Raw genomic sequence first — 57671 nt, forward strand, 5'->3', positions numbered from 1 at the left:
AGGAGCACGTAGGGAAGAAGGAGTACCAGACGATGTTTGACGCATTGGTAGAGAGTGTCTTGGAGGACAAACGGCTTGCCCGTGAGGAAGGTATCCAGATAGGCACGGAGAAAAAGCAGGCGGAAGCCTACCGGGAAAAATTGGAATCAGCCCGGCTCCTCAAGGGCTATGGCGTTTCGGTGGAGGTGATTGCCCAAAGCCTGCATCTGACCGTGGAAGAGGTGAAGTCTCTCTAAATATGCCGCCCGGGAGTAGGTTCGGCAGTATCCGCAGCAGGGGATGGCCGGTTTTTTAGCCGGTACCATGACCGGGCGGGGACGGAGATTTCCGCCTTTATCCCTTATATTAGCAGGATGCGGTCTCTATTTTGGCCGGTATCGGAAAATACCCTGGATCATGGGGCAGACAAACCGGGGCCGGTCTACCAATTATTGAAAATTTATACAAATATCTTGCATAAAAACACAATTCCATATAAAAATAATAGGCTACAGGCTTTGAAAAACGGGGCAAGCGTCCTGCCTTTGAAAAGAAGGGGCGCATGGTTTTTTATGAAGGGCCTTTGAGAACGGGTGTCTGCACGGCGCCCGGGAGGAGTTTATTATGGGTGAACACGAAGAAGGGGCTGACCAGTGCAGTCGTCAGGGACTTTACCGGCCGGAAGATGAACATGATTCTTGTGGAATAGGGTTTGTCGCGGATATTAAGGGCCGTCCTTCCCATGATATAGTAAAGTGGGGATTAGAGGTTCTGGAACGGATGGAGCACCGGGGCGCGGAAAGCGCCGATAATAAAACCGGGGATGGCTCCGGCGTCCTGATCCAGATTCCCCATGGGTATTATAAAACGATCATCCCCGGTCTTCCCGAACCGGGAGCTTACGGGACGGGGCTGGTGTTCCTGCCCGGTAAGGGAACGGGCAAAACCGCCGGGGAGCTTCGGTCTTTTTGCAAAAAGTTGATCGAACAAACCGCCGGAACCAGCGGCCTGCGGGCGCTCGCCTGGCGGGAGGTCCCCACGGAAAGCGGGGTGATCGGCGTCATGGCCAAATCCGTGGAACCCCTGGTGGAACAGGTGGTTCTCGTCCCCCAGGACCCGGTTTCCCCGGCGCAAAAGGGGGAGGAGGACCATAAGGGGATCACGGATCTGGAATTTCAGCTCTATATTTTCAGGAAAAAGCTGGAAAAAGCCCTGCGGAACCAGGATACTTTAAAAAAATCCCCGGTGGAATGTTATCTTCCCTCCCTTTCCACGAGAACCATCGTGTATAAGGGCATGCTCATGCCCAATCAACTCAAGGATTATTACCCGGAGCTTCAAGATGAAGGGATAAAAACCGCCGTGGCCCTGGTACATTCCCGGTTTTCCACCAATACCTTTCCCAATTGGCCCCTGGCCCAGCCCTTCCGTATGCTGGCCCATAACGGCGAGATCAATACCATCAAGGGAAACCGTTTCTGGATGGCCGCCCGGGAGGCGCTTTTTTCCCACCCCCGGTTCGGTGCGGAACTCCGGGAGATCCTGCCGGTGCTGGAGCCGGACCGGAGCGATTCCGCGAGTTTTGATAATGCCCTGGAATTCCTGGTTATGTCCGGCCGCAGCCTCCCCCATGCCCTGATGATGCTCATCCCCGAAGCCTGGAACAACCGGAACCCCATCCCGGAGGAGCTTAAGGCCTTTTACGAGTACCATGCCTGCCTTATGGAGCCCTGGGACGGACCGGCCTCCATGGTGTTTTGTGACGGCCGTTACGTGGGGGGCACCCTGGACCGGAACGGCCTCAGACCCTCCCGGTATACCATCACCAAGGACGACCTCATCGTCATGGCCTCCGAGACGGGGGTCCAGGATTTTGCCGGCGCCGACGTGGCCTATAAGGGCCGGCTGCTGCCGGGGAAGCTGCTCCTGGTGGATCTGGCCGCGGGCCGGATCATCCCCGATTCCGAGGTAAAGGAGGAGGTCCGCAGTAACAAGCCCTATACCCAATGGATGGGAAAACACCTTTTAACCCTGGAGCAGGATCAGGAAGACCCCCTCCGGGACCCCCTCTTTAACGATGACCGGGCGGTGCTGTTCATGGAACGGGCCGCGGGCTATACCCGGGAGGACCGGGAACGGCTCCTCCTCCCCATGGCCGAAAGCGGCCAGGAACCTACCAGTTCCATGGGTACGGATACGCCCCTGGCGATCTTTTCCGATAAGAGCCAGCGGGTATACGCCTATTTTAAGCAGACCTTTGCCCAGGTAACCAACCCCCCCATTGACTCCATCCGGGAAGATCTGGTGATGACCCTGACCAGCTTTGTGGGACCCCAGGGGAACCTTTTGGAGGAGGCTGAAACCCATGGCCGGCGGATCAAGGTCCTGAGCCCTATCCTCTCTCCCGGGGATCTGGACCGTCTTAAGTCCCTGAGCCCCCGGGATTTCCCCTGCCGGGACCTGGATGCCACCTTTTACGTACCCCTTTTGGATGCCGGGGAAAAGTCGGAGCCGGGTAAACCCGCCGCCTCTTCCCTGGAGGCCGCCCTGGACCGTCTGGTGGCCGAGGCGGTCAAGGCCGCCCAGGAGGGTATCGCCCTGTTGGTGTTATCCGACCGGGCGGGCTTGTCCCCTGAATCGGGCCGCTGCGCCATCCCGGCCCTCCTGGCCGCCGGGGCGGTCCACCACGGCCTTATCCGGGCGGGATTACGAATGAAACTTTCGATCATTGTCGAGTCCGCGGAACCCCGGGAACTCATGCACTTTGCCCTGCTTTTCGGGTACGGCGCGGACCTGGTTGTCCCCTACGGCGCCCTGGCGGCCATAGCAGCCATTTACCGGAACGCCGTAAGGGGGAAACCTGCGGACACGGCCCCCGGGAGAAGCGATTTGGCAATCCGGGAGCTTGGCGATTACCCCCACGGGGAAAAACAGTACCTCAAGGGCCTGCAAAAGGCCATGCTCAAGGTTATGTCCAAAATGGGGACCAGCACCCTCCGTTCCTACCGGGGGGCGGAGATCTTCGAAGCCATAGGATTGGGCGCGGAGGTGATTGAGAAATGCTTCCGGGGGACCGGGAGCCGTATCGGGGGGGCGGGTTTTGCGGAATTGGAAGCCGAGGCCATTGCTCATTACCGGGCCGCCCGGGCCGCCTACGACCGGATAAGCAATCCCCTGACCCCGGCGGATCTGCTCCTGGCCGGGGACGGCCAATACCGGTGGCGTAAATCCGGGGAAAAACACGCCTGGAACCCCGAAACCATCTACCTGCTCCAGTGGGCCGCCCGTACCGCGGACTACGGTAAATTCAAGGAATTTACCGCCGCGGCGAACGCTTTGAACCAAAACCCCCATGTGATCCGGGGACTCCTGGATTTTGCCGCGCCGGGAACGGTTCCGGACGGGCCCGTTGCGCCGGTTCCCCTGGACGAGGTGGAATCCGAAGCATCCATCATGAAGCGCTTTACCACCGGGGCCATGTCCTTTGGTTCCATCTCCAAGGAAGCCCATGAAACCATTGCCGCGGCCATGAACTCCATCAAGGGCCGTTCCAATTCCGGGGAGGGGGGGGAGAGTCCCGAACGGTTCGCGGTACGTCCCGACGGCGTGTGGACCCGGAGCGCCATCAAGCAGGTGGCTTCGGGCCGTTTCGGCGTAACCAGTGTGTACCTGGCCAATGCCGGGGAGATCCAGATCAAGATAGCCCAGGGGGCCAAGCCCGGCGAGGGCGGCCAGCTTCCGGGGCATAAGGTGGATGCCCTCATCGCCAAAACCCGGCACTCCACCCCGGGGGTCACCCTGATCAGCCCTCCCCCGCATCATGATATCTATTCTATAGAAGATTTGGCGGAACTTATCTTCGATTTGAAAAACGCCAACCCCGCGGCCCGGATCAGCGTTAAGCTGGTTTCCGAAAGCGGGGTGGGAACCATCGCCGCCGGTGTCGCCAAGGCCCATGCGGACAATATCCTCATCTCCGGCTACGACGGCGGCACCGGGGCCAGCCCCCAGTCCAGCATCCGTCATGCGGGGCTTCCCTGGGAGTTGGGGCTTTCCGAGACCCACCAGGTATTGGTGCGGAACGGGCTCCGGGGCAGGGTGCGGCTGCAAACCGACGGCCAGCTTAAAACCGGCAGGGATATTGTCATTGCCGGGATGCTGGGGGCGGAGGAATTCGGCTTCGGCACCTCCACCCTCATCGTATTGGGCTGCGTGATGATGCGTAAATGCCACGAAAACACCTGCCCCATGGGGGTTGCCACCCAGGACCCGGACCTGCGGCGGCGGTTTTCCGGCAAAAGCGAATACCTCATCAACTTTTTCCGCTTCCTGGCCCGGGAAACCCGGGAGATCATGGCCTCCCTGGGGTTCAGGACCTTTGACGAACTCGTGGGCCGGCCGGATTTTCTGGTACAGCGGAAAAGCGGCAAGGCCAAATCCGCCGGGGTGGACCTCCGGGACCTGCTCCACCGGGCGGAAGGCCCCGAGGGTATCCCCGGCGGCAAGGCGCTCCGGTGTGTGGAGGACCAGATCCACAAGATAAGCCAGGTCCTGGACCGGGAGCTTATCGACAAATGTTTTGACGCCCTGGATAAAAAGATCCCCACCGCCCTGCAGCTTTCGATCCGCAACACCGACCGGGCCGTGGGGGCCATGCTTTCCTATGAGGTCTCCCGGCGTTTCGGCAGCCAGGGCCTGCCCGAAAATTTTGTGACCGTGGACTTTACCGGGTCCGCGGGGCAGAGCTTCGGCGCCTTCCTCGCCAAGGGGATCACCTTCCGCCTGGCGGGGGATTCCAACGACTACCTGGGCAAGGGCCTTTCCGGCGGCCGCATCGTGGTGGCCCCCCCGCCGGGTTCGACCTTCAAAACCAACGAAAACATCATCGTCGGCAATACCGTACTGTACGGTGCCACCTCCGGGGAGCTCTACGCCGCGGGGGTCGCCGGGGAGCGGTTCTGCGTGCGGAATTCCGGGGTCCTGGCGGTGGTGGAAGGGACCGGGGATCACTGCGCCGAATACATGACCGGGGGCAGGCTCCTGGTCCTGGGCTCGGTGGGGCGGAATTTCGCCGCGGGCATGTCCGGGGGCATCGCCTATGTGCTGAACCGGGAGGGCAACTTCGAATTCTTCCTCAACCAGGGCATGGTGGAACTATCGGGCCTGGACAACGAGGAGGACGAAAATTTCGTCAAAGATCTGCTCAACCGGCACGTCTACTGGACCGGCTCGGCCTACGGCAAGTCCATTCTGGACAACTGGGCAGACTACGCCCCCAAATTCGTCAAGGTCCTGCCCGTGGAATACAAGCGGGCCCTCCAGCAGATGAAACTCGCCGAACTGGATCGGAAACTCTACGAGATCCGGGAACGGGAAGAGCTGGAAGTGAGAAGTTAAGGGGGGGGCGATTTCCGGGCTGTTTTGGGGAGCGGTAACATTTTTTGTCCGCCCCCCCTCGCTCCAGACTTGGCTCCGGGCCTTGGCCCTTTGCCAAGTCTTCCGCTGCCCCCCAAGTGAAGATAAAGAGAGGAGAGGTGTGCTATGGGTGATCCCAAGGGGTTTTTGAAGATAAAGCGGCAGGTGTCGGGTTACCGGCCGGTGGAAGAACGGATCAACGATTACAGTGAGGTGGAGATCCGGCTTCCCGATGATGAACGCCGGGCCCAGGCGGCCCGGTGTATGGATTGCGGGGTGCCCTTTTGCCATTGGGCCTGCCCGGTTTCCAATGTGATGCCCGAATGGCAGGACCGGCTGTACCGGGGGGACTGGGCCGGCGCCTGGGCCGTCCTGGAGGACTGTAACCCCTTCCCCGAATTTACCGGCCGGGTCTGTCCCGCCCTCTGCGAAGCCTCCTGCGTGCTGGGGGCCACTGACGAACCGGTAACCATACGGCAAAACGAGCTGGCGGTGATAGAAAAGGCCTTTGAAATGGGCCTGGTGATCCCCCGGCCGCCCCGGAAGCGGAACGGGAAAAAAGTGGCCATTGTGGGGGCCGGCCCCTCGGGGCTTTCCGCTGCCTATTTCCTCAACCGGGGGGGATTTTCGGTTACCCTCTATGAGGGGGACCGGAAACTGGGGGGCTACCTCCGGTACGGCATCCCGGACTTCAAACTGGACAAGAGTTTTATTGACCGCCGGGTGGATCTTTTACGGGCCGAGGGGGTCGAATTCAGGACCAACGCCCGGGTCGGCTCCGCCCGCTACGGCTTTGGCACCCTCGGTTCCGAGGCGGAATTGATAGACCCCAAGGAGCTTGAAGCCTCCTATGACCTGGTCCTCCTCACCATCGGGGCCCGGGAGCCCCGGGACATGAAGGCCCCGGGCCGGGAACTTGCCGGGGTGGTCCAGGCCCTGGACTACCTCTCCCTGCAGAACCGGACCCTGGCGGGGGAGGCCGGGGAGGGGGTAGATCCCATCACCGCCTTTGGCAAACGGGTCCTGGTGATCGGCGGGGGCGATACCGGCGCGGATTGTGTGGGGACGGCCAACCGCCAGGGGGCCATGCGGGTGACCCAGATCGAGGTCCTTTCCCGGCCCCCGGAACACCGGCCCCCGGAGGAGCCCTGGCCCCTGTGGCCCAAGGTACTGAAGACCTCCAGCTCCCACCTGGAAGGGGGGGAGCGGCTCTGGTCGGTCAACACCAAGGCCTTTATCGGCCGGGGGGGAAAGGTGGAGGCGGTCCAGGCCGGTAAGGTGGACTGGTCCGTGGTCAACGGCCGTCCGGTCATGACCGAGGTTCCGGGCTCGGACTTTGAGATAGGGGCGGACCTGGTGCTTTTGGCCATGGGCTTTACCCACGTGGTCCAGGACGGGGCGGTGGCCGCCTTTGGCCTTGAAACCGATGAACGGGGAAACATCCGCACCCGGGGCAGCTTCCATACCTCCAACCCCAAGGTCTGGGCCGCCGGAGATTCCCGCAGCGGGGCAAGCCTCGTGGTCCGGGCCATTGCCGACGGCCGTGCCGCCGCGGAGGCTATCATCAAGACGCTTTGAGGAAATTTAACCACGAACCACCCGAACGAAGAGGGGAGAGGAGTGAGGAGAGGAAGGAATTAAGAGATTTTAACCACGAACCACCCGAAAAGGCGTAATTTATCCCAATTTACCGAATTTAAGAAATTCACCACAAAGGCGCAGAAGGCGAAGAAGGGAAGAAGGGAAGGATGAGGAATACTTCATTTTTCCCTGTTTTCGACTTCCTTCTGCGCCTTCTTCGCCTTTGTGGTTAAAATTCTTAAGTGGGTTATATGGTGCTAGGCGCCAATTTACCGGTTGTATAGTATATTGTCCAACTCTTTTTCAAAAATCAGTAAAATTTTTTTCTTTTTATTCTCTATCTCAAGTTCCTGATCCAGGGAAAATTTTTGGGAATCCTGGAAAAAGAGCAGGGGATCAACGTCCAGGGCCTTGGCGATTCTTTCAATGGTGGAAAGTTTAGGGACATTTTTGTAGGTTTCCATTAATCCAATATAACTGGTTGCGGTATTACAGGCCTCGGCTAGTTTTTCCTGGGACATCCCCTTCTGCTTGCGTATACGCTTAATATTATCAATGACAAGCCGTTCCAAATACATAGTTATATTATTATTGATATAAAACGCGAATGTTATTGACAAATCTGCTATAATATTGTATTATATTCGATATATTTTTGGTATTTACGCTTATGGCTAAATCCATTGTGTTATGTCCGGAATTTGAGCCCGGATACTATTTAAGGAGGATTTTATGTCCCGAAAAAGTCTTTTTTGGTTACCCTTGACCATGTTGTTGGCCGTTCTGCTGGTGTTGAGCGGCTGTCCTTCCGGTACCGGCGGGGATACCACCACCTCGCAGTCGCCGCCATACAATCCGAATCCAACTCCAACTCCCAGTCCCTCCATCCCTAGGCCTCAGACGGTTACGGTTGACCCATCTGATCCACCTGAACCCTCGGAGATAAACAGTGCATTGAACAGTTCCGCATCGTCAGTAATCCTTAGCAGTGCTGGTGGGGCGGCAACGGTAGAGGTAGATTCAGGTGAATCATTGACGGTCCCTCTCGGCAAAGGGCTTACGATAGGTAACAATGTAACCCTCGCCGTTGTTAATGATACCGGCACAGTTACGGTAAACGGCGATCTCACCGTTGCAAGCGGCGGGGCATTTGATTTATCCGATCTTACCACCAGTGCTACCGATAAAATTGCCATATCGGGTACGGTTACGGTGAAAGCCGGCGGTACATACAAAGCAGCGGTCCAAGGCTCAGGGACTACTGACGCCCCCCAGTTCGACTTCGGTCCCAACGGCAAGATCGTGCTGGAATATGGCAGTGAGGCGTATTTAAATCCAAGTGGCACTCCTATATTATACTTAGGAGCGAGCGGCGATAATCCCATGTATGCGTGGGATACGACTGGTCGTGTCGAACTTAGCCAGGTAAGCCCTGGCGTCAGCTTACTTACGGTAACGTCCGGTAATATCAAGGTCTTAGGTATTTCGAATCTTGGTATTATATACAATGGGATTATTAATGCGGGCGCCAAGGTAACCATAGAGGCTAGTGACGGACTTCTTGTAACGGGTACGCTTACGGTAAACGGCGCCATCGATGCCAGCGGCGGCAAGATCGTCGGTTCCGGCTCTCCCAACTCCACAATCACCTTTGGGTCTACCGCACCAACCGGCACCTACGTTAACAACACTAGCGGTAACTTTTATTACAGTGGCACTCAAGAGGCGGCTCAGCCAGACAAAACCTACACATGGAATGGTACTACTAGTCGGTGGGAAAGGTCGTAAGGCCCCCCGGCTGTTCCCAAAAACCCCAGTTTAGGAACAGCCCCCCAGGTATTTGCCGGGAAACCGGTCTGTTGACCGGTTTCCCGGATCAGCCCGGAAGGGCTTTAAAAATTTAGCTTCTCCGGAAAGCCCTTAGTGGATGGGGCTGTTTCAAAACTTCAGTTTGAAACAGCCCCATTTTTTTCTTTTTTCTATCGTCCCCGGTGTTTTTGCCAGGCAGCGGGCCCTGCTGAATGCGCTAGATGACGTGGCAGCCAATTACATCCTTACCCGCACCGAAGCAACCCACAAAACCCCCGCCCAAATCATAGGCGAACTGGTTCGTAAGGAATTGGCCTCCGCATAAGGGTCAATCACCTTTTGCCGTAACTATTTTTTCCCTGACCCAGAGAATTTGCTTGCTTTTTTTGAGAAAGGGCTATATGATGAATCTATGTTGTGTCCGAAAAGGCAAGATTACCCCTCCACAAAGAACCGTACTATTTTGCCTGCCATTTTTTTGCCTCGTCCCTGGTATTTCGCAGGTTTCCTGCATGCCGTTACATCCGTGTTGGGAGGAAGATGCGTATAAATAAAAATCACCGGCCTTGATCCGCTTTAAGGGACCGAAAAGTCAGGGAGGATATAAGATGGACAGGAAAAAAAAGTACAAAGAGTGGCTTTGGGCGTTTTTCTTTGTGGGTCCCACGGTTGTAGGGATCTATCTTTTCTATATATACCCTGTTTTTGATTCGGTCTATATCTCACTTACCAAATGGAATCACCTCTCCAAGCCCGAATTTATCGGTTTTGCGAATTATGTGCAGCTTTTTAGGGATCCCCAGGTTTTAAAAGAGTTTTTTAATACCCTCTTTTATGTAATCACCATTGTTCCGGCCACGATCGTTTTTTCCCTCCTTTTGGCCAACGCCCTGAATAAAAAAACGCCCCTGACCGGATTTTTACGGACCGCCTTTTTTCTGCCCTATATGCTGCTTCCGGTGGTAACCGCCACGGTATGGCGGCTCATGTTTAATACCCGTTACGGGCTCATCAATGTGGTGCTGGGGAACCTGGGCCTGCCCCAGCCTGCGTGGATTTCAGGGGAATATTCGGTGCGCCTGGTGATCATGGTGGTAAGCCTTTGGGCCAGCATCGGGTACTACGGAGTTATATTGCTTGCGGGGCTCCAGAATATCTCCCATCAGTATTACGAAGCCTGTGAACTGGACGGCGGCAACGCCTGGCATAAATTCATTCATATTACGGTCCCCCTGGTGACGCCCCAGCTTTTCTTTGTGGTTATGATCACGGTTATCTCGGTGTTTCAGCTTTTCGACTATATTTTTATATTTGGAAAGGGTAATCCCGCGGTTAAGGAGAATATACGGACCATGGCCTTTGGAATTTATGAACGGGGCTTTACCTACCTGGACATGGGGTATGCCTCGGCGGAGGCCATTGTATTTTGTGTTCTGGTGCTTGGGGTAACGGTAATCCAGAATTACGGCCAGAAGAAATGGGTCCATTATTCCTAAGGCGGTGGGTATGAGAAAAGCGTTGTCCGTGATCAATACAATCCTGTTTTTTATTGTCTCCCTGCTCTGGTTTTTTCCATTTGTCTGGATTTTTTTATCGTCCTTCAAAACCTATCCGGAAACGGTACAGCTTCCCGTTCATATTCTTCCCGGCAGTTTTACGTTTTTAGGAAATTTCAGCGAGATTTTGGGACGCCTGCACTTCCTTGCGTACTACCAGAACAATGTCCTGGTAACCCTGGGAATAACGGTGCCCCAGATTTTCCTTTCTTCCATGGCCGCCTATGGGTTTGCCCGCATTGATTTTCCCTTCAAAAATGGGCTCTTTACTTCCCTTTTCCTTGCCCTCATGGTTCCCCTGCAAATGGTGCTTATGCCGCGGTATAACATGATGCTTGCCTTTGGCTGGCTCAACAGTTATCTGGGGGTGATCATTCCCCTGATCCCGTCCGTGGTTTGTACGTTCCTTATCCGGCAGCAGATATTGTCTCTTCCGAAATCCCTGGACGAATCAGCCCTTATTGACGGAGCCAGCCACTGGCGTATCTACCGTTCTATTATCATGCCCCTTTCCCAGAGTTCCCTCCTTGCCACGGGGATTATGTGCGTTGTTTTTGCGTGGAATAATTTTCTCTGGCCCCTTATTGTTATCAACGAGGAGAGGCTCTATACCCTTTCCATCGCGACGGCAAATCTCCAGGGCCAGATGATGACCAGGGAGAATCTTTTGATGACGGCGTCCCTCCTGGTATCCCTTCCGGTTATAGTTTTATTTCTCTTCGCACAGAAGCATTTTATCGCCGGTATTGCCCTTACCGGGCTTAAGGAATAGCCCTTACCCGTCCCGATAAGGGCGGATAACCGCTTTCGGGCGGAAAAAATATAAGGAGAATATATGAAAAAAATTTTATGGGCGGCGCTTTTAGTAGCGTTGGTGTTGATCGGCTGTCAGAAAAAGAGTGATGAGGCCGGCTCTGCGGCAGCCGGAGCTGCGAAGGTTGTCAATTTGTGGTGCTGGGATGAAACGGTCAGAGCTGACTACGAAACCATGATTAAGGAATTTGAGCAGGCCAACCCCGGGATAAAGGTTAACCTCCTCATCACCCCCTGGTCCGATTACTGGACCAAGCTGCAGACCGCCCTCCCCACGGGAACCGGGCCGGATGTGTTTTGGCTTAACCATCCCAATGCGGTGTCCTATATTCCCACCGGCCTGGTGATGGACCTGGAACCCTGGGCAGGGGATATACGCTTTGAGAATTTTGACCCGAACTTTTATGAACCCTTTACCTATCAGGGGAAACGCTATGCGGTTCCCTTTATGTGGGATGATATAATTCTGTTTTACAACAAGGCGGCTTTTGACAAGGCCGGCGTCGCCTATCCGACCGCGGACTGGACATGGGATGATTACCTTGCCGCCGCCCAGAAACTTACCGTCCTCAGCGGGAATCAGGTTATCCAGTATGGAACTATCGCCAACGCTTCTTTCCAAAGCGGCGTTGGCCCCTTTATTTATCAGAACGGTGGGGCTATTTTTAACGCCGACCGTACCAAGGTAACCCTCAATACCCCCGAGATTCAGGAAGCCGTTCAGTTTAACATGGATCTTATCTACCGCTATAAGGTGGCTCCAACCGTCGAAGAATTGGCCGAGGCTACCCCCGACGCCCTGTTCCAGTCCGGCGTGGTGGCGATGATGCCGGGCCTTTCCATTCGTATCAGTTTCTTTGGCGACGTACTGGGGCAGGATCTCAACGTGGCGCCCCTGCCCCGCAAAAAGGCCCAGGGTACGGTATTCCACAATATCGCCTACGCAATTTCCAGTAAGACCGCGAATCCCGAAGAGGTACGGATATTCACCGCCTTTCTGGCTTCCCAGCGTCACGCGGAGATTACGGCGAATACCTTTGCTCCCTGTTACAATGGCATGACCGATCTTTACTTCAAGAGTTATGATTGGGTGGATACCCAGGTGGTAAGCGAGTCTATCAACTACGGTCATCCGCTCCCCATCGCCTCGCGGAACGCGGGCGCGGTCTGGACCGAAATGGAAGAGGGGATGTCCAAGATCTTCTCCAGCGGTAATCTCGGCAACCAGTTGGCCGAGCTGGAAACCGCCATCAACGCCAGTATCGCGAAATAGGGGAACATAAAGAATGGAGCCCATTAACGTACTTTTATTGGGAGCGGGCAGCCGGGGGATGTATGCCTACGCCGAATATGCCCGGAATAATCCGAAAATGATGCGGATCGCCGCCGTAGCCGAGCCGAATGAGGTAAAACGAAAAAAAATACAGGCGGATCACCACATTCCCGACAGCCTGGCCTTTGCCGCCTGGGAGCAAGCCTTTGACAAGCTGCCCGATATTGACGGGGTGATCATTGCCACCCAGGATAAACAACATGTGGGCCCGCTCTCACGGGCCATGGCCCGGAATTTGCCCATCCTCTGCGAAAAGCCCATTGTGCCCACCCTGGAGGAATGCCGGGCCATTGAAAAGGAATCCGCCTCATTTACCAAGGTTTTTATGATATGCCATGTATTAAAGTACACGTCGTTTTTTTCTAAAATCAAGGAACTTTTGGACGCCGGGCGGATCGGACGGCTTATCGGTATCAACCTCATCGAAAACGTGGGACACCTTCACCTGTCCCATAGTTTTGTCCGGGGTAACTGGCGCAACCTGGCGGAATCTTCCCCCATGATTTTGGCGAAGAGTTGTCATGATATGGATATGCTCCATTGGCTTGCCGGCGCTCCCTGCGAATCCTTGAGTTCTTATGGGGCTTTACATTATTTTAACGCGGAGAATGCCCCTCCGGGGGCGCCTTCCCGCTGTCTTGACGGCTGTCCCCACCTGACAAGCTGCCCCTACCATGTGTCGAAAATTTACCTGACCGATTATGTGGGCTGGCCTGCCAATGTGATCTCCACGGACCTTTCCATCGAGGGCCGGCTTAAGGCGCTGGAAACGGGCCCCTACGGCCGGTGTGTGTTCCACTGTGATAACGATGTGGTGGATCATCAGACCGTGGCGATACAATTTACCAACGGGGTAAGCGCCAATTTTACCATGTCCGGCTTTACCATGGAAATTCACCGGAACATTACCCTCTTTGGAACCGAAGGGGAAATCGTGGGGGATATGGAAGAGGCCCAAATAACGATCAAGGAATTTTCCTCCCGGAACGTGGAGCTTATCAAACTGGCCGCGCCCATCGGAGGCCATTCCGGCGGCGATGTCAACCTGGTAAGCGACTTTGTACGGAGCATCCGGGATCAGAAAAATGCGGCCAGAACCTCGGTAAAAGATTCCTTTGAAAGCCACTACATGGCCTTTGCCGCGGAATACTCCCGGCTCAACAAGGCCAGGACCATCAAGCTGGAGGACTTTAAGGCTGCCCGGCTAGAAACCGGCGGGGCCGACTAGCCCCACCCAGGGATAGCAGGCGGGATATCCCCTGTCGGACTTGACATAGGCCGAGGTGTGATCCCGCCGGGCTATCAGCGCTACTATAACCGCACCATTCCCCAACCCTTGACAGGAAAATACAAACATTGTATATTAATACTCAAGGGGTATGATATAGCGATTGCTACGGTAAATATTTCCTTTCAAGAAGATTTATTAAAACAAATTGACAAAACCGCAAAAGATGAAGCGAGAACTCGATCCGAATTAATCAGGGAAGCAGCAAGAATATATATTGAAAGGAAGAAAAAATGGGAAAGCATTTTTGCCTATGGAGAAAGCATATCTTCAAAATATAAATTTACTGAAGATGATGTTAACGAAGAAATAAGAAAATACCGGGAAGAAAAAATGGAAAAAATAAATGAAGATAGGACTCTCCCAAAAATAAATACTACATATTGCGTACCGAAGGTTGTAGCGTATAATTCCAATCCTTGTGGAATTTGTCCCCCCGTAGTTTTATCCTTAACATCTGCTCATCAGTTATATGAACATGTCAAGTCCTGAAATAGGTTGACAAATTTTTATGCAACCCTACGGTGCATGTTTTCTGGCGTTTCATAGTTCAGGGACCGATGCGGCCGCCGGGTGTTGTAGAGGAACACCGCCTCAGCTACCGCCGTTAGCGCCTGCTTCTTGCTCCGAAATGAACAGCCCAGACTATATTCCTGTTTCAATATCCCGTTTAACCGTTCCGCCGCGGCGTTTTCGTAACCGTGCAGCTCCTCGGTCATGCTTATCGAGAGCCTATGGGCCTGGAGCTTTTCAACATACCGATGCGAGCAGTACTGGCAGCCACGGTCCGAATGGTGGACGGGGTACGCTCCCGTCGGGAGTTCCTTCAGCGCCATCTCCAGGGTGCGGATAGCCCCTTCGGCTTCCAGGGTGTCCCCCGCATGATAGCCCACTATTTTTCTCGACCACCCATCCATCAGTAGACTGAGATATAGAAAGCCTGCATCGGTACGGATATAGGTAATATCCCCCGCCCATACCTGATGAGGAGCGGTCAGCACCAGCTCTTTGACCAGATTATGAAACACCGGTAGGCTATGCCGGGAGTTCGTGGTGTGGGGTGTGCCGGGAAGCCGGTCAAGCAGCAGCGATTTTTCCCGCAATACCTCAAAAAACCGGTCCCGTCCTAGCTGTACCCCGGCGTACTCCAGTTCCGGCCCCCCAGCCGCTGGCACGCTATATCCAAAAAGGCACTTTCAAGACAATAATCCATGTGCGCATCGGCCAGGGCCGCTTCCAGTTCCCGTATCCGGTGGCGGGCAGCCTGCAATTCATCAATTTCGTTCATCGTTTCCACCTTTATCCGTTTGGGCAGGATATCCTCCCGCCCGTACTGCTTTATCCACGTGCTCAGGGTCGATAGTCCCCGGATCCCGTTCCGGCGCCTGGCTTCTTCCAGGCTCTTATATTTCCCCCCGGCCACGTCCTCGACCAGTCTTAGCTTAAATGCCTCACTGTATCGTACCACTTCTTTCATTTTTCGACTCCTTATGTGACAACTTTAAACCAGGACGCGACAATTTTCCTCACTCCTCATTCCTCTCTCCTCCCTCTTAATTTTTCTCCTTTCCTTCTTCGCCTTCTGCGCCTTTGTGGTTAAATTCTTTTTAAGGCCTTGGTACCCGGTACTGGCTGGCGCCTTCGCGGTCGAATTCCTGTTTTCTTTGGGAATATCAGCCCTTGCGTTTTGTCGCTTTTTTTTATACCTTATAATAAGAAATAATTTTTCTATTGTAACTTAGCAAGGAGTATCCATGAATGTACAAGAACTTAAACACCCAGGTCTTAAGAAATGGGTGGAGGATGCGGCGGCCCTGATGACCCCCGATTCGGTGGAGGTCTGTGACGGCACTCAGGCCGAATATGATCGGATGATTAAAATCACCATTGATACCGGGCTGGCAACCCCCCTCAACCCCCAGAAATTGCCGGGCTGCGTACTTTTCCGGTCCGATCCGTCGGATGTAGCCCGGGTTGAAAACCGAACCTATATTGCCTCGGAAAAGCAGGAGGATGCCGGGCCCACCAATAACTGGATAGACCCGGAGGAACTGAAAAAAACCATGACCGGGCTTTACCGGGGCAGCATGAAGGGGAGGACCATGTATGTGATCCCCTTCTCCATGGGGCCGGTGGGTTCCGATATCGCCAAAATTGGGGTGGAGATCACCGATTCCCCCTATGTGGTGGCGAATATGCACATCATGACCCGGGTGGGGACCAAGGTCCTGGAGGTATTGGGCAGCAACGGCTACTATGTGCCCTGCTTCCATTCCGTGGGTAAGCCCCTGGGCCCCGGGGAAAAGGATGCGGGCAAGTGGCCCTGCGCTCCCCTGGATAAAAAATACATCTCCCACTTCCCCGAAACCCGGGAGATCTGGTCCTACGGTTCGGGTTACGGCGGCAACGCCCTGCTGGGGAAAAAATGCCTGGCCCTGCGGATCGCCAGCGTCCTTGCCCGGGACGAGGGCTGGCTCGCGGAACACATGCTGATCCTCAAGATCACCAACCCCCAGGGAGAGGTTAAATATATCACCGGGGCCTTCCCCTCGGCCTGCGGTAAAACCAACCTCGCCATGCTGATCCCCACCCTGCCCGGCTGGACCGTGGAAACCGTGGGGGACGATATCGCCTGGATGAAATTCGGCGCCGACGGCAGACTCTACGCCATCAACCCCGAAGCGGGATTCTTTGGGGTCGCCCCGGGAACCAACAATGACTCCAACCGGAACGCCATGGAGACCATCAAAAAGAATACCATTTACACCAATGTTGCCCTGACCGAAGATAAAAGCGTCTGGTGGGAGGGGATCGGCTACGACGCCCCGGGAAAACTCATCGATTGGAACGGCAACGAGTGGATCCAGGACAAGGGCAACAAGGAGCAGAAACCCGCGGCCCATCCCAATTCCCGGTTTACCGGCCCCGCCAAGCAGTGCCCGGTGATCGCCAAGGAATGGGAAGATCCCAAGGGGGTACCCATCAGCGCCTTCCTCTTTGGGGGCCGGCGGCCCAAGACCATCCCCCTGGTAAACCAGGCAAAAAGCTGGATCCACGGGGTTTTTATGGGATCTATCGTAGGTTCCGAAGTAACCGCCGCGGCCCTGGACCTTAAAGCCGGCACCATCCGGCGGGACCCCTTCGCCATGCTCCCCTTCTGCGGCTACCACATGGGGGACTACTTTAAACACTGGATCAAAATCGGCCAGAGCCACGACGAATCAAAACTCCCCAAGATCTTCTTTGTGAACTGGTTCCGGAAAAACGAGGCGGGTAAGTTCATCTGGCCCGGTTACGGGGAAAATTCCCGGGTCCTGGCCTGGATCTTCGAACGCTGCGCCGGTACCGGTAAAGGGGTGGACACCCCCATCGGCTTCCTCCCCACGCCGGACGCCATTGCCCGGCCCGCGGGGGTCAGCGAGGATGACATGAAGGAGATCCTCAAGGTGGATATTGCGGGCTGGAAGGCGGAAATCGCCGATGTCCGGCAGAACCACTACCCCAAATTCGGGGACAAACTCCCCAAGGAGTTATACGCCGAATTGGACGCCATAGAAAAACGGCTCAACGCCTAAGGAACCGCGTTGATCGGTAAAAGTCCGGGAGAATGCCGGACTTTTACCGGTCTTTCATCGCCCGATCGTCCATATACCGCAGCCGCCGGGAAAGATCCCGGGCAAGGTTCATGATGATCAGGGAGAAGGTCTTAAGATCGTATTTATAGATCTCCCGGAGGGCCTTATTGGAAATAGCGATAACCCGGAGGGGGGACAGGGTTCTAATGGTTGCCGCCGAAGGCATCACATCCAGAACCTCCATCTCCCCAAAGGCGTCTCCTTCGCTGAATTCATAGAGGACTACCCCCTGCTTGACCACCTCCACCCGGCCCTCCAGTATAAACCGGATCTTGTCATTGGGGGAGCCTTCGACGAGAATTTCCTCCCCCTGCTCGTAGGATTCCTCATCCAGCAGGGGGAGGATCCCCTCGATCTGCTCCGCTAAAAGGCCCCCGAAAAGGGAATATTTTTGCAAGGCGGAAGATTTCATCAAATTCAACCTCCGTTCCTAAAAATTCCTAAACCGAGGGACTGACCTCGATCAACTGCGGGGAGTCCCCGGACTGTTCGGAGCCTCCCTGATTACCTTCCTGGGCAGCCTTGCCGCCCAAATTAACGGGGAACAGGCACCCTACCAGGAGGTATATCCCGATGCCGACCCCCAGCAGCAGGGGGAACCCGCTGGATACGGCCAGGATCCGGGCCAGGGCGCTGCCCGCCACGGATAACCCGCCGTTCATACCCCAGGCCCAGGGGAGCAGGTGGGGTTTATTCTCCTGGAGGCTGTCCAGGCCGTTGGGATAGGGAACCCCCATGAAAAAGGCCGGGGGAGCGATAATAAGCCCTGCGGCGAGGATCCGTAACCCCAAAGCCGCCGAATTAAAATAGTTAAGAAAGCTATCCAGGCCAAAGATATAAAACAGGAAAAACCCGGCAATACAAATACAGGAACCCAACACCACCCTGCCCCGGATCCGTTTGAACCGGCTGCTAACCAGGTTACCCAGGGCGGAAAAAATCAACATGGTGGTAATCACGATGCTGGCGGAATAGGTGGGGTTAGAAAGGAACACCCCCAGCCGCTGGATAAGGAAAATCTCAATCAGCATATAACCGAGTCCCAGCCCCGCATAGTATAAGATGACCCCCACCGCGCCCCGGGGGTGTTGCAGGAGCTGCTTCCTCCGGCCCACCACGGGGATAAGGATCACGATAAATCCGAAGATACAGGCCTGAATCAGCAGCCCCAGGAGCAGGAGATACCCCCATTCCTCGGACACGTCCTCCATCTGATCCAGGTAGAGGGAAAGCAGGTTCAATTTTAAAAACCCCGAATAATAGGGCCGGGAATCCCGGATAGGCCTGATATCGAAGATGTAGTCGTCTTCCACCTGGTTCCGGTCCCCTGCAAGGAATTTAAGAATCGCCCCCCGGTACATATCCGCATTGGTAAAACTTTCCACGGGGTTTTCCTCGCGGCCGTCAAAATGATCCCGGTAAACCGCCATCAGCAGCGCCGTATCCCGCTGGGGAACCTCGGTCGCCGGGGCATACAGGAGTTCAAAGGAACGGGACCGGACAAAATCGTTCAGGGTCACGGTTTCCCCTTCGCTAAAGGCGCCGTTTTTTACCAAAATCGTGGAGGTGGACATAAAAAGGCCAAAGGCATAGAGGCTCTGCCGGGGGTCTTCCATACCCCCCTCCTCCATGGCCAGAATAACCGTGTTTAACAGTTTGAGTACATTCCGGGGAGGATTGAGCCGGTCCCACACGGTGATCGAGAGGATCCCCCCGGGTTTAAGGCTGGTAAGATATTCCTTAATTGCCTCCACGGTATACTTAAAATCTTCGTGGACGACATAGCCGCCGGAATTGGAGAGGCCGATGGAATCCACCAGGCTTATTTCAATCAGGTCATAGGCGGCGGGATGCTCCCCGCAAAAGGCCCGGGGCTCCCCCTGAATAACCCGGATCTGATCTGATTTGAGCAAAGAACCGGTAAACCGGGACACATTGGGATCATCCCGCAAAAGCCGGATCATCTCCGTGGAGGGTTCCACAATGTCGATCTTCCGGGCGCCCTTATACCGGGCAACCTGGGCGTTGATCCCCCCCCCCAGTTCTATCAACAACACGTCGGGGTTCGGGAGTACGGTATAGGGGGCGGCCATGGGAAGATAATCCATATACTCCTGTTCCCCAGGCCGGAGGCTTCCCATAATCCCGATGGGTCCTGAGCCGTCCACAAAGAGCCCCCAGTAGGGCTGGTTGGGCATAACCGAAACATTTAAGGCGGCGTTATCCGAAAGTCCCGGGGCAAAATGAAAGTACTGGGAGGCATACACATGGTATTCCCCCCCGGGCCCATAGGAATGATGCACCAGTTTTGAGTCCGGATACTTGCGGACATAGCTTATGTCCTTATAATCGGATACCCGGATATCCCCCTCCAGAAAAACAAGGCAGAGGGCGCCCAGGGAGGTAACGACCAGCACCAGGAGGTGTAACAGGGAAAACCGGGAAGACTGGGTTCTCTTGTCCCAGGATACGGAAGTAAACAGGGCGGCGATAATGGTGAGCCCCAGGATGGGTAAAATAAGGTACCGGGGGGGGAGTAAAAACATAAACACAATGATAATAAAACCCCCGACCCCGGAGCCAATCATGTTCCAGAAATAAACCCGCTGGATCTCCTCCCGCAGGGCCACAAAGGCGACCCCGGTAAAGGCGGCGATGACAAAAAACGGTACCCCGTAAATAATATAATAGGCCCCGATGAACCACAGTTGCCGGGAATCGGAGGCAAGAAAAACCGGATTAAAGGGAACCATCTGGGCGACGAACACCGCCAGGGCCAAAAGCAGGGGCAGGCTGATGGCGCAAACCGAAAGAATGACATCGGCCCGGGGGCGTACCCAGTCCGCGAGAAAGGTAAGGATGATTCCGGAGATCCCTATCCCCAACAGGGCGGTGGAAATAACCAGGGAGCCGAAATTGGACCAGCCCCCCACTGAAAAAATCCGCATCACATAGAGTTCATAGGAGATCCCCGCAACCGATATAAAGAACAGGGCGCATATCTTTGCATTTTTCATACATAATCCATAATAAGTCGGTCTCCCGAAAATTTTTATTCGGGGAAATAACCTTGAATTTCGGCGAAAAACAAACTTTTAACCGTTTTCCTCTTACATTGAGAGGTTAATGTTTCAAAATTTACTATTTTGAGACAGTCTTAGTATAGTGAATCATTGACTTAAACTCAATATATTTTTACACTATATTCTGGTTGGTTTGGTGGTTTCTTGGCAGTGCTCCCGTTATTTTTATAGGTAAAGTGGTAAATAAAGTGAAAAATTCTAATTCTGTTCCGGCTTTAGTTATTGTGGCCCTGGCAGTGGGCTTAATTATTGGGTTTGTTTTCGGTCTGACCCTGCCGTCCCTGGTTTCCGCTAAATCCGAACGGGTCCTGGCCTATGAAGAAGTGGCGGCCCAATCGGCGGTGGAGGAGGCGGCAAAACTGGCGATCGAACTGGGGGTGGACAGCCCCGAATACGGCCAGGCGTATCAAACCCTTACCAGGGGAGAACGGTACGACGGCCCCGCCCTGGCCCAGTCCATGCCCATCGAAACCAAGGAGGTATGGCTTTCCTGGATGCGGAATAACCGCAACGATTCCCCCCTGTATCTTGAGGAACGATGGAAACTGGCCCATGATTTTGTGGAGTCCTCGGAATTGAAGCGTACCGCGGATGTCCGGGCCTTTTTGCTGGCCCCCCGGGAGCATTTTGTCCGGGAACAGAACCTGAACCTGGCCTACGCCGACACCTGGCTGCCCATAGGATACGGGGCCACCATTACGGACCCGGACGTGGTGGCGATGATGACCACGACCCTCAATATCAATCCCGGGGAACGGGTCCTGGAAATCGGTACCGGTTCGGGGTACCAGTCGGCCATTTTATCCTACCTCACCCAGCAGGTGTATACCATCGAAATAATCAAGCCCCTCTTTATCGAGACGGATCTCCTCTACCGGGATTTGGAAAATTCCTTTCCCGTCTATGGGTCCATTAACCGGAAACTGGGAGACGGCTATTACGGCTGGGAGGAATACGCCCCCTTCGACAAGATCCTGGTTACCTGCTCTATTGATCATATCCCGCCGCCCCTGCTCAAACAGCTTAAAACCGGGGGTATCATGGTGCTGCCCCTGGGACCTCCGGGCCGGCAATATATTATGGAAGTCAAGAAGAACATCGCCGAAGACGGGAGCATTACCCTTACCCGGCGGGATGTGTATAACGGCCTGGGGGTTAGTTTTATCCCCTTCCGGGATGAGACGGGAGCCTCCTACTCCACCTCGGAGCCGGTCGAAAAAAAGGTTATCCCCCGGTAACGGGTGTTCGCCGCGGCTGTTACCGCGGGTACGGCTTGACAAAGGAGGAGCGGCTGTTTCAAAATAAGCGGTGTCGTGATAAAAGTTTGACAGAAACTACTATATAAGAAGGAGATCGTAATGAAAAAGCTTATTTTTTCGATGGTTTTACTCGTGATCATCTTGACCGTTCCCGTATTCGGCGGCGGGGGACGGCAGAGCGTTCCGGCGGGGAAAAAAACCGTTTCCTTTGCCCTTTGGGATGAGATTCAATACCCCGTATTTGCGGAGATCTGTAAGCAATTTACCCAGGAAACCGGTATTGAGGTAGATCTTCAGCTGACTCCCTGGAGCCAGTATTGGACCAAGCTGGACGCGGCGGCCACCGCGGGGAATGCCGCGGATGTATTTTGGATGAACATCTTTTTGCCGAAATACGCGGACGCCGGGGTGATCGAGCCGGTGGATTCCTATTTTACCCGGGACGGATTGGATAAATCCGCCTGGTCCCCGGCGATGCTCAATTTATACACCTATAAGGACCGGCTTTACACCATGCCTAAGGGGATGGATGTGGTGGTGGTGGCCTATAACAAGGCGATTTTCGATAAATACGGCGTCTCCTACCCCACCGAAGGATGGACCTGGCAGGATTTGGAACGGATCGGTGCCCAATTACGGGACAAGATCCAGGCCGCCGGGGGGAGTGAATATCCCCTGCTTATGGAACTGGATCCCCAGCCTTCGTATTTACAGTTCTGGCTCCAGGACGGGGTGGTTCCCTATAGCGCCTCGGGCAGCTCCAGTAATATCGGCCGGCCCGAAGCCCGCAAGGCGTTTGACGATATCCTCAAGCTCATGGATCAACGGATCCTGCCGAATTTTACCATTTTGTCCGATACCAAGGGGACGGACCTCTTCCTTTCCGGCCGGGGGGCCCTGCTTTATGTGGGGAGCTGGAAATCTTCCGTATTGGACGGCGCCTCCTTTGCCTCCCAGATCGGCCTGGTGCCCATGCCTTCTCGGGGGGTCAGTAATGTATGCGCCCTGGGGGGAATCAGCTATGCCCTGAATTCCCGGGCCAAGGACAAGGAATCTGCCTGGCAGCTTATCAAATTTCTTGGGGGCGAAATCAGCAACCGGCTGCAGGCGGAGGCCCGGATCGAAATTCCCGCCTACCTCAAGGCCCAGCCTTCGTATATCCCTTCCTTCCAGAACATCGATCCCACCGCTTTTATCAAACAAAGCGCGGCATCCACGGTATATCCCTCCCATCCCAAAATGTTTGACTGGGACGGGGTCCAGACCGAGCTGGTAACCGAAATTTTCAACCGGACCAAATCTTCCGCCCAGGCGCTGCAGGAATTAGCCGCGGAAGTTGACGCCCTGATGAAACAGTAGAACCGCCGGAGCGGACGGCTATCCGGGGACCCCGGTCCCCGGGCAGGGCAAGGGGGGCAGGGTTTTGTTAAACCGCTTTTGGCACATGAAAAGCCGCTTATACCGCAGAGAGGCCCTGTGGTCCTATATCTTTATTACCCCCTTCCTTGCCGGCCTGGGGGTTTTTTACCTATATACTTTTTTTAACAATATCTATATCAGTTTTACCAATAAAAAAACCTTCGGTGTCCCGGTCTTTATCGGTTTGCAGAATTTTGTAAAACTCTTTGGGGATCCCCGGTTTCGTTCCTCCTTGGGGAATACCCTTAGATATGTGGTTTTCTGCGTACCCGCGGTGATCATATTTTCCACCCTGATCGCCTGCCTTTTGAACGCTAAAACAAAATTAACCGGCCTGTACCGGACCCTGATCTTTATCCCGGCGGTAACCATGCCTGCGGCCATAGGATTAGTGTGGCGCTGGATGATGAATTACGAATTCGGCCTTATCAATGCCTTCCTGGGCTTGTTCGGCGCCGTCCCCCGGGCCTGGCTGAGCGATCCGAACCTGTCCCTGCCGGCGGTATCCATCGTCCTGGTATGGGCGGATGTCAGTACCAAGATGGTCATTTTATTGGCCGGTATCCAGGGTATCCCCCGGATCTATTACGAAGCAGCCACCATAGACGGCGCCGGGGGAATCCGTTGTTTTTTTAACATCACCATCCCCCTCCTCTCGCCGATGATCTTTTTTTGCCTTATTATGGAAAGCATCGGGGTGTTCCAGATCTTCGATTTTATCTATTTGATGATCCCCCGGCTCTCCAGCGGCATGCCCGGGGCCCGGAGCGTGATATGGCTTTTCTATGACGAGGCCTTTGCCCGGTCCAACGAAGGGTACGCATCGGCGGTTACGGTGGTGTTGTTTTTTATTATCCTCGCCATAACCGTCATACAGATGGTGGTCCGCCGGCGCTGGGTCTACGAGGAATAGTCATGGGGGCAGTTTTATGAAGAGGACCATTACTGCGGGTATTGTCCATGGACTGCTGGTGATAAGTTCCTTAACCACGGTCCTTCCCTTTATCTGGATGATCCTCACCTCCTTTAAAACCTACGAAGAAAGCATCCATATCCCCATGATAATCCTGCCTTCCTCCTGGAATTTTGACAATTTTACCGAGGTCCTGGCGAAATTCCCCTTTGCCTATTTTTATACCAATACGTTTTTGATGATGGCGGTGGTAGTAATCGGGCAGCTGGCCATCTGTTCCCTGGCGGCCTATGCCTTTGCCCGGCTGCGTTTTCCGGGCAGGGACCTGGTTTTTCTCCTCTGCCTCTCCCTGATGATGGTTCCGGGTCAGATATTCCTTATCCCCCGGTACAGCTTAATGGTAAAGTGGCGGCTCACCGATACCCTAACCGCCCTCTGGCTGCCCCGGCTGTTCAGCGTATTTGGGGTATTTATGCTCCGGCAGTTTTTTTCCGCCCTGCCCCGGGATCTGGACGAGGCGGCGAAGATAGACGGATGCAGCTACTGGGGCATATACCACCGGGTCCTCTTGCCCCTGATCAAACCCGGGCTGGTATCCCTGGGGATCCTCATCGCCCTGGACTCCTGGAAGGACCTGATGTGGCCCCTGATAGTAAACACGGACATGAAAAAACAGACCCTCTCCGCGGGGCTGGCCTATCTTATCGGGGAACATACCACCATTTATCCCCTGGTTATGGCCGGGGGTTTAATGGCCGCGGCCCCGATGATTATCCTGTTTTTTATATTCCAGCGGTATTTTATTGAAGGCATTGCCCTTTCGGGCATCAAACTATGAAGGAAGTCCCATGTATTACAAATACCCCATCAGCGATGTCCACATTCACGCCCCCACCCGTGCTTTCGCGGAGGAAACCCTGGCCATGGTCCGGGAATTGGGGTATCAAAAATTCGTTGTCCTCAGCTGCGCCTCCCTATTTCCGGAATTTATGGGCAACAATATACTCTGCGCCGCCATCAAATTAAAAAGTTCCGGCCGGGCTTATGCCTTTGCCGCGGTGCATTATCCCGAAACCGGAGCCCCCGGTCCGGAAGAAATGCTTGCCCAGGCTGCCCTGTACCATGAACTCGGGTTTGACGGCATCAAAATGATGGACGGCAAGCCCAATATACGCTTACGCACCGGTATCCCCCTGGACGATCCCGCCTATGATCCCCTGTTTTCTTTCATGGAAAGCGTGGATATGCCCCTGCTCTACCATGTCAACGACCCGGTCGAATTCTGGACCTGGGATCTGATGCCCCGGTGGGCCCAGGCGATGGGGGATCAGGTGTTTTATGGGGACGGGCGTTACCCCTCAAAACAACAGATCGAAGATGAAGCCCTGGGAATTTTGGATAAACACCCCAAACTGCGGGTCATTTTTCCCCACTTTTTTTTCACCGCCATAGACCGGGAACGGACCAAACAGCTATTCGATACCTACCCCCAGGTGTCCTACGATATAACCCCCGGTTGGGAAATGTTTGAGAGTTTTGCCCAGGATTACGAACCCTGGCGGCAATTTTTTATCGATCATTCCCACCGCATCCTCTTTGGGACCGATACCATAAGCGACCATTGGCGGGAAACCGTGAGCTGCCTGCGCCGGGTTATGGAAACCTCCGAGGAATTTGTTGCCTTTGAGGAGCAATGCCGGGGGCTTGCCCTGGACGGGGACGCCCTTAAGGATATTTATCAGCGTAACTTTGACCGTTACCTGCCCAATGCGCCCCGGCCCATGAACCTGGCGGGGTTACGGGCCTACGGCCAATCCCTGTACCCCCGCGCCGCGGCCCTGGGGCAACACAGCCAAAAAGCCGCGGCCGATATAGACGAGGCCCTGGCGGCTCTGGACGCATAGGGAAGCACCGGAAACCGGAGTTTTCAGCGCCTTTCATCATGAGGGGTTGCAGTGGTCTTAAAATAACGTAAGTCGTAAATCCGTCTTATATTCTATAATTATCTATAGACAAACCGGAGAAATGCATATAAAATGAGCGTATAGTGTATTATTGACCGTAAGAAACTGCGATTTCGTTCCGATATAGTACTAGACGGGCTTGCCAAATATGTGATGGGAAGTTTGTCGATTTTCATAAGATGGAGTTTGATAGGATGAAAGGATTTCTTTATCAGCAGAAACCCGCAAAACGCCGTCGGCCGAAATTTTTAGTTCTGCGTAAGCCTAAATATCGTAGTTTTTCGGATATTATTACCCTGGTAAAGCGGGGAATGCGCCGGATCGGCTTGTGTTGTCTTGACTTTCTTCGGCATGAAGCTTTTGTTCCTAAATTGGCCGCGTTCTTGTGTTTTGGGGGGATTTTATTTGGGGCGGCTTTCCTGGTTTATTTTGCCATAGCTTCCCCCGCGGTTCCCCCTGAAAATCTGGTCTCGGCCCTGAAAGACGTGGCCGCCTATTATCAGGATCCGGGGAATTCCTATGCCTCCTCGGTGGTGGTACTTCCCCCGGAGGAAGAACAGGAGTGGGCGGTTTTATCTACCTACCCGGCCCAGGAAGATCCCATGGGCGCCGGTACCCAGGTTGAAGACCGATCCTCCGATATTGAATACCATATCCGGCCCGGGGAAACCCTGTCGGAGATCGCTTATACCTACAATATTTCCTATGAAGCCCTTGCCTATTACAACAATATAACCAATGCCAACCGGATCCGGGTGGGAACGATGATCCGGATTCCCTCCCTAGAAAACGTTAAAGCCCTGGAAGTGGAGTTGGCCTCCCGGCCCCAGCGGGTCCAGACGGCGCCGGTAAAAACGGTTACCAAAACCGTCAAGATCGCCTATGAAAGCAGAAACAACGGGGATGTGAGCGGTTCCGGGATAACCGTGCAGTTTTCCATTGTGGATCCTCCCCCGGAGTCATTCCAATCCTTTGAATGGAATTTCGGGGACGGAAAACGGGGGTTCCGCCCCAATCCGAGTTATGAATATACGATTCCCAAAACCTATGTGGCCAGTTTAACCGCCCGGGACGCGGCGGGAACGGTTTACAAATCCAACCCTCTGTATATCGACATACCCCATCCGGGTTCTGTAGTAGAACACAGTACCACCAAATTTATCACCCTGTCCTCTCCGGATGAATATTTTGTGATATACGGGAGCATCAGCAAGGTTTCCCGGTATCCGGATATTGCTTCGGCTCCCCTGGATCTGAGTGAATCCGACCAGTTTTTGACCAAGATCCGGTTTAAAAGACCGGGTTTCTACGGTATTACCGCCCGGGAAGCCGACAACCGGGAACAGTATTATTCGGTTTTTGTCAGTCCGGTTCCCACCATGCATGCGGATGTGGCCACGGAGAACTATAACTGGTACCGTACCCAATACAATACCGGTACCCAGTCCAACTGCGGTCCCGCATCGGCTTCCATGGCCATCGGATGGTCCCTGGGCAAATATTTTTCCGTTTCCTCGGTGCGCCAGGCCATAGGTTGGCATGGGGACGGGGGTACCAGCTTTGAAGAACTCATCCGGGTTATCAAGGCCCAGGGGGCCACCGCCGCTATTCAGCCCCTGAAGACGGTTCAGAATATCAAGGACGTAATCGACTCGGGCAGCATCGCCATTGTCCTTTTCCATACCAGCGGCGTCAGGGCAACCCGTTCCGACCCCGCGTCGGACCTATTCGGAAAGTATTACAACGATTCGGTGGGGCATTATATCATCATTAAAGGCTATTCCCTGGACGGTGAGTATTTTGTCATCCACGATCCTATTCCCAGCGATTGGGCGGTTAATAGTTTCCGTTACGGCGACGAACTCAGCATGATAGGCCGCAACCGGTATTACGCCTCGGCGGAGCTCCTGAACTCCCTGCGGCGGCGGGATATGATCGTGGTCCCCCGGCAGATGGGGCCTTAGTACCACCTCATATTATGTGGGAAGAAGAGGCTAAACCACGAACGACACGAACATCACGAACTTTTGCTTTGATATTCCGGAATTTATATCTGAATTCTCTTCTTTGTTCGTGGGAAAATAGGAAAGAACTATCGGTTAAAACGCCAATTTGTCTTTGTTTCTGTTCGTGTAGTTCGTGAGGTTTGTGGTTAAAATCTCTTCGTGGGACCCCTGCGTAACATGAATTATACATTAAACTTAAAAAACATCACGTCCCCGTCTTGAACGATATATTCTTTGCCCTCAATGCGGTATTTTCCCGCTTCCTTGATCTTGGCCTCGCTGCCGTATTGGACAATATCGGCGTAGGAGTAAACCTCGGCCTTGATGAAGCCCTTCTCGAAATCCGTGTGGATCACCCCCGCGGCCCGGGGGGCGCTGTCCCCGGCGCGAATGGTCCAGGCCCGGCATTCGTCGGCGCCGGCGGTAAAAAAGGTCCGCAGCCCCAAAAGCCGGTAGGCCGCGTGAACCAGGGCGGTAAGGCCCGATTCTTTTAGCCCCAATTCCGCAAGAAAGGCTTTTTTTTCTTCCGGGTCCTGGATATCCGCCAGCTCCGCCTCGAATTTGCCGGAGATCACCACCGCTTCCGAGCCCTCAGCGGCGGCCCACCCGGCGACCGCCGCTATCAGGGGGCTGCCCCGGCCCTGGGCAAAGGCCCGGACCCCCGCTTCGTCCACATTGCAGACATAGAGCTGGGGTTTAAGGGTGATAAAGAAACAATCGTAAACTGCGGCCCGCTCGTCGCCGGTGAGGGGAACCGACCGGGCGGGGATGCCCTGTTCCAGGGCCGGGGCCAGCTTGTCCAGGACGGCCAGGGCGGTTTCGGTGGCCTTCTGATCCACCTTGGCCTGCACCCGGAGGCTGTGCCGGAGCCGTTCCCGGCGTTTTTCCAGGGTATCCAGGTCCGCCAGGGCCAATTCAATGTTGATCACCTCCATGTCCGACTCGGGGTCCACCCGGTTATTCACATGGACAATGTCGGGGTCATCAAAGCAACGAACTACCTGGGCAATAACCCCCACTTCCCGGATATGGGAGAGGAACTGATTGCCCAGGCCTTCCCCTTTGGAGGCCCCCTTTACCAGGCCGGCGATATCCACAAATTCCACCACGGCGGGGATGGTCTTGCGGGGTTTAAAGATCTCCGCCAGGGTAAGGAGCCGTTCATCCGGTACGTCCACGATCCCCACGTTGGGATTAATCGTACAAAAGGGATAATTAGCCGCCTCCGCCGGGGCGGAGCTTAGGGCCGAAAAAATGGTGGACTTGCCCACATTGGGGAGCCCCACGATACCGCAGTTAAGTGCCATGGTCCTATTGTACGGACCGATCCCGCCGAGGTCAACCGTCCCTCCCTTGATATTTAATGCGTCAAATACTATTAATAGTATATATGACCGCCATGCTTTCGCCCTATCGTCTTGGTAAGGCCCGGGATTTATACAATATCTTTAATGTCTTTAACTCTCTGTCGTGGTCCTTTTTAGCGGGTAATATCATTACCCTCTTTGCCATGCGGCTTAACGCATCCGCCACCACCCTGGGGCTCCTGAATGCCCTGATCTATGTGGCCTTTTTTTTCCTGCCCCTGGGGAAACTCCTGGCAAAGCGGTTTTCCATCATCCGGATCTACAGCAGCGCCTGGTGTATCCGGGCCATCGTCATGATCCCCCTGGTTTTCGTGCCCCTGGTGGTTTCCTCGGGCCGCCATGATCTGGCCCTGGGGATTATCATCCTGGGGGTGTTTGCCTTTAATGCCAGCCGGGGCATAGGCATGATCGGGAACAATCCGGTGCTGAACCTTTTGGCCATAGGCCCGGATCGGGGCAGCTATATGACCCAGATCCAGGTGATTAACAGCGCCGTGGGGATGTTTGCCGGTTTTATCATCGCCATCCTCCTGGGCCGGGAGCCGCCCCTCTACCTCTACTCCGTTATCATCCTCTTGGGTATCCTGGGGGGAATTTTCAGCGGGTTCCTGGTAAACCGGCTGCCGGAACCGGAAAAAACCACCGGGAAAGAACCGGTCAATTTTTTCAACATGCTCCGGGAGTCCTTTGCCAAGGCGCCCTTCCGGCACTTTATCATCATATTGTTTTTGGTCGCCCTGGTGTCCGCCATTGCCCGGGCCTTTCTCGTGGTGTACAGCCGGGAGGTGTTTTTTCAGGGGGACGGTATGGTCTCCCTGTATTCGGTTTTTGGGGGGCTCGGGGCCCTGATGGTGGGGCTGATCATCAAATTCCTCGTGGACCGCATAGGGGTCAAGCCTATCTATCTGGTTTGTACGATTATGGGACTGACCGGGATGATCCCCATCGTGTTTTTCCCCCGGGGAGCGGTGGAAAACCTCTCGACGGTGATCCTTTTCCTGACTTTTCTGCATTTTATCGTGAATTTTGGATTTCTGGGCGCCGAAGGGATAGCCCAGACCTATTTTTTGGCCCTGGTTCCGGAAAAGTACATGTTGGACATGGGGATCGTATATTTTTTCGTTTTCGGCGTCGCCGGGGCCGGGGGGTCTTTCCTGGCGGGTCTGTTTCTGGACATCTTTTCGTTTGTGGGAATTCCCGTGTTTGTCTCGTTTAAAATTTTGTATGCCCTCCTCATCGGCATCACCGTCCTTATCCTGGTCATGCAAAAAAGCCTTACGGCCCTGGGTTCCCTCCCCTTTAAGGGCGCCATAGAGGTGATGTTTTCTTTCCGGGACCTGCGGGCCATTACCCTGTTGGACAAGCTCAATAAAACCAATGACGGGGAGGAGGAAGAAGCCCTGCTGGGGGCCCTCCATGATACGCCCTCCCAGTTATCCATAAAAGGGCTCCTGGACCGGGCGAAATCCCCCCGGCTTTCTACCCGCAGCGAATCCCTGCGGGCCCTGGAAAACCTGGATACCCTCAGCGAAGATGCGGAAAAGGCCCTGATCAACGATACCATCAACAACCCCTATACCACCGCTTATATTTCCGCCCGGATCCTGGGGGATCACCGGGTCTATTCCGCCATCCCTATCCTGCGGGAATTGGCTGTTTCCCAGGATTATATGCTGGCCGGGGAAGCGATCATTGCCCTGGCAAAACTCAGGGACGAAGCCTTCCGCCCTGAAATAGAGCAGATCATCCTGCAAACGGAAAATCCCCGGCTTAAAATCATGGGGGTGGAGGCCTTTGGAATCTACGGATCTCCCAATTCCCTTTCGATACTGCTGGACATCCTCAGGCAAACCAATCCCCCGCCCTATCTTCGGGACGAGGTGATCCTGGCCATGGCGAGTATCCTCCAGGTACAGAACCAGTTTTATCCCCTGCTGCTCCGTTTTTTGGAAGACGAATCCCAGATTACCACCCTCTGTATAGACGAAGCGGAATCGGCCTTTGAATTTTATGCCTCTATCCATGGCCATAAGCTGAATCCGCGGAAAAAACCCGAAAAGGCCCACCTATATAAACAGGCCCAGGGGCTGCAGGCCGCCATTTCGGCCTATGCCGGGGAATTAAACGGGGCACTCCTCTCCCGGTGGATCATGGATCTTCCCGACAGCCTCTGCGATCCCATATCCCAACTGGTGCTGTCCGAGGCGGTTCTGGATGATGAGCTTAACGCCTATGGCCGCCTGCGGCTTTTGGCCTCCCTCTGGACTGCCCGGAAACTGCGGCAGTGGTCAAAGGAGTTGTGAGTCTTATGAAAAGTAACGGAATAATATTGAGGATAAGCCGGGGCAAACCGCTGTTCCGGGCGCTGTTGGTTTGCGCGGCCTGCTGGTGTAGTATCTTGTTTGGATCCTGCGAACGGCATCTCGGCTGGGGGGTGCTGCTATGGGCTACGGAAGATCCCGCGGTGCCCTCGGGAACCATCCTGCCGGTCTATATCAAGTCCAATTTAAACCAGGTTTGGGTGGCGGGCATTCCCCGGGAATACCAAACCGGGGACGGGGAGAATAAATTTGAAATTCCCCTCTGGCAGCTTGCATTCCTGAAAACAAAGGGCGCCGCCCAAAAATATGCGGCGGCCTTTGCCGAATATGCCAACACCTATGCCGAAATTTTGCAGGACGGGCTTCCTATCCGGGACACCCCGGATAACAACGCCCGGCGGGTATACCGCCTTAAATTAGGGCAGATAATCAAGATCCTCTCCCGGGAAGAGGGGGTCCCCGCCATAAGTACCACCGGAGAGCCCCTGCCCGGGGACTGGGTCCAGGTTCTTACCGAAGACGGTACCATCGGGTACTGTTTTTCCTACCGGCTTAAAATTTTTGAGCATACCGGGGGGGTATTGGCCGCAACCCCGGACACGGCGGAAGCCGCCCCGGACCCGGATCTGGAATATGTCTTGTCCAAAACCTGGTCCCCCGAATTCTACCTTACCATGATTTCGGAGCAAAAGATAAATATCGACGAGTTTGGGAAGCAGTGGCAGTTTTTGCCCGGTCAGGAAACGGGTATTGCCCGGATATACCACCCCGACGTGGATAAAACCTTCTCCTATTCCGGAATCCGGCGTACCGGGAACCGCGCCTGGCGTTTCGAGGGGGCCTCCCTCCAGATGAGCCTCCAGACGGATACGACCCTGGCAGTGCAGTACAGTGAAAATAAGGGCGCCCTCCAGACCCTGCTTTTTGTGGCCCTGCCCTCCACGGTACCGGATATTATCACCCAGGAACTGGGCCGCCGGGATGCCCTTTTCGAGATCCTCTATATCCAAGGCCCCCATTTCACCAGTACCAATTACGGAAGCCTCACCTTTGGGGCCGAGGGGACCTTTACCTGGTCTGATTACGATCTCCTGACCCCCCAGGTAATTTCCCCCGCCTCCCGGGGAAGCGGGACCGTAGACCTGGGGCTTTTCCTAGACCGTTCCCTGGCGGACCGGTACGACGGGGCTTTGTCCTTCCGTTTTGACGGAGAGGGGGAACCGGGTACCGCGGCCAATTTTTTATATACCCTGGATGCCCTGGGGCTCCGCTTGGAATATGTACCGCCGGGTAATGTGGTGGATACCACTGTTACCCGCCGGGCGGTTTCACCGGTTATTATCTACTTTTATAAGACGGAAAATTGAGCCATGGGTTTTATCCAGGTTACCAAAACCTCCCTTGCCTTTGGCGATCGGGACATCCTTAAGGATATCAATATCCATCTGGCGGAGGGGTCCAAGGCGGCTTTGACCGGGGCCAATGGGTCGGGAAAGTCTACCCTGATGAAGATCATCGCCGGAAAACTCTCCGCCGACTCGGGGGAGCGGGCGATCCAGAAATCAAGCCGGGTCTCCTACCTTCCCCAGTCGGGGATTATCCACCGGGGCCGAACCCTTCGGGAGGAGGTGGAAACCGCCTATGCCCCGGTATTTTCCCTGCTGGCGGAGATGGAAAACCTGGGCCGGGCCCTGGAAAGCGCTGTCAGGGACGATGGGAAAACCGCGGCCCTGCTGACAGAACATCAGCGCCTCCAGGAAGCGGTAGAAAATTCCGGCTATTATCAGCGGGATCAGCAGATCTCCATGGTATTAACCGGTCTGGGGTTTTCCCTTTCCGATACGGACCGGCAGGTGGAGGAGTTCTCCGGGGGCTGGCAGATGCGGATAGCCCTGGCCAAGGTACTTCTGGAAAAATCCGACATCCTGCTCCTGGACGAACCCACCAATTATCTGGATATCGAGGCCCGTTCCTGGCTGGAGGGGTGGCTCCGGAATTTTTCCGGGGGATACCTTATGGTATCCCATGACCGCTATTTTTTGGACATGACCGTGACCGAGGTGTACGAACTCTTCCAGGGGACCCTGACCCGGTATGCGGGGAATTATACCGCCTACGAGGGGATCCGCCGGATCGAACTGGAAAGCCTCATGGCCCGGTACAAGGCCCAGCAGGAAGAGATCGCCAAGACCGAGGCCCTGATCCGCCGGTTCCGGTACAAGGCCACCAAAGCGGCCTTTGCCCAGGAGCTTATCAAACGGCTGGAAAAAATAGAGCGGATCGAGATCCCCGAATCCTTTAAGAAGATCAGCATCGCCTTTCCGCCGCCCCCCCATGCGGGGCGTATCGCCCTGACCATGGAGGGCCTGGGGAAAAGTTACGGCAGCCTCCGGGTCTTGCGCGGCCTGGATCTGACCCTGGAATCCGGGGAAAAGCTGGTGGTGGTGGGTCCCAACGGTGCGGGGAAAACCACCCTGCTGCGGATCCTTGCTGGGGACGACACGAATTTTGAGGGGCGGCTCCAGTACGGCGCGGGTATATCGGTGGGGTATTTTTCCCAGGACGCGGCGGAGGCGATGACCGGGTCCCAGAAGGTCCTGGAATTTATGGAAGCGGAGGCCCCCACCGCGCTTATTCCCAAGGTGCGGGATATGCTGGGAAGTTTCCTTTTCAGGGGGGACGACGTGTACAAGAGCATTTCGGTCCTCTCCGGTGGGGAGAAAAGCCGCCTGGCCCTCCTTAAAATGCTCCTTAAACCCATGAACCTCCTCCTCCTGGACGAACCCACCAACCACCTGGATCTCTACTCCAAGGATATACTCCTGGATACGTTAAAAAAATTTACCGGGACCATCATCTTTGTCTCCCATGACCGGGCTTTTATGGAGGCCCTCTCCACTAAAACCCTGGCACTCTTCCCCGGAGGCTCCGGGGTACCCCGGCTTTTTTACGGAAATTACGGCTATTATCTGGACCGCCTGGCCCGGGGGGAGCTGCCGGGGGAGGGGATTGCTCCGGAGCCTTCCGCCGGGACCCAGGCGGTCCAGCCCGGCCCCCCGGAAGCGCGGGAGCCGGCGGCCGGTGCAGGCCGGGAGACCGTGGCCGGAGAAGGGCGGGAAGCCGCCGGGGGAAATCCCCGGGTTATCCTGATCAAGGCGTCCACCGCGGCGGAACAGCGGGAGGCGGCAAAGCAACGCCAGGCCCGGCTCCGCAGGCTGGAGCGGGAGGAGGCGGAGATCCTCAAACACCTGGCGGAGCTGGAGGCGGAAAAGGCCCATCTGGAAGGGGAACTCGCCCGGCCCGAGATCTATGCCAACGGGGAAAAGGTCCGGGAGATACGGGCCAAACTCCGGGAAACCGCTGCCGGAATTGAAACCAAAACCCAGGAGTGGGAAGCAAAGGCTGAGGAAATTGGCGGGACTTAGGAGAGAAACTGACTGGTCATTCAAAAATGACCGTTTGTATGCTATGTTCCCGCAGATAAAGCCGCGCCCTGTGGTTATTTACACACAGGGTTGTTTTCTGCGGTATATCCAGGGCGTTCATCACAACGGCTATGACGCATCCATCTGGGTTTTGAAAGGCACAGACCTCAAGAACGCTGCTATCAGACGTGATACCAAGTCGTGCGGCCCCGCGGCGGATAAATTTACTAAAATGCCCTATATAGTAATAAGAGTTTAAAAAAACAAGGCGGTCGTTTTCCGTGTCCACCATGACCGGTGCGGTACAGAAATTACCGTGCATATTTGGCCCACCCTGTTTGTCCAAAAACAAATTCCAGTCAATAAACGCATTGGCTCCGTTATTCATATCGCCGATTATCTCATGGGCGTACCGTTCTCCTATACCCCAGTCTGTCACATCTTCAGGCAGTGCGGTACAGCTTTCTGTAGATATAAGCAGGACATTAGGAAATTCTTTCTGTATGGCGTACAGATTTTCAAAATAATCACCGCTGTACCAATGAAATGCCACACCACAGCCCCGGTGTACCAACAACGGATCCGAAAGTAAATCTCTTGTTCCGGCAAGCATACGGTCCTTGTTGCTGTCCCAGAGCAGTATCTGTATGTCTTTAAATCCGCCGGCATCCAGGGCGGGAAGGAGTCCCTTAAGCAGGAATGCTTTTTCCTGCCCGGTGTTGTAGCGGCACGAAGCCCAACGCTGTTCTTCATCAGGCTCATTTTGTATGCCCAAGGCCCATATATCCACACCATGTTCCCGATATGTTCTGACAAATTGTACTAGATACCGCCCCATCGCCTCGTAGTATTCCGGTTTGAGTTCACCGCCCGCGAGTACCCCATTGGTCTTCATCCAGGCCGGTGGACTCCAGGGCACGGCGTACAACAGAAGCCGCTGCTCACAGATACTGGCAGCATTCTTTATAAATGGAATGAGCCATCGTTCGTCATGGCTGATATCGAAACAGGTCATATCCGTATCGCCGGGGATATCGTTCAAGGTATATGGCTCCGTACAAAAATCACAGCACCCTATATGCGTACGGCCCATGTTGTAGGCGATACCTTCCTGGGGATGAAAATATGCACGCAAAGCATCCGTGCGACGTTCCGGGCTAAGTGGCTCCAGTACGGCAGCGGCGGACTGGGTAAACGCACCGCCAAAACCCAAGATACGCTGGGCAGGCGATTGGACATCTATATATATCTCATGCCCGGAATCCGCTGTTTCGACAAGGCTACCCGGCTCCATATACTTTTGGGTATTTTTTTCCGTTGTAATGATGCGTATTCTCGATGATCTTTCCAACAACCTTACCCCTTTACCGCTCCGGCGGTGATGCCGTTGATAAAATACTTTGATCCCAGGGTATACAGAATTACGATGGGGAATGTGGACAAGGTTAAAGCCAGCATCTGCGCACCGTAATCCTGCCGGTATGCGACGGCAATATTGGCAATCATAAGCGGCAATGTATAGGATGCTTGTTTATTAATGACAATAAGCGGCAAGAGATAACTATTCCAAGACCACAGGAAAATAAGGGTAACTACCGTAATGCAGCCAGCCTTTATGCACGGAACAACGATAGAAATCAATATACGCGGTTCGGAAGTGCCGTCCATCCGTGCACTTTCCAGCATTTCATCGGGCACGGAGCTCCGCATAAATTGGGTCATAAAAAATACACTGAAGGGATTCGCCACCCATATATATACAACGGAAGCCAGCGTATTAGTCAAGTGCATGGCCCTCAGCTCAATAATATACCCTATGATTGCTATCTGAGCGGGGAGCATCATACCTAACAGAATGATGTTCTGAATAAACACCTTCAGGCGAAAACGGTATTTGGCCAGTGCAAAGGCCGCGCACACACTGGTGAATAGGCATACCGCCGCGGATACCGTCGACACAAACATACTGTTCAAGTATGACCGCAGAAAATGCCCTTTCAGTACTGTAGCCAGATTTACACCCAGGTAGTTACTTACCCACAGCGGCAGTCCGGTAAACAACTTTTCGCTACGATATGTCCCCATTACAAACATTATATAAAACGGAACCAACGCGACAAGCGAAATCACGGACAAAAACAAGTATACACCATTAAAACGACAGCCTGTTATCCGTTTCATGCGTTGTCACCTCGCTTTGAAATATAGAAGCTAATAAATGAAAAGATGCCGATGATCATGAACAGTGAATAGGCTATGGCAGCGCCATACCCCAACCGAGTGGAACTGCCGAAAGCATCGTCGTAGAATTTCCACAAGATGGTCAGCACAGAGTATTCAGGCCCACCGATATTCCTAGCCGCGGCGGACCAGCCGGAAAAAAGCTGCACCGGTTCATCAAACATCTGAAAACCGCCAATTAACGCGGTAATAAACAGAAAAACCGTTACGGGTTTCAGCATGGGTATGGTAATACAAAACAGCACTTGTACCGGGTTGGCGCGGTCTATACGGGCGGCCTCGTATATATCCCGTGAAATAGCCGTCATACCGGCGAGATATATGAGCATACAGTATCCGAAATTGCGCCATATGATCATCAAAGCCACAATAACCCGGGATGCCCAAGGACTCTGTAGCCAAAAAAAATGTTCTTTGAAAATACCCAGTCCGGTAAGTACGCCATTCAAAATACCACTGTTCCAGTCAAATATATACGAGAAAATAAAACCAATGGCTACCGGTGTAGTAAAATAGGGCATAAAATTCAGTACCTGGAAAAAACGACGGCTTCGTCCGATGTTATACAAGCAAAACGCCAAAATAAGGCCCAAAAACAGCGTAACCGGCAAGGACATGACCATGATAATAATCGTATTCAATATAGACTTCAAAAACAGCCGGTCCGACCTGAGCAGCCGTATGTAGTTACCAAGTCCCACAAAGGTCTTCTGGGTTATACCGTTCCAATTAAACATACTGAGATACAGGGAATAGATCATGGGGAACACCATGAATATGCCATAAGCGAGCAAAAAGGGCAACAAAAACAGATATGGCCACTTCCTGTTTTTTCCCGAAAGCATACCCTTGTCTTGAAAGCCCGACCTTCTGCCCCTTGTACCAAGATTCATGATAATTCCCCCGGAACCATGCTGGTGAGATATACCGGCCTTACTTTACCGTAATATCGGGATCTCTCAGCTTTACTTCTTCAATAAACATATCCAGCGCCTCAGCCGCGTTTACAGAACTATTTGACATATACACCGGAATGAGCTTCTGCCAGGTAGCGTCCACAATGGAGTCTAAACGGGTCTGCTTGGCGGTTTTCGCCTGCGGGGCCGCAGTACCTATATAAAACTGTACCAGACTTTGACCGCCAAAAAAATCGTCATAGGGGCCCTTGATGTTAAAGGGCGAATACTCACTCTCATAATAGGGCTGATAGCAGCTATAATTGCCCGTAAGTTCATACATCATAGCACTGCCCTCCTCCGAGAAATACACATACTTAATGAATTCCCATGCGGCAGCTTTATTCTTACTGTCCTTGTTGATGCTCAGACTGGTACCACCCAGGTTGAACGCACCTCCGGGTGGCGTCGTGATGGCCCAGTTACCACTGCCGTCGGGATCGTTCACGGAGATGACATACGGGGGGCACCATGCAGCGGCTTCGTAGAACAAAATATCCTTTGAAGCATAAGCGGCGTACCAATTCGATGAGTACATTTCAATGTTGCCGATAATACCGGCATCGCGCATCCGCAGCGCTATTTCAAGTGGAGTTTTTACCTTGGCCGTAATATCTACGGTCGAGACGCTTACATAGTCAACCACATTTTGACTCAAGGTAGACAGCAGAACATCTCCAAGGGAAGCCATCATCTTTACCCGTCCATCACTGGCATTGCTCACCTTCTTGCCAACTTCCAGGAATTTATCCCAGTCGGATATCATATCGCCTACTTCAGCCGGATCGTCTGTCCCCAGGTATTGTTTTGCCACGTCCCGTTTATAAGCAAATCCGGCGGGCGTTACCTGCATGTCTATAGCGACGATATGATCCGATGGATCCGAAGTGAGGGGTACCGATGATTTTACCATGAGACTACGGTCAAGGTTGTAGGGGGCTTGCTCAAGGTTTTCACATATGCCCATCTCGAACAGCGCACCTCGCCAGGCTATCTCACCAAATATGATATCCGGCAATTCCAGTCCTGTTACATAGCTGGTTTGGAGCTTGGTCATGTAGTCATCCCAAGCTACTTCCTGGACATTCACGGTTACATTTGGATGAATTTTGTTGAAATTCTCGGCGAATTTCATCTGAATATCGCCATTCCAATCCCAAATGAGAATGTTGCCGGACAACTCATCTTTCGGTATGTCGTCCGCCACTTCTTCGGTTTTTTTTCCGCTACAAGCTAAGAATACCAGGCAAAGAATCGCTGGTAAGACCGATAATGAGAATCGCTTTATTTTCATGGTTGGCCTCCAATAAGATATAAACCTATGATAGTACCCATTATCCGGCCTGTAAATATCATAGTGATATAAAAAATATTGCAAAATGCTGTTTTTCCTGATATAATTAATAAATAGGCGGCAAATTGGTATTATGTATAACAATCTTACCTATATTTTTCCAAACACCAATTTTACGGATCTGACCATATATCAATATGGTGTGGAGAAATGCGCGCCTCTTTTGGCCTGCGGCCCGGCCATACGGCATCACTATCTGCTGCACTATATCCTGTCAGGTAAGGGTATATTTAGTTCCGCAAATGGCTCTGAACATACGGTATCTGCGGGACAGGCGTTTTTGATCCACCCGGACAGTATCTCTTTTTACTGCGCCGACCGCCATGACCCCTGGCACTATATCTGGATTGAATTCGATGGTCTTAAAGCGCCGGCGTTTATCACCCAGGCGGGACTGTCCATAAAAAATCCCATATATACGTCCTCTCAGGGCTCTGCGGAGGGGCTAGAACGCCGTCTTATCTTCCTGATAGAGCATAATGACGCTTCGCCGCTGGAATTGATAGGTACGCTCTATTTTATCATGGACGAGCTTATCAAAACCTCGGTGACAAAAAATCTACGGCGCGAGGACAACCTACAGGAATTCTACGTACATGAAGCCATAAACTATATAGAACGCAATTATGACAAGAATATCGGCATAGAAGGTATCGCCGCCTGGTGTAACTTAAACCGCAGTTATTTTGGCAAAATATTCAAAAACACGATGCTGGTCACTCCCAGGGATTTTTTACAGAAATACCGGATGAACCGCGCCTGTGATCTGCTAAAGGGAGGCTTATCCGTATCGGACACTGCACATCGTGTAGGCTATGAGAATCCGCTGCATTGTGTAGGCTATGAGAATCCGCTGCATTTCTCACGGGCTTTCCGCAATATATTTGGTACATCCCCTAGGGAATGGCGTAATAGAAACTCCCATTAATTCAGAGCCTGAACGAAGCCCCAACTTCTCTCTTCTCCTTAATCAGGTAGTACATTATCCCGGTTTGTGCTATACTAAAGCCATGAACATACTGATTATCGGCGGGGCCGGGTATATTGGAAGCCATGTGGCTCGGGAATTTTTGGATCAGGGGCACCGGATTACGGTGTATGATAACCTTTCCAGCGGGTTACGGGAGAATCTTTTTCCGGAAGAGGCCTTTATCCATGGGGATATTTTGGATTATACGGGGCTGCTCAGGGCGGCTACCGGGGATAATACCCACCGGGTGTCCAAAATGCCTGTTTTTGATGCCATTATACACCTCGCGGCGTTCAAGGCGGCGGGGGAATCCATGATAAAGCCGGAAAAATATTCGGTCAATAATATCACCGGTACCATCAATATCCTCAACGCCGCGGTGGAGGGGGGGATTAAAAACATTGTTTTTTCCTCCAGCGCCGCGGTTTACGGGGAACCGGAATACCTGCCCCTGGATGAAAAACACCCCACGAACCCCGAAAACTACTACGGCTTTACCAAACGGGAGATCGAACTCTTTCTGGGGTGGTATGAAAAACTTAAAGGGATCCGTTTTGCCAACCTGCGTTATTTTAATGCCGCGGGGTATGATGTCAAGGGCCGAATCAAGGGCCTGGAACAAAACCCCGCCAACCTCATCCCGGTGATCATGGAGGCTGCGGCGGGAAAACGGCCGGAAGTGCAGATCTTTGGGGACGATTACGATACCCCCGACGGTACCGGGGTCAGGGACTATGTCCATGTAAACGATCTTGCCCTGGGCCACCTGGCGGCTTTGGAGTATATTACCCGGAACGACAAAAGCCTCACCGTCAACCTGGGCAGTGAAACCGGGATTTCGGTAAAGGAAATTATCGAAGCCGCCCGCCGGATCAGCGGCAAGCCCATCCCCGCCCGGATCGTGGGACGCCGTCCCGGGGACCCGGCCAAACTCACCGCTTCTTCCAAACTCGCCCATGAGGTCCTGGGCTGGACCGCCCGTTATTCGGACCCGGATACCCTGATCCGCAGCACCTGGGAAGTATATAAAGGAACCGCTAAATAGGGGAGCAAAATTGCTATTTTGCCTCTTAAAGAGGAGAAAACTATGTCAAAAGAAACTATCTTTGGGTTTATCGAAAAAAACGTTCCCCTGATCATCGCATTGGAGACGGAGCTTACCAAACGGCCCGCCATAGCTCCGGAATCCGGGGGGGAGGGGGAATGGGAAAAATGCCGGTTCCTTGAGCAATGGCTTAAAGACCGGGGCATCACCGCCCTGGAGCGCCTGGACGCCCCGGATAAGCAGGCCAAGGGAGGGGTCAGACCCAATCTGATTGCCACCATCCCCGGAAAAAACGACGCCAAACGGCTGTGGATCATGAGCCACCTGGATGTGGTACCCCCCGGAGAGGCTTCCCTGTGGAAAAGCGACCCCTGGCAGGTGGTTCAACAGGAAGGTCCCCGGGGAACGGTGCTTATCGGCCGGGGGGTAGAGGATAACCAGCAGGGGCTTTGTTCCTCGGTTCTGGCCGCCTTGTCCCTGATTTCCCAAGGGATCACCCCGCCCCACCCGGTCAAGCTCCTCTTTGTGGCGGATGAGGAGATGGGCAGCGCCTACGGCATAGATTGGATCCTGAAAAACCACCCCGGCCTGTTCCGCGGGGACGACATGATCCTCATCCCCGACGGCGGGGATCCCCGGGGGGAAACCATCGAGATCGCTGAAAAAAACCTCCTCTGGGTCCGGTTTACCACTACCGGCTCCCAAGCCCACGGTTCCCGGCCGGATCAGGGGATCAATGCCCACTTAGCCGGGGCGGATCTGGCGGTTCGGCTCCATGAGGGCCTTTCAAAACAATTTTCGGAGCGGGACCCCCTCTTTGAGCCTGATTATTCCACCTTCCAGCCGACCAAAAAAGAGGCCAATGTGCCCAATATCAACACCATCCCCGGGGAAGATGTTTTCTATATGGATATGCGGATCCTCCCCCGGTATCCCATCAAGGCCGTTCTTACGGAGATAGACCGCATAAAAGGGGAAGTGGAAGCCAAATACGGGGTAAAAATCGCCTATACCCCCCTCCAATCCGTCGAATCCCGGCCCACTTCCCCGGAAGCGCCCCTGGTAAAACTCCTCTCCGGGGCGGTCCGGGAGGTGTATGGGGTGGAAACCCGGCCCATCGGCATCGGGGGCGGTACCGTGGGGGCCTACCTCCGGAACGCCGGGATCGACTCGGTGGTATGGGGCCGGATGGATGATACCGCCCATCAGCCCAACGAGTACACGGTCCTTGAAAACATCCTGGGGGATGCCAAGGTAATGGCCTTTTTAATGATGGAGGAACGGTAAAAACCGCGATCATCCGTTATTTTTTTCCTTTTTAGTTCATAAACCGGTTGACAACAACTCATAAAATACGCATTGTACCCTGTAGAACAAAAATAGTAGAATTTAGGGTGGGTTAAACGAGTACATGAGGAAAAAGCGGGCTTTTTGCCGTTTTTCCAAAGCCTTTCCTGAAATCAACCGGGTTTTGGGAAAGGCGCAGGATATACCGGAAGGGAGGTTGAAGGAGCAGGGTTGAAAGGGAGCGATGTTGGCATCAAAGAGATTTCTAAGTCTTTTGGTGATTTTAAGGTCCTGAATGCGGTGGACCTTGAGATAAAAAAGGGGGAATTTTTTTCCCTCCTGGGGCCTTCGGGGTGCGGTAAAACCACCCTGCTGCGGATCATCGCGGGGTTTGAAACCCCCGATGTGGGAATTGTTACGTTTGACGGCGCCGATGTCCTGCCCCTGCCCCCCAACCGCAGACCGGCAAATACGGTCTTTCAAAATTATGCCCTTTTTCCCCACTTGACGGTTTTTGAAAACGTGGCTTTTTCTTTGCGCTTAAAAAAACTGCAACGGAACGAGGTTAATTCCCAGGTAACCGAATACCTTAAATTGGTCCAACTGGAGGGTCATGCCCATAAGAAACCCAACCAGCTTTCGGGGGGCCAAAAACAGCGGGTCGCCATTGCCCGGGCCCTGATCAACGAACCCCGGGTATTGCTGCTGGACGAACCCCTCTCCGCCCTGGACGCCAAATTGCGGCAGCACATGCTCATCGAGCTGGACCAGATCCACGACAAGATCGGGATCACCTTTATCTACGTTACCCACGATCAGCAGGAGGCCCTGTCGGTTTCCGACCGGATCGCGGTGATGAACCAGGGGAATGTTTTGCAGGTGGGAACCCCCCACGATATCTATGAAAGCCCTGCCACGGACTTTGTGGCCCGGTTTATCGGCGAGACCAACCTCTTTGACGCATCGGTGACGGCGGTGGAAAAACTCGACCGGAGCGAGCCGGAATATATGGCCCATTTGCATATCCCCGAGCTGGGGAATATCAAGGTGACCACCGTGGACGAGGTCCGGAGCGGACAGCAGGTTAGTTTTACCATACGGCCGGAAAAGATCCTGATCTCCAAGGAAAAACCCGCCACCAAGCGGGAGGACATCAACCTGCTGCAGGGGACGGTGGACGAGCCCATCTATTCGGGGTTCCAGACCAAATTCTACGTCAAAACCCAGGAAAAGGTCCTGATCCGGGTGATCAAACAGCACGCCAAATACTCCGATGAGGGTCCTGATATTGTGTGGAAGGATTCGGTATACCTGTCCTGGAGCGCCAATGACGGGTATATTGTGGGGATCAAAGACGATGGGGAGGGCTCCGGCTTCCCGGGACCCGGTCCGGGGACGGGAGAACCGTGAAGGCGCGAACCGGCTCCGGCGGGAAACGGAATTACGGCATCTTCTATTCCGGCCCCATGGCGATGTGGTTTACGGTTTTTTTTCTGATCCCCCTCATCATCATTGTGGTATACAGTTTCCTTAAAAAGGGACTTTACGGCGGGGTGGAATGGGAGTTTTCCCTGCACGCCTACAAAAGCCTGGGGAACCCCAACTTTGTGATCATCACCATCCGTACCCTGATTACCTCGGTGGCGGCCACGGTGATAACCATCTTTATTGCCCTGCCCTGCGGTTATTTTATGGCCCGGAGTAAACACCAGACCCTGCTGCTGCTCCTCATTATTGTCCCCTTTTGGACGAATTTTCTGATCCGGGTATTTGCCTGGATGAACATCCTGGGAAACAACGGTTTTCTCAATGAATTTTTGATGCACTTCAGGCTTATCCGGGATTATGTCCACTTCCTCTATAATCAAAAGGTGGTGATCCTGGTGCTGGTCTATATGTACCTGCCCTATGCGATCCTGCCCCTGTTTTCGACCATCGACAAGTTTGATTTTTCCCTGTTGGAAGCGGCCCGGGACCTGGGGGCCACCAAACCGCGCTCCATGTTTTTGGTGCTGCTCCCCAATATCAGGAGCGGCATATACACCGCGGTGCTTTTCACCTTCATCCCCATCTTTGGGGCCTATGCGGTGCCCCTCCTGGTGGGGGGTAAGGATTCCTATATGCTGGGGAATGTCATCGCCGATCAACTCACCAAGTCCCGGAACTGGCCCCTGGCATCGGCCTTTTCCATGGTGCTGACCCTGGTCACCACCGTGGGGGTCCTGCTCATGATGAACCTGCAGCGCCGGGACGCCCAGCGGACCGTGGATGTAAAGGGAGAAATTGCCCAGGACCCCAAGGGGGTAAGCCCATGACCGGTAAAAGCCTGGTTCACCATATCATTACCTCCCTGCGGACGGGAAATTCCCAGGGGGAAGCGGCCCGCCATGCAAAACGGGCCTACCGGAAGCGTTTTTCCTTTTCCCAGACGATCTTTATCGCCACCATTGTGTTTCTTTTCCTCCCCCTGATGGTGCTGATCCTCTATTCCTTTAACTCCTCCAAGGGCATGAACTGGACCGGGTTTTCCCTGGTCTGGTACGAACAGCTCTTTTTCCGTTCCCGGGACCTGTGGCGGGCCTTTTGGAACAGCGCCTTTGTCGCCGTAAGCTCCGCCGCCACCGCCACCGTGCTGGGAACCGCCGGCGCCATCGGGGTCAACTGGTACCGGTTTAAGCTGCGGAACTACATCCAGGCCATATCGTTTATGCCCATGATCCTCCCGGAAATCATCATCGGGGTATCCCTTTCCCTGTTTTTTGCGGGGGTCAAAATTCAGTTAGGACTCCTTACGATCTTTATCGCCCATACCACCTTCAACCTGCCCTTTGTGTTTCTTATGGTTATGGCCCGGCTGGACGAATTCGACTTTTCCATCATCGAGGCGGCCCACGATCTGGGGGCCAGCGAAAAACAGACCCTTTTTAAGATAACGGTGCCTATCTGTATGCCCGGCATCGTATCGGGATTTTTAACGGCCATCACCATATCCCTGGAGGATTTTGTCATTACCTCCTTTGTCTCCGGCCCCGGCTCCTCCACCCTGCCCATCTATATTTATTCGGCCATCCGGTTTGGGGTATCGCCGGTGATAAACGCCCTGTCGGTGGTGATGATCCTGGGGACCGTTCTCCTCACCTATTTACTCAGAAACTTTTTGAAGTATATCGCGGCAAAATGACCTGTATGGGTCTTTATTTTAAAGGTGTTGAAACAAAACTATAGTAACCTTCAACACCAGGAGGAAAAGATGAAGAAAATACCTGTATCAGCCGCAGCCCTGTCCGCGGTTCTGCTCGCCCTTGCCGCGCTGACTGCCCTCAGCGGCTGCACGAAACAACCAGCGGCGGATTCCACCGCTGCCGCCGCCGTCGAATCGGACCGGCTTAACATCTATTGTTGGACCTATTATGTTCCCCTTTCGGTACGGGAAAAATTTGAAGAGGAGTACGGCGTTACCATCATATTTGACGAATATGACTCCAACGAGACCATGTATGCCCATATCCAAGCCGGGGGCAGCGGGTATGATATCGTTTTCCCTTCCGGGGATTACGTTTCTATCATGATAAAGCAGGATATGTTTGAGCGGATCGATCATTCCAAACTCTCCAACCTGGGTAATATCGATCCCCTGGTTCTGGAAAAAACCACCTACGATCCCAATATGGAGTACAGTGTACCCTATTATTTTGGCGCCGCAGGGATCGCGGTGAATACCGAGCGGATCCCCAATTATGATCGGAGCTGGTCCATTTTCGCTAGAAACGATCTCCGGGGCCGGATGACCATGCTGGATGATATGCGGGAAGTTATGGGGGATGCCCTGGTCTTCCTTGGTTATTCGGTGAATTCCAAGAATCCCGCCGAGATTGAAGCGGCCAAAGACCTTATCAACCATACCTGGAAGCCGAACCTGGTTAAATTCGACGCCGAAGCCCCGGGCAAGGGGTTTGCCAACGGTGATTTTTGGGTGATCCAGGGATACGCGGAAATGGTATACGAAGAAATATCCGAAGCGCAGAAAGCAACCACCGTCTTCTTTATACCCCCCGAGGGAGGCCCCGCCTACATCGACAGTATGTGTATATTGAAGGGTGCTAAGAATATCGATCTGGCCCATAAATTTATCGATTTTATCCATCGGCCGGAGATCTATGCGGAATTTACCGATTATTTCGGCTTCCCCGCCACGGTAAACATCCCTGCCCGGGATCTCAAGACCCAAGAGCCCTACTACACCGCGGAGGAGCTGCTCAGGACCGAGTTGAAGGACGACTTGGGGGAAAGCCTGGATCTGTACAACACCGCATGGTTTGACTCGATTCGTATCGGGGAATAGCCGGGGATGAAATTTAACCACGTTGCGTCACGAACAGGAACAAAGACAAATTGGCGTTTTCACCGATAGCTCTTTCCTGCTTTCCCACGAACAAAGAAGAGAATTCAGGTATATATTCCGGGATATCGAAGCAAAAGTTCGTGATGTTCGTGTCGTTCGTGGTTAATCCTCTGCTTCCTGCGTAACATGCGTTATTTTGCAAACCGATTTTGAAAAAATTCGGCAAAAGGCGTATATTCATCAACGTAAGACACGGGAATAACCAATGCGCCTGAACTTCCCCAAGCGGCTGAAGCGATGATAGAAAAGTCTATCGGCGCATCACCGAGCTTCGGATGTGAAATGTTGAAGCTGCCGGTCTTTTGAAGATACACCGCTTTTTTACATTCGCTTTTTTTACAGAACACCGGCTCATCCACTGACGCAAGATCGTTTGATGTAGAGATAAGCACAAGCTCCGGATCATCGCCGTCTTTATATCCTATGAGATAGTTGTAAAAGGTTCGTATCTCTTTCGTCAGTTTTTTGGTGGTAACCATGTTCGTTCCGGCCAAAACCGTATAGCTGTCGCCGTTTTCCACCTTTGAGTTGAAAATGTTTCTGATCTCTTCCTTTTTGCTATCAGATTTACCGCCGGATTGTCCTCCTCCGCCCGGTTGTCCCCCTGCCGCTCCGTTGATAGCGTCACCGACCAGACCCACAAATTTGTCAAATAAGCCCATTTCAATTCCTCCTCAATTTAATACCAATATACATCGGCTTTGAAAATATAAAAAACAACACTGCAAATTATACAAATAATTCCTGTTACCAGAACAAGTGCTCGGCGTATTCCAGGAGAAAAATTTCTTACGGTATAGCGGCTGGGATACAGCCACCGCCAGTTAAATATAAATCCCACTATTAACAGGCAGCCCCCCAAAAACAATACCGCGCATGGTCCCACCGGGCCTAAGGCCTGCCAAAATTCACCAATCCTACTAAAAAAGTTAATTTATTTTCTCCTGACCTTCTGTATATCCTATACCGTTATAATGTGTCAACACCCTATTAAAAAAGCGTTGACAAACGCCAAAAACAAAATGTATACTTGGAATGTACACTTTAACAGGCAATGTCAACAGGGTAAAAACCTCGACCATCCATAATACTTAAAAAAATTATCGGTAAACATTATACAAATAAATGACAATATATCGACAAGGGCAATGTTCCTGGCAGAAGATTATTGTTTAAGTCATTCAATGGAAGCGGGAGATGCAATAATAGCATCAACGGCATTGGAAAATCAGGAAATACTATTAACCGGGAATGATAAACACTATAAATTTATCCCCAATATACAAGTACAAAAATTTAAACCCTAGGGGAAAAGGCAGAAACTGCATATATGCTTCCTGCGTAACATGAGTTACCTGGCCATTTGCCTGCTTCACCCTACCCTGCCCATCACCACGGCAACACGGTTCACGCTGCCCGCGGCTTGGGACGGGATAAGCGCGCCGCCGGAAGCGGCCCTTTCCTGGGGGGTTCCGTTCAGGCGGTATTCCCGCACCCCCTTGCTCACCCCCTGGGGGTTGGTTACCTCAATCTCGTAGACCGCGCCCCGCCAAACCCGGCGGGCGGTAAAGCCCTTCCACTCCGGGGGGATGCAGGGATCGATCTCCAGGGCGTCGTAGCCGGGGCGGATCCCCAGGATGTAGCGGGTAGCGGCAAAGTAGCTCCAGCCCGCGGAGCCGGTCATAAAGGGGTGGCGGGCCCGGCCAAAGGCGCTGTGGTCCGGCCCCATGATGAACTGGCAGTAGGAGTAGGGTTCCGCCTCCCGGGTTTCGATTTTGTCGTTCTGAAAATAAGGGCAGAGGGCGTCGTAGAACTTCATGGCCCGGTCCCCCCGGCCCAGGACGGCTTCGGCGGCCCAGGCCCAGGGGTTTGGATGGCTGAAGATGGCGGCGTTTTCCTTTACCCCTGGATACACCCGGGTAACAAAGCCGATTTCGTCATCGGGCTTGGTGTAGGCCGGGGCGCAGAGCTTGAGGCCAAAGGGGGTGTAGAGGTACTGATCCACGGCGTCCATGGCCCGCAGCCCCCGCTCAGGGGAGGCCGCGCCGGAAAGTACCGCCCAGGTATTGCTCTCCATAAAAACCTTTCCCTCGGCGTTTTCCGGGGTGCCGATTTTCCGGCCCGAGGCGGTAATCCCCCGGGTGTACCAGGCGCCGTTCCATAGGACCCCCTCGCAGGCGGCGCGGACCTTTTCCGCCAGGGCGGCGTATTTTTCCGCGTCCGCCCCCCGGCCCAGCCGCCGCGCCAGGGCGACAAAGTGGGTCAGGGCCCAGTGGTGCAGGAAGGAGACCATGGCGCTTTCGCCGCCCCCCAGGTTGAGGCAGTCGTTCCAGTCCGCCCGCAGCCCCCGGCAGATACCGTTTTGCCCCACCTGTTCCGCGGAAAAGTCCAGGATCCGCGCCAGGTGTTCGTAGACCGTGCCCGGCGAAACCCCGCCCTCAAGGCCGTCGGCATAGGTATAGACCTCGTCGACAAAGCCGTAATCCCCGGTTTCCTTGATGTATTCGGTAAGCGCCGGGACGAGCCACAGGGCATCGTCGGCGCATACGTCCTTAAGGCCGTGGACGATCTGGCTTTTGTCCGGGGTGGGGACCACCGTGGGGGATGTAAAGGCCGGCTTTTTTTGCTCCTCAAACCATTCCGGTTGAAAGAGGTGGAGGCCGTAACCCCGGGAAGTCAATCCCCGCAGAAGTTCGATGATCCGGCTTTTGCATTTTTCCGGGTTGGAATGGGGGACGCACATGGCGTCCTGGGCCGTATCCCGGTAGCCCAGACCGGTCCGGCCCCCCACCTCGATAAACGAGGCGAACCGGGAAAACATGACGTTGATCTCCGACTGGTAGAGGGTCCAGGTGTTGAGCATGGTATTCATCCCCTCGTTGGGGGTGGAAACTTGGAGTTTTTCCAGCTTTTTGGTCCAGAAATCCCCCAGGGCCCTAAAGGCGTCGTCCACTACCCGGGGGTCCCGGTATTTTTCCCGGAAAGCGGCCCCCTGTTCCCGGTTTCCTTCCCCCAGGATGAAGAGGACCCGGCGCTCCTCCCCGGCCTCCAGGCTCAGCCGCAGGTGCAGGGCCCCGCAGTGGTTCCCCCCCAGCTCGGCAGAACCGGTACAGCGGCCCTGTTCCACGGCCAGGGGGTTGGTCTCGCTCCGGTAGGGGCCTATGAATTGGTCCCGCAGGCAGTCAAAGCCGTCGGGAGCCTTGTCCCTGCCGTTGACCGCGGTGAAAAACTGGCAGCCCCCTTCCTCGTAAAAGGGGTCAAATTCGATGATCCCCTCCGTATAGGAGGTCCCTGCGGAATAGAGGCTCATCTGGAAGTTTTTATTGTCCATTTCAATATGATGAAAGGAGAATTCCAGGTAGGCGAAGACGCTCAGCTGCCGTTTTTTACCGGAATTGTTTTTCAGCCGTACATCCCAGAGTTCCACCGGATCCTCCGGGGGGATAAAGAGGGTCTGGGAGCCCTCGATACCCCGGTAGTCAGCGTGGTAGACACTGTAGGAAAGGCCATGGCGGCAGGTATAGGCCGCCTTATCCAGGGGTTTTCCCACGGGCTGCCAGGAGAGGGTCCAGTAATCGGGCGCCCCCGGCCCGTCATCGTCCCGGATATACACATAGTGGCCCGGCCGGTCCAGGGGCACCCCGTTGGGCCTAAACCGGGAGATCCGGTGGTATTCCGGGGACTTATAGAACAGATACCCCCCGGCGGTATGGTTAAACACCCCGCACATATCCCGAATACCGATATAGTTGGTCCAGGAAACGGGCACGTCTACCCGGTTTATCACATATTCCCGGCGCTCATTGTCAAAATAACCGTACCGCATATAAACCCCTCAACCTATAGTATCCGGTATATGGCCGTTAAATGCAACAAAGTTCAAACCACCCGCCGCATGGCTTCTTCAAAAAAAACAAAAATACATTGACATTATAATAGCCAAACAGAATAATAAAAGAAACGGTTGTTTCATAAAAAAAGTTTTTAAAATGGTAAATTTTGGAAAAAGAACTATACTTTATCTTAAGTAAGAATTGATTCAACTAATTTAAGGAGAATTGAATGAAAAAACTCACTATGGTTTTTTTCACGGTTCTGGTTTTGGCGTTAGTCGCCGCCGGTTATACCTCTTGTTCGAAGAACGAAACGGCCCTGGCCGACGGCCAGGTAGAACTACGGGTATTAAATTACTTTGACATGACCTCCGCCAACAGCGCCGACGAAGTCGCCACGGTATGGGACGCCTTTTCCCAGGCGAATCCCGATATCAAGGTGGTTCGGGAAGATCTTTTTAACGAACCCTTCCATAATAAGGTCGAGGCCTATGCGGCGGCGGGACAGCTCCCGGACGTTATCTACGCATGGCCGTCGGGACGGTCCACCACCCTGCATACCCAGCATTTGCTGAAGGACCTGGGTCCCCTCATTCAGCGGGACGGGCTTGCCGCGTTTAATCTCCCCGGCGCCATAGACCCCAATGCCCAGGGGGCGGGATACCTCGCCATTTTGCCCCGGGCCATCACCTCAAGCCACGCCTTCTACATCAACAATGAGGTCCTGCGGGACGTGGGCTTAACCCCGGCGAAAACCTATGATGAACTCAAGGCCCAGGTACCGATCCTCCGGGCCAAGGGCTATGACACGGTCCTCATGGCCAACCAGGACGACTGGGTCATGCAGTCCTGTCTTTTCTCCCTGGTGGCCGGCCGTTTTGGCGGCGAAGGCTGGGAAAAGAAGATCCACTCCGGGGAAGCAAAGTTTACGGACCCTGATTTTGTCAAGGCCCTCACCTTTATCAAGACCCTGTACGATGACGGGGTCCTGAACAAGGCCACCCTGACCACGGACTACGGCAGTGTGGTGGGTCAGTTTGCCACTAATAAGGGCGCCTACCTTATCGATGGGGACTGGCGGATTGGGGCCTTTATCACCGATAAATCCACCGGCCAGGCCTTGATTGCCCCGTCCCGGCAGAACAATATTGAGATCACCGTATTCCCCGACATACCCGGGGCAAAGCTCAATAAATCGACCTCCGGTATCCTCGGTACGGGCTGGGGGATGAACGCCAATATCCCCACGGGCTCCGATAAGGAAGAAGCGGCCTGGAAACTGGTCAAGTGGCTTTCGGGCAAGGAGATCCAGACCTGGCTGCTCCTGACCGGCGGCATTTCCACCCCCACCCGGACGGATATTGATATCCCCGGCCTGACCCTGGAACCCATGCAAAAAGCCGGAAGTAACCTGGGCACCCAATATACCACTACCACCGTGGTCATCGACGGGGTTTTTGACGGGGAAGTACATGTTCCTATCAATACGGGGCTGCAGGAAATCGGGCTGGGAACCAAAACACCCCAGCAGATCGCCGAAACCGCCCAACGGGCCTTTGAAGCATGGAAGGCTAAACAGTAGTTTTTTGAGCAGTTTGCTGCGCTGAAATGCAGCAAACTGCTCGTACTTGGTACTCGGGCGAAAAATTGCAAGTCCGGGAGAGAACCGGGATTCTCCCGCCGGAAAAAACTCCCGACCGGGCAGGAGGATCTGATGAGTGAGTTGACGTCAAAAAAAGAACAGCGGGTAGCCTATGTGGTGTTGGTTATCCCTGCGGTGATCATTTATTTTTCCGTTATGGCCTTTCCCACGATCTTTTCGGTGATATTGAGCTTAACCAACTATAACGGCGGCAAGATCTTCGGCAACCCCCAGGTTAAATTTGCGGGGTTAGCCAGTTATGTCCGGATCTTTACGGATCCCAACGGCTATTTTTATCTTGCCCTGAAAAACAATATGTACATTGTACTCATGTCCGTATTTGGGCAGATTCCCCTGGGTTTTGCCCTGGCCTATATTTTATCCCGTAAGATGGTGCGGGGTACGGACTTTTTCCAGACCATGATCTACCTGCCCAATGTTATCTCCCCGGTCATCATCGGTATTTTGTTCAAGAGCTTTTATCTGAATCAGGACAGCGTGTATATGGAGATTGTGAAATTCTTTAATCCTGCCGCCCAGTTCGCCCTGAACGATCATCCCATGATCCCGGTGCTGGTGGTGATGCTCTGGATGTATACCGGGATGTATGTGATCATCTTCCTGGCCAATCTCCAGCGGATCGATGTTGCCATTATCGAGGCGGCCAAAATCGACGGCGCCACCGAAGCCCAGGCCCTCTGGTATATTATCCTCCCCGCCCTTTCGGGGGTTATTGTGACCAGCGCCATCCTGGCGATTTCCGGCTCCCTCAAGTCCTTTGATCTGTTATTTGTCATGACCCAGGGAGGCCCGGCCAACCGGACCAGTGTGCTCTCCCTGTATATGTATATGATGGCCTTCCGGGGCGCCCCTAATTACCCCCTGGCAAACGCCATTTCAACGGTGATGGTAGTTATCAGCTTTATTCTGATTGGCATTACCCGGAGCGTGGAAAAGCGGTTCGGCGGAAAGGAGTAATCTATGGCGGATGTACAAAGAGGCCCGGCGGCCGCTAAATTCGTGATTTATTTGGTGATGTTTGTTTTCACGCTGTTGGCTATTTATCCCCTGTTCTGGCTGGTTATCCAATCTTTTAAAACCACCCAGGAGTATCTTACCTCCAGCAAATTGGCCCTGCCCCAGCGGTGGTTTTCCGGCAACTATTTCTATGCCTGGCAGATGGGCAAATTCGGGATATTGCTTCTGAACAGTGTGTTTTACACCGCCGTGACGGTGATCTCCGTGGTGGTTCTGGGTTTTATGGCGGGTTTTGCCTTTGCCAAAATAAAAAACAAGGCCACCCCCCTCCTCCACGGGATATTTATCGTCGGTATCCTCCTTACCCTGCAATCCATCATGGTGCCCCTGTTCCTCATGGTGAACGCCGTGGGCCTCTACAACACCCGGCTGGGGATCCTGATCCCCTATATCGGGATCGGGCTGCCCATGGGGGTGTATCTGGGGACCGAATTTATCCGAAGCATCCCCGAGTCCCTGATTGAGTCCGCCCGGCTCGAAGGCGCCAGATACCTGCGGATCTTTGCCAGCATTATCTTCCCCATGTCCGCCCCGGTGGCCATGACCGTGGGAATCCTCACCTTTACCGGCACCTGGAACGAATTTATGCTGATCAACATCCTCACCTCCAGCGACGCCATTAAGTCCATTCCCGTGGGGATCAACCGTTTCTCCGGCGCCCTGGCCTCGGATTACGGCAAGCAGTTTTCCGCCCTGGTGATCGGCATGATCCCCATGGTGACCTTCTACCTGATCTTCCGCAAGCAGATCACCAAAGGCGTCGCCGCTGGCGCAGTCAAAGGCTAACACACCAAACCCATGCGGCGACGCCCCGTCGCCGCCGGCGCAGTCAAAGGCTAACATATGAAGAAAAATTAACCACGAACGACACGAACATCACGAACTCTTGCTTCGATATTCCGGAATTTATACCTGAATTCTTTTCTTTGCTCGAGGGAAAGCAGGAAAGAACTATCGGTGAAAACGCCAATTTGTCTTTGTTTCTGTTCGTGTGGTTCGTGGTTAAAATCTCTTCACTCTCCTAACTCCTCTCTCCTCACTTTAATCTCAAAACATACGATCTACTTCATCCAGGACCTCGTCGAGTTTTTGCAGCTCCTCGGCCAGCTGTTCCTTGGTGATGATCAGCGGCGGAGCCACCAGGATCATGTTTTCGTGGGTATAGGTCATAAAGCCCTTGGCGGCTAATTTGCCGTTGATCTTCTTCATCACCCCCTCGGGGTCCTTGCCGTAGGACACCACCGGTTCCCTGGTGGCCTTATCCTTGACCAGTTCCACCGCCCCCATAAGGCCGATGCTGCGGACATCCCCCACGGTTTTATGCTTTTCCTTGAGGGTCTTAAAGATCTCCTGCAGTTCCGCCCCCCGGGCAACGACATTTTCGATGATCCGGTTTTCTTTATAAAAATTAACACAGGCGATCCCCGCGGCGCAGGCCAGGGGATGGCCGCTGTAGGTTAAGCCGCAGGAGAGGAAATTGTCGTCAAAATAGGCGGCAATGGGTTTGGAGACCGCGACCCCGCCGAGCTGGACATACCCGCAGGTTGCCCCCTTGGCAAAGGTAACAATATCGGGCTTGATACCGAAATGCTCAAAGGCGAACATTTTTCCGGTTCTGCCGAATCCCATCATCACCTCGTCACAGATGAGGAGGATCCCGAATTCATCGCATATCCTACGGACCCCCTGCAGATACCCCTCCGGGGGGATAATCACCCCGTTGGAACCGGTAACGGTTTCCACAATCAGGGCCGCCACACTGTCGGGCTTCTCGTATATCACCTGCTCCCGCAACTTATAGAGATAATAGTCCGAGGCCTCTTTTTCAGAACCGAATTTGAGGGGCTCCCGGTAGATATAGGGGTCAAAAAACTTAACAAACCCGGGGATTCCCGGTTCCAGGGGATAACGCCGGGGCTCGCCGGTAAGGTTCCCCGCGCCGAAACTTGAACCGTGGTAGCTGCGGTACCGGGAAAAAACCTTATGCCTGCCGGTGAACATCTTCGCGATTTTTACGGCATTTTCATTGGCATCTGCCCCGGCATTGGTAAAGAGGATCTTGCCCATATTGTCGGGCAAAAGCTCAATCAAAAGTTTCGCCAGTTCCCCCCGGGGTTCGCTGGCGTAAGAAGGACCGATATAACAATAACGATCCGCCTGTTTTTTAATGGCTTCGATAATCGCCTTATTCCCATGGCCCACATTCAGGTTCACCAACTGGCTGCTCATATCGGTATACCGCTTGCCCGAGGGATCCCACATATAGATCCCCTCCGCTTTTTCAATAACCACCGGATTAAGCCCCCGTTGTTTTGACCAGGACTGAAGATTGTAGGTCGTATGGTTCGCTTTTATGGATGCTTCAGACATGATAACTCCTTAGAAATTCAATTTTCTCACCTTGTATTCGGTTTACATCTTATGGCGAAAAAAGTCAATGAAGCGCCGCGGGCTAGAAAGAGAATTCGACCATAAAGTAGACCGCTGCGCGGTCACTATGGCCTCCAATTTCTCGGGCGTGGGATAGTAGCCGCGCGGAATGTTGTTGTGTTTCGTCTCCAGGCCGCGCCATTCCTGCTCTTCCCGCCAGGCCCTTTCCGGTAAGCATATAAGGTGTGTTTAGATGCTACGCATCTACGGAGTTACGCGTGTAAAATAGTTTGTGTGAAGAGTCGAAAACTTCTCCTTTCTCACATTTTTTGGAGTTATTGCACAAATTTTCCGTATTGGCTACAATGTTCATGTTTTTGAGAACGAAAAATCACAATCCAAGGAGCAAAAGATGGTAAAAAAAAGAAGCTTTAAGACTGTCTTAGCATTCAACGCATTATGCTTACGCGATACATTATTTTACGTAGCGGTTTCGGTCTTTCCAATAACATTGTTTTTATTCAAGGAACGATACATAACATGGTATGTAGTCTCGGGATATTTATATGGGCTTGTTGCGTCAAGTATTGTGGGTTTGATAAGAAATCCACGCAGGGATAGCTTTATCGGCGTGACGATTAAAATGATAAGGATTATATTGGTACTCTCTTCGTTTGTGATGATTTTATTGAACAAAAGCACCTACCGAGTCAAGCTTGACCTTATAAGCATAACCTTCTTTGTAGTGCTGTTTATTTGTGTTTATCACGAGGTGTATCTTGATAAAAAAAAGAAAGCCTAGTGCTCTATAAAAGTCCAGATCGCCGCGTTGACGCCCCCCTGGCATATCGGTATAATTGGTTCATGATTGATACGCCGCTGTTTTTATCCTCCGCCGATGTGTTTAGGTGGCTTTCCCGGTTTATCAACCTGGAGCAGGGGCAAACCCCCAACAGTTTCAGGCCGGAACGGATGGAGATCCTGACCGCCCTGGCGGGACACCCTGAAAAATCCGCCCCGGTTATTCATGTGGCGGGATCCAAGGGGAAGGGTTCGGTGACGGGGATGATCGCCTCGGTCCTGGACGCGGCGGGTCTGAAAACCGCCCGGTATCTGTCCCCCCATGTAACCGAGTACCGGGAACGGATCACCCTGGGGGATAAATTTTTTGATGAGTCCCTTTACCTGGACGCGGGAAATGAGCTGCGGGCCATTGCGGATACCCTGACGGACAAATCCAAAAGCGAATACCGGCTCTTCAATGCCGATACCGAAGGAGGGGAGGGGCCGACTTTTTTTGAGCTCCTCACCCTTTATTTTTTCCTCTGCGCCCGGAGGGGCCAGTGTGACGCCATGGTGGTGGAAAC

The 57671-nt window shown here is 53.7% G+C and carries 43 protein-coding genes and 1 pseudogene (1 of these 44 running past the window's edge); 31 read left to right on the forward strand and 13 right to left on the reverse strand.

The window, feature by feature from the left end:
- From LQZ21_RS07185 to LQZ21_RS07195, 3 genes and pseudogenes are all read left to right on the forward strand, one after another.
- Window positions 1-236: pseudogene (locus LQZ21_RS07185) on the forward strand (hypothetical protein); the annotation flags it as partial.
- Window positions 237-603: 367 nt separating this feature from the next.
- Window positions 604-5376, forward strand: a complete 4773-nt coding sequence (gene gltB / locus LQZ21_RS07190; protein ID WP_411043603.1) for a glutamate synthase large subunit — start codon at window positions 604-606, stop codon at window positions 5374-5376.
- A 144-nt stretch (window positions 5377-5520) separates the two neighbouring features.
- Complete coding sequence (locus LQZ21_RS07195) at window positions 5521-6972, forward strand: glutamate synthase subunit beta (protein WP_411043604.1); 1452 nt, start codon at window positions 5521-5523, stop codon at window positions 6970-6972.
- Window positions 6973-7244: 272 nt separating this feature from the next.
- Here LQZ21_RS07195 and LQZ21_RS07200 read toward each other — a convergent pair whose 3' ends face one another.
- Window positions 7245-7553, reverse strand: coding sequence for a helix-turn-helix domain-containing protein (locus LQZ21_RS07200; protein WP_411043605.1), 309 nt, complete (start codon window positions 7551-7553; stop codon window positions 7245-7247).
- A 154-nt stretch (window positions 7554-7707) separates the two neighbouring features.
- Between LQZ21_RS07200 and LQZ21_RS07205 the strand changes: the two genes are divergently transcribed.
- From LQZ21_RS07205 to LQZ21_RS07235, 7 genes are all read left to right on the forward strand, one after another.
- On the forward strand, window positions 7708-8763 hold the full coding sequence (locus LQZ21_RS07205) for a hypothetical protein (protein ID WP_411043606.1): 1056 nt from the start codon (window positions 7708-7710) through the stop codon (window positions 8761-8763).
- A 163-nt stretch (window positions 8764-8926) separates the two neighbouring features.
- The gene (locus LQZ21_RS07210) at window positions 8927-9109 is read left to right on the forward strand and encodes a hypothetical protein (RefSeq protein WP_411043607.1); all 183 of its coding nucleotides are present in this window, start codon (window positions 8927-8929) and stop codon (window positions 9107-9109) included.
- Between the two features lie 283 nt (window positions 9110-9392).
- On the forward strand, window positions 9393-10280 hold the full coding sequence (locus LQZ21_RS07215; protein ID WP_411043608.1) for a carbohydrate ABC transporter permease: 888 nt from the start codon (window positions 9393-9395) through the stop codon (window positions 10278-10280).
- Window positions 10281-10290: 10 nt separating this feature from the next.
- Window positions 10291-11112, forward strand: coding sequence for a carbohydrate ABC transporter permease (locus LQZ21_RS07220; protein WP_411043609.1), 822 nt, complete (start codon window positions 10291-10293; stop codon window positions 11110-11112).
- A gap of 63 nt (window positions 11113-11175) precedes the next feature.
- On the forward strand, window positions 11176-12426 hold the full coding sequence (locus tag LQZ21_RS07225) for an ABC transporter substrate-binding protein (protein ID WP_411043610.1): 1251 nt from the start codon (window positions 11176-11178) through the stop codon (window positions 12424-12426).
- A gap of 13 nt (window positions 12427-12439) precedes the next feature.
- The gene (locus LQZ21_RS07230; RefSeq protein ID WP_411043611.1) at window positions 12440-13714 is read left to right on the forward strand and encodes a Gfo/Idh/MocA family protein; all 1275 of its coding nucleotides are present in this window, start codon (window positions 12440-12442) and stop codon (window positions 13712-13714) included.
- A 108-nt stretch (window positions 13715-13822) separates the two neighbouring features.
- A complete protein-coding gene (locus LQZ21_RS07235) occupies window positions 13823-14266 on the forward strand; it encodes a CopG family ribbon-helix-helix protein (protein ID WP_411043612.1) in 444 nt (147 codons plus the stop codon).
- Between the two features lie 17 nt (window positions 14267-14283).
- Here LQZ21_RS07235 and LQZ21_RS07240 read toward each other — a convergent pair whose 3' ends face one another.
- Both LQZ21_RS07240 and LQZ21_RS07245 read right to left on the reverse strand, forming a co-directional pair.
- Window positions 14284-14949, reverse strand: coding sequence for an IS3 family transposase (locus LQZ21_RS07240; protein ID WP_411043613.1), 666 nt, complete (start codon window positions 14947-14949; stop codon window positions 14284-14286).
- Entirely contained in the window at window positions 14901-15251 is a 351-nt protein-coding gene (locus LQZ21_RS07245) for a transposase (RefSeq protein ID WP_411043614.1), read from the reverse strand. Before LQZ21_RS07245 ends, LQZ21_RS07240 begins: the two co-directional genes overlap by 49 nt.
- Before the next feature lie 277 nt (window positions 15252-15528).
- On the opposite strand from LQZ21_RS07245, the gene LQZ21_RS07250 reads away from it, so the two are divergent.
- Window positions 15529-17349, forward strand: coding sequence for a phosphoenolpyruvate carboxykinase (GTP) (locus LQZ21_RS07250; RefSeq protein WP_411043615.1), 1821 nt, complete (start codon window positions 15529-15531; stop codon window positions 17347-17349).
- A gap of 43 nt (window positions 17350-17392) precedes the next feature.
- Here LQZ21_RS07250 and LQZ21_RS07255 read toward each other — a convergent pair whose 3' ends face one another.
- Both LQZ21_RS07255 and LQZ21_RS07260 read right to left on the reverse strand, forming a co-directional pair.
- The gene (locus LQZ21_RS07255) at window positions 17393-17821 is read right to left on the reverse strand and encodes a cyclic nucleotide-binding domain-containing protein (protein WP_411043661.1); all 429 of its coding nucleotides are present in this window, start codon (window positions 17819-17821) and stop codon (window positions 17393-17395) included.
- A 28-nt stretch (window positions 17822-17849) separates the two neighbouring features.
- Window positions 17850-20426 carry a spermidine synthase family protein gene (locus LQZ21_RS07260; protein ID WP_411043616.1) on the reverse strand — a complete coding sequence of 859 codons (2577 nt, stop codon included), beginning with the start codon at window positions 20424-20426 and terminating at the stop codon, window positions 17850-17852.
- 254 nt (window positions 20427-20680) lie between these two features.
- On the opposite strand from LQZ21_RS07260, the gene LQZ21_RS07265 reads away from it, so the two are divergent.
- From LQZ21_RS07265 to LQZ21_RS07290, 6 genes are all read left to right on the forward strand, one after another.
- Window positions 20681-21730 (forward strand): protein-L-isoaspartate O-methyltransferase family protein, encoded by a 1050-nt coding sequence (locus LQZ21_RS07265; protein ID WP_411043617.1) that lies wholly within the window; start codon window positions 20681-20683, stop codon window positions 21728-21730.
- 120 nt (window positions 21731-21850) lie between these two features.
- Window positions 21851-23110 carry an ABC transporter substrate-binding protein gene (locus LQZ21_RS07270; protein ID WP_411043618.1) on the forward strand — a complete coding sequence of 420 codons (1260 nt, stop codon included), beginning with the start codon at window positions 21851-21853 and terminating at the stop codon, window positions 23108-23110.
- 85 nt (window positions 23111-23195) lie between these two features.
- Entirely contained in the window at window positions 23196-24083 is an 888-nt protein-coding gene (locus LQZ21_RS07275) for a carbohydrate ABC transporter permease (RefSeq protein ID WP_411043619.1), read from the forward strand.
- 16 nt (window positions 24084-24099) lie between these two features.
- Window positions 24100-24921, forward strand: a complete 822-nt coding sequence (locus tag LQZ21_RS07280) for a carbohydrate ABC transporter permease (protein WP_411043620.1) — start codon at window positions 24100-24102, stop codon at window positions 24919-24921.
- Window positions 24922-24931: 10 nt separating this feature from the next.
- Complete coding sequence (locus tag LQZ21_RS07285; protein ID WP_411043621.1) at window positions 24932-25987, forward strand: amidohydrolase family protein; 1056 nt, start codon at window positions 24932-24934, stop codon at window positions 25985-25987.
- 254 nt (window positions 25988-26241) lie between these two features.
- Window positions 26242-28011, forward strand: coding sequence for a LysM peptidoglycan-binding domain-containing protein (locus LQZ21_RS07290; protein WP_411043622.1), 1770 nt, complete (start codon window positions 26242-26244; stop codon window positions 28009-28011).
- Window positions 28012-28235: 224 nt separating this feature from the next.
- Here LQZ21_RS07290 and ychF read toward each other — a convergent pair whose 3' ends face one another.
- A complete protein-coding gene (ychF, locus tag LQZ21_RS07295) occupies window positions 28236-29360 on the reverse strand; it encodes a redox-regulated ATPase YchF (RefSeq protein ID WP_411043623.1) in 1125 nt (374 codons plus the stop codon).
- 83 nt (window positions 29361-29443) lie between these two features.
- On the opposite strand from ychF, the gene LQZ21_RS07300 reads away from it, so the two are divergent.
- The 3 genes from LQZ21_RS07300 to LQZ21_RS07310 are packed head-to-tail and all read left to right on the forward strand — an operon-like array spanning window position 29444 to window position 35166.
- The gene (locus tag LQZ21_RS07300) at window positions 29444-31723 is read left to right on the forward strand and encodes an MFS transporter (protein ID WP_411043624.1); all 2280 of its coding nucleotides are present in this window, start codon (window positions 29444-29446) and stop codon (window positions 31721-31723) included.
- A gap of 5 nt (window positions 31724-31728) precedes the next feature.
- The gene (locus LQZ21_RS07305; protein WP_411043625.1) at window positions 31729-33108 is read left to right on the forward strand and encodes an SH3 domain-containing protein; all 1380 of its coding nucleotides are present in this window, start codon (window positions 31729-31731) and stop codon (window positions 33106-33108) included.
- Between the two features lie 3 nt (window positions 33109-33111).
- Window positions 33112-35166 carry an ATP-binding cassette domain-containing protein gene (locus LQZ21_RS07310; protein ID WP_411043626.1) on the forward strand — a complete coding sequence of 685 codons (2055 nt, stop codon included), beginning with the start codon at window positions 33112-33114 and terminating at the stop codon, window positions 35164-35166.
- A gap of 16 nt (window positions 35167-35182) precedes the next feature.
- Here LQZ21_RS07310 and LQZ21_RS07315 read toward each other — a convergent pair whose 3' ends face one another.
- The 4 genes from LQZ21_RS07315 to LQZ21_RS07330 form a co-directional block, all read right to left on the reverse strand.
- Window positions 35183-36517, reverse strand: coding sequence for a glycoside hydrolase family 30 protein (locus LQZ21_RS07315; RefSeq protein ID WP_411043627.1), 1335 nt, complete (start codon window positions 36515-36517; stop codon window positions 35183-35185).
- Window positions 36518-36522: 5 nt separating this feature from the next.
- Complete coding sequence (locus tag LQZ21_RS07320; RefSeq protein ID WP_411043628.1) at window positions 36523-37347, reverse strand: carbohydrate ABC transporter permease; 825 nt, start codon at window positions 37345-37347, stop codon at window positions 36523-36525.
- The gene (locus LQZ21_RS07325; RefSeq protein WP_411043629.1) at window positions 37344-38168 is read right to left on the reverse strand and encodes a carbohydrate ABC transporter permease; all 825 of its coding nucleotides are present in this window, start codon (window positions 38166-38168) and stop codon (window positions 37344-37346) included. The genes LQZ21_RS07320 and LQZ21_RS07325 overlap by 4 nt, the downstream gene beginning before the upstream one ends.
- Before the next feature lie 172 nt (window positions 38169-38340).
- Window positions 38341-39657 (reverse strand): ABC transporter substrate-binding protein, encoded by a 1317-nt coding sequence (locus LQZ21_RS07330; RefSeq protein WP_411043630.1) that lies wholly within the window; start codon window positions 39655-39657, stop codon window positions 38341-38343.
- 133 nt (window positions 39658-39790) lie between these two features.
- Between LQZ21_RS07330 and LQZ21_RS07335 the strand changes: the two genes are divergently transcribed.
- The 7 genes from LQZ21_RS07335 (at window position 39791) to LQZ21_RS07365 (ending at window position 47361) form a co-directional block, all read left to right on the forward strand.
- On the forward strand, window positions 39791-40645 hold the full coding sequence (locus tag LQZ21_RS07335; protein WP_411043631.1) for an AraC family transcriptional regulator: 855 nt from the start codon (window positions 39791-39793) through the stop codon (window positions 40643-40645).
- Between the two features lie 82 nt (window positions 40646-40727).
- Entirely contained in the window at window positions 40728-41732 is a 1005-nt protein-coding gene (galE, locus tag LQZ21_RS07340; protein WP_411043632.1) for a UDP-glucose 4-epimerase GalE, read from the forward strand.
- Window positions 41733-41774: 42 nt separating this feature from the next.
- On the forward strand, window positions 41775-43019 hold the full coding sequence (locus tag LQZ21_RS07345) for a M20 family metallo-hydrolase (RefSeq protein WP_411043633.1): 1245 nt from the start codon (window positions 41775-41777) through the stop codon (window positions 43017-43019).
- Window positions 43020-43250: 231 nt separating this feature from the next.
- A complete protein-coding gene (locus tag LQZ21_RS07350) occupies window positions 43251-44429 on the forward strand; it encodes an ABC transporter ATP-binding protein (RefSeq protein ID WP_411043634.1) in 1179 nt (392 codons plus the stop codon).
- A gap of 56 nt (window positions 44430-44485) precedes the next feature.
- Window positions 44486-45334 (forward strand): ABC transporter permease, encoded by an 849-nt coding sequence (locus LQZ21_RS07355; RefSeq protein ID WP_411043662.1) that lies wholly within the window; start codon window positions 44486-44488, stop codon window positions 45332-45334.
- The gene (locus tag LQZ21_RS07360; protein ID WP_411043635.1) at window positions 45331-46200 is read left to right on the forward strand and encodes an ABC transporter permease; all 870 of its coding nucleotides are present in this window, start codon (window positions 45331-45333) and stop codon (window positions 46198-46200) included. The genes LQZ21_RS07355 and LQZ21_RS07360 overlap by 4 nt, the downstream gene beginning before the upstream one ends.
- Before the next feature lie 69 nt (window positions 46201-46269).
- Window positions 46270-47361 (forward strand): extracellular solute-binding protein, encoded by a 1092-nt coding sequence (locus LQZ21_RS07365; RefSeq protein ID WP_411043636.1) that lies wholly within the window; start codon window positions 46270-46272, stop codon window positions 47359-47361.
- Between the two features lie 191 nt (window positions 47362-47552).
- Here the strand turns inward: LQZ21_RS07365 and LQZ21_RS07370 are convergent, their stop codons facing one another.
- Both LQZ21_RS07370 and LQZ21_RS07380 read right to left on the reverse strand, forming a co-directional pair.
- The gene (locus tag LQZ21_RS07370) at window positions 47553-48083 is read right to left on the reverse strand and encodes a hypothetical protein (RefSeq protein WP_411043637.1); all 531 of its coding nucleotides are present in this window, start codon (window positions 48081-48083) and stop codon (window positions 47553-47555) included.
- Between the two features lie 710 nt (window positions 48084-48793).
- Window positions 48794-51247, reverse strand: coding sequence for a glycoside hydrolase family 94 protein (locus tag LQZ21_RS07380; RefSeq protein ID WP_411043639.1), 2454 nt, complete (start codon window positions 51245-51247; stop codon window positions 48794-48796).
- A gap of 236 nt (window positions 51248-51483) precedes the next feature.
- Here LQZ21_RS07380 and LQZ21_RS07385 point away from each other — a divergent pair, with 236 nt between their 5' ends.
- The 3 genes from LQZ21_RS07385 (at window position 51484) to LQZ21_RS07395 (ending at window position 54720) form a co-directional block, all read left to right on the forward strand.
- Window positions 51484-52836: an ABC transporter substrate-binding protein gene (locus tag LQZ21_RS07385; RefSeq protein ID WP_411043640.1), complete on the forward strand. Its 1353-nt coding sequence runs from the start codon at window positions 51484-51486 to the stop codon at window positions 52834-52836.
- Between the two features lie 132 nt (window positions 52837-52968).
- Window positions 52969-53874, forward strand: a complete 906-nt coding sequence (locus tag LQZ21_RS07390) for a carbohydrate ABC transporter permease (RefSeq protein WP_411043641.1) — start codon at window positions 52969-52971, stop codon at window positions 53872-53874.
- A 3-nt stretch (window positions 53875-53877) separates the two neighbouring features.
- Window positions 53878-54720: a carbohydrate ABC transporter permease gene (locus LQZ21_RS07395; protein WP_411043642.1), complete on the forward strand. Its 843-nt coding sequence runs from the start codon at window positions 53878-53880 to the stop codon at window positions 54718-54720.
- A 261-nt stretch (window positions 54721-54981) separates the two neighbouring features.
- On the opposite strand, the gene LQZ21_RS07400 is transcribed toward LQZ21_RS07395, so the two are convergent.
- Window positions 54982-56304: an aminotransferase class III-fold pyridoxal phosphate-dependent enzyme gene (locus tag LQZ21_RS07400; protein WP_411043643.1), complete on the reverse strand. Its 1323-nt coding sequence runs from the start codon at window positions 56302-56304 to the stop codon at window positions 54982-54984.
- Between the two features lie 864 nt (window positions 56305-57168).
- Between LQZ21_RS07400 and LQZ21_RS07405 the strand changes: the two genes are divergently transcribed.
- A protein-coding gene (locus LQZ21_RS07405) for a bifunctional folylpolyglutamate synthase/dihydrofolate synthase (protein ID WP_411043644.1) crosses the window boundary here: on the forward strand, window positions 57169-57671 show its 5' end (the start). It continues 910 nt past the right edge of the window; only the first 503 of its 1413 coding nucleotides appear in the window; the start codon lies at window positions 57169-57171; its stop codon lies beyond the right edge, outside the window.

This window comes from Treponema sp. TIM-1, assembly GCF_046533115.1.
GTDB lineage: Bacteria > Spirochaetota > Spirochaetia > Treponematales > Breznakiellaceae > JAIRMO01.

Coding starts and splice junctions, on each gene's coding strand:
- gltB (WP_411043603.1), top strand. CDS start 604: ATGGGTGAACACGAAGAAGGGGCTGACCAGTGCAGTCGTCAGGGACTT.
- LQZ21_RS07195 (WP_411043604.1), top strand. CDS start 5,521: ATGGGTGATCCCAAGGGGTTTTTGAAGATAAAGCGGCAGGTGTCGGGT.
- LQZ21_RS07200 (WP_411043605.1), bottom strand. CDS start 7,553: ATGTATTTGGAACGGCTTGTCATTGATAATATTAAGCGTATACGCAAG.
- LQZ21_RS07205 (WP_411043606.1), top strand. CDS start 7,708: ATGTCCCGAAAAAGTCTTTTTTGGTTACCCTTGACCATGTTGTTGGCC.
- LQZ21_RS07215 (WP_411043608.1), top strand. CDS start 9,393: ATGGACAGGAAAAAAAAGTACAAAGAGTGGCTTTGGGCGTTTTTCTTT.
- LQZ21_RS07220 (WP_411043609.1), top strand. CDS start 10,291: ATGAGAAAAGCGTTGTCCGTGATCAATACAATCCTGTTTTTTATTGTC.
- LQZ21_RS07225 (WP_411043610.1), top strand. CDS start 11,176: ATGAAAAAAATTTTATGGGCGGCGCTTTTAGTAGCGTTGGTGTTGATC.
- LQZ21_RS07230 (WP_411043611.1), top strand. CDS start 12,440: ATGGAGCCCATTAACGTACTTTTATTGGGAGCGGGCAGCCGGGGGATG.
- LQZ21_RS07245 (WP_411043614.1), bottom strand. CDS start 15,251: ATGAAAGAAGTGGTACGATACAGTGAGGCATTTAAGCTAAGACTGGTC.
- LQZ21_RS07250 (WP_411043615.1), top strand. CDS start 15,529: ATGAATGTACAAGAACTTAAACACCCAGGTCTTAAGAAATGGGTGGAG.
- LQZ21_RS07255 (WP_411043661.1), bottom strand. CDS start 17,821: ATGAAATCTTCCGCCTTGCAAAAATATTCCCTTTTCGGGGGCCTTTTA.
- LQZ21_RS07260 (WP_411043616.1), bottom strand. CDS start 20,426: ATGAAAAATGCAAAGATATGCGCCCTGTTCTTTATATCGGTTGCGGGG.
- LQZ21_RS07270 (WP_411043618.1), top strand. CDS start 21,851: ATGAAAAAGCTTATTTTTTCGATGGTTTTACTCGTGATCATCTTGACC.
- LQZ21_RS07275 (WP_411043619.1), top strand. CDS start 23,196: ATGAAAAGCCGCTTATACCGCAGAGAGGCCCTGTGGTCCTATATCTTT.
- LQZ21_RS07280 (WP_411043620.1), top strand. CDS start 24,100: ATGAAGAGGACCATTACTGCGGGTATTGTCCATGGACTGCTGGTGATA.
- LQZ21_RS07285 (WP_411043621.1), top strand. CDS start 24,932: ATGTATTACAAATACCCCATCAGCGATGTCCACATTCACGCCCCCACC.
- LQZ21_RS07290 (WP_411043622.1), top strand. CDS start 26,242: ATGAAAGGATTTCTTTATCAGCAGAAACCCGCAAAACGCCGTCGGCCG.
- ychF (WP_411043623.1), bottom strand. CDS start 29,360: ATGGCACTTAACTGCGGTATCGTGGGGCTCCCCAATGTGGGCAAGTCC.
- LQZ21_RS07300 (WP_411043624.1), top strand. CDS start 29,444: ATGACCGCCATGCTTTCGCCCTATCGTCTTGGTAAGGCCCGGGATTTA.
- LQZ21_RS07305 (WP_411043625.1), top strand. CDS start 31,729: ATGAAAAGTAACGGAATAATATTGAGGATAAGCCGGGGCAAACCGCTG.
- LQZ21_RS07310 (WP_411043626.1), top strand. CDS start 33,112: ATGGGTTTTATCCAGGTTACCAAAACCTCCCTTGCCTTTGGCGATCGG.
- LQZ21_RS07320 (WP_411043628.1), bottom strand. CDS start 37,347: ATGAAACGGATAACAGGCTGTCGTTTTAATGGTGTATACTTGTTTTTG.
- LQZ21_RS07325 (WP_411043629.1), bottom strand. CDS start 38,168: ATGATCTATTCCCTGTATCTCAGTATGTTTAATTGGAACGGTATAACC.
- LQZ21_RS07330 (WP_411043630.1), bottom strand. CDS start 39,657: ATGAAAATAAAGCGATTCTCATTATCGGTCTTACCAGCGATTCTTTGC.
- LQZ21_RS07335 (WP_411043631.1), top strand. CDS start 39,791: ATGTATAACAATCTTACCTATATTTTTCCAAACACCAATTTTACGGAT.
- galE (WP_411043632.1), top strand. CDS start 40,728: ATGAACATACTGATTATCGGCGGGGCCGGGTATATTGGAAGCCATGTG.
- LQZ21_RS07345 (WP_411043633.1), top strand. CDS start 41,775: ATGTCAAAAGAAACTATCTTTGGGTTTATCGAAAAAAACGTTCCCCTG.
- LQZ21_RS07355 (WP_411043662.1), top strand. CDS start 44,486: ATGGCGATGTGGTTTACGGTTTTTTTTCTGATCCCCCTCATCATCATT.
- LQZ21_RS07360 (WP_411043635.1), top strand. CDS start 45,331: ATGACCGGTAAAAGCCTGGTTCACCATATCATTACCTCCCTGCGGACG.
- LQZ21_RS07365 (WP_411043636.1), top strand. CDS start 46,270: ATGAAGAAAATACCTGTATCAGCCGCAGCCCTGTCCGCGGTTCTGCTC.
- LQZ21_RS07370 (WP_411043637.1), bottom strand. CDS start 48,083: ATGGGCTTATTTGACAAATTTGTGGGTCTGGTCGGTGACGCTATCAAC.
- LQZ21_RS07380 (WP_411043639.1), bottom strand. CDS start 51,247: ATGCGGTACGGTTATTTTGACAATGAGCGCCGGGAATATGTGATAAAC.
- LQZ21_RS07385 (WP_411043640.1), top strand. CDS start 51,484: ATGAAAAAACTCACTATGGTTTTTTTCACGGTTCTGGTTTTGGCGTTA.
- LQZ21_RS07390 (WP_411043641.1), top strand. CDS start 52,969: ATGAGTGAGTTGACGTCAAAAAAAGAACAGCGGGTAGCCTATGTGGTG.
- LQZ21_RS07395 (WP_411043642.1), top strand. CDS start 53,878: ATGGCGGATGTACAAAGAGGCCCGGCGGCCGCTAAATTCGTGATTTAT.
- LQZ21_RS07400 (WP_411043643.1), bottom strand. CDS start 56,304: ATGTCTGAAGCATCCATAAAAGCGAACCATACGACCTACAATCTTCAG.